This window comes from Vogesella facilis (assembly GCF_042648525.1).
Classification (GTDB): Bacteria; Pseudomonadota; Gammaproteobacteria; order Burkholderiales; family Chromobacteriaceae; genus Vogesella; species Vogesella facilis.
In genome coordinates, this window is record NZ_JBHRXN010000026.1 from 1 (window position 1) to 56,784 (window position 56,784).

General features: G+C 66.8%; 47 protein-coding genes and 2 riboswitches. Of the genes, 21 read left to right on the plus strand and 26 right to left on the minus strand.

Annotation, left to right across the window (positions count from 1 at the left end):
- Positions 1-504: 504 nt before the first annotated feature.
- A complete protein-coding gene (gene putA, locus ACFOLG_RS09010) occupies positions 505-4,116 on the plus strand; it encodes a trifunctional transcriptional regulator/proline dehydrogenase/L-glutamate gamma-semialdehyde dehydrogenase (protein ID WP_386090974.1) in 3,612 nt (1,203 codons plus the stop codon).
- Between the two features lie 119 nt (positions 4,117-4,235).
- Entirely contained in the window at positions 4,236-5,462 is a 1,227-nt protein-coding gene (locus tag ACFOLG_RS09015; RefSeq protein ID WP_386090976.1) for a branched-chain amino acid ABC transporter substrate-binding protein, read from the plus strand.
- Between the two features lie 312 nt (positions 5,463-5,774).
- On the opposite strand, the gene ACFOLG_RS09020 is transcribed toward ACFOLG_RS09015, so the two are convergent.
- The 3 genes from ACFOLG_RS09020 to ACFOLG_RS09030 all read right to left on the minus strand — a co-directional run bounded on the left by ACFOLG_RS09020 (position 5,775) and on the right by ACFOLG_RS09030 (position 9,709).
- Positions 5,775-7,175 carry an L-serine ammonia-lyase gene (locus tag ACFOLG_RS09020; RefSeq protein ID WP_386090979.1) on the minus strand — a complete coding sequence of 467 codons (1,401 nt, stop codon included), beginning with the start codon at positions 7,173-7,175 and terminating at the stop codon, positions 5,775-5,777.
- A 123-nt stretch (positions 7,176-7,298) separates the two neighbouring features.
- Positions 7,299-8,552, minus strand: coding sequence for a serine hydroxymethyltransferase (glyA, locus tag ACFOLG_RS09025; protein WP_386090981.1), 1,254 nt, complete (start codon positions 8,550-8,552; stop codon positions 7,299-7,301).
- Between the two features lie 142 nt (positions 8,553-8,694).
- Positions 8,695-8,790: riboswitch (glycine riboswitch) on the minus strand.
- 1 nt (position 8,791) lies between these two features.
- Positions 8,792-8,890, minus strand: a riboswitch (glycine riboswitch).
- Between the two features lie 174 nt (positions 8,891-9,064).
- Positions 9,065-9,709: an NAD(P)-dependent oxidoreductase gene (locus tag ACFOLG_RS09030; RefSeq protein ID WP_386090983.1), complete on the minus strand. Its 645-nt coding sequence runs from the start codon at positions 9,707-9,709 to the stop codon at positions 9,065-9,067.
- Positions 9,710-9,814: 105 nt separating this feature from the next.
- Between ACFOLG_RS09030 and ACFOLG_RS09035 the strand changes: the two genes are divergently transcribed.
- From ACFOLG_RS09035 to ACFOLG_RS09050, 4 genes are all read left to right on the plus strand, one after another.
- Entirely contained in the window at positions 9,815-10,711 is an 897-nt protein-coding gene (locus ACFOLG_RS09035) for a LysR family transcriptional regulator (protein ID WP_386090985.1), read from the plus strand.
- Between the two features lie 232 nt (positions 10,712-10,943).
- Complete coding sequence (locus ACFOLG_RS09040) at positions 10,944-12,791, plus strand: methyl-accepting chemotaxis protein (protein WP_386090987.1); 1,848 nt, start codon at positions 10,944-10,946, stop codon at positions 12,789-12,791.
- Positions 12,792-12,851: 60 nt separating this feature from the next.
- Positions 12,852-13,793, plus strand: coding sequence for a homocysteine S-methyltransferase (mmuM, locus tag ACFOLG_RS09045; RefSeq protein ID WP_386090989.1), 942 nt, complete (start codon positions 12,852-12,854; stop codon positions 13,791-13,793).
- Positions 13,794-13,970: 177 nt separating this feature from the next.
- Positions 13,971-14,606: a YitT family protein gene (locus tag ACFOLG_RS09050; RefSeq protein ID WP_386090991.1), complete on the plus strand. Its 636-nt coding sequence runs from the start codon at positions 13,971-13,973 to the stop codon at positions 14,604-14,606.
- Positions 14,607-14,701: 95 nt separating this feature from the next.
- Here the strand turns inward: ACFOLG_RS09050 and ACFOLG_RS09055 are convergent, their stop codons facing one another.
- Positions 14,702-15,124, minus strand: coding sequence for an Lrp/AsnC family transcriptional regulator (locus ACFOLG_RS09055; protein ID WP_088967958.1), 423 nt, complete (start codon positions 15,122-15,124; stop codon positions 14,702-14,704).
- Between the two features lie 147 nt (positions 15,125-15,271).
- Between ACFOLG_RS09055 and ACFOLG_RS09060 the strand changes: the two genes are divergently transcribed.
- From ACFOLG_RS09060 to ACFOLG_RS09085, 6 genes are all read left to right on the plus strand, one after another.
- Positions 15,272-16,285, plus strand: a complete 1,014-nt coding sequence (locus tag ACFOLG_RS09060) for an ornithine cyclodeaminase (protein ID WP_386090993.1) — start codon at positions 15,272-15,274, stop codon at positions 16,283-16,285.
- A gap of 20 nt (positions 16,286-16,305) precedes the next feature.
- Positions 16,306-17,226: a citrulline utilization hydrolase CtlX gene (ctlX, locus tag ACFOLG_RS09065; RefSeq protein ID WP_386090995.1), complete on the plus strand. Its 921-nt coding sequence runs from the start codon at positions 16,306-16,308 to the stop codon at positions 17,224-17,226.
- Positions 17,227-17,265: 39 nt separating this feature from the next.
- Positions 17,266-18,036 (plus strand): ABC transporter substrate-binding protein, encoded by a 771-nt coding sequence (locus tag ACFOLG_RS09070; RefSeq protein WP_386090997.1) that lies wholly within the window; start codon positions 17,266-17,268, stop codon positions 18,034-18,036.
- An 88-nt stretch (positions 18,037-18,124) separates the two neighbouring features.
- Positions 18,125-18,814 (plus strand): ABC transporter permease, encoded by a 690-nt coding sequence (locus ACFOLG_RS09075; protein ID WP_386090999.1) that lies wholly within the window; start codon positions 18,125-18,127, stop codon positions 18,812-18,814.
- Positions 18,811-19,524: a histidine ABC transporter permease HisM gene (hisM, locus tag ACFOLG_RS09080; RefSeq protein ID WP_386091000.1), complete on the plus strand. Its 714-nt coding sequence runs from the start codon at positions 18,811-18,813 to the stop codon at positions 19,522-19,524. Before ACFOLG_RS09075 ends, hisM begins: the two co-directional genes overlap by 4 nt.
- A 19-nt stretch (positions 19,525-19,543) precedes the next feature.
- Positions 19,544-20,305, plus strand: coding sequence for an ABC transporter ATP-binding protein (locus ACFOLG_RS09085; protein ID WP_386091003.1), 762 nt, complete (start codon positions 19,544-19,546; stop codon positions 20,303-20,305).
- Between the two features lie 103 nt (positions 20,306-20,408).
- Here the strand turns inward: ACFOLG_RS09085 and ACFOLG_RS09090 are convergent, their stop codons facing one another.
- The 4 genes from ACFOLG_RS09090 to ACFOLG_RS09105 form a co-directional block, all read right to left on the minus strand.
- On the minus strand, positions 20,409-21,266 hold the full coding sequence (locus ACFOLG_RS09090; RefSeq protein WP_386091005.1) for a 23S rRNA (adenine(2030)-N(6))-methyltransferase RlmJ: 858 nt from the start codon (positions 21,264-21,266) through the stop codon (positions 20,409-20,411).
- 108 nt (positions 21,267-21,374) lie between these two features.
- Positions 21,375-22,145 (minus strand): pseudouridine synthase, encoded by a 771-nt coding sequence (locus ACFOLG_RS09095; protein ID WP_386091007.1) that lies wholly within the window; start codon positions 22,143-22,145, stop codon positions 21,375-21,377.
- Between the two features lie 281 nt (positions 22,146-22,426).
- Complete coding sequence (dkgB, locus tag ACFOLG_RS09100) at positions 22,427-23,233, minus strand: 2,5-didehydrogluconate reductase DkgB (RefSeq protein ID WP_386091009.1); 807 nt, start codon at positions 23,231-23,233, stop codon at positions 22,427-22,429.
- Between the two features lie 67 nt (positions 23,234-23,300).
- A complete protein-coding gene (locus ACFOLG_RS09105; protein ID WP_386091011.1) occupies positions 23,301-24,506 on the minus strand; it encodes an MFS transporter in 1,206 nt (401 codons plus the stop codon).
- Positions 24,507-24,604: 98 nt separating this feature from the next.
- On the opposite strand from ACFOLG_RS09105, the gene ACFOLG_RS09110 reads away from it, so the two are divergent.
- Complete coding sequence (locus ACFOLG_RS09110; RefSeq protein WP_386091013.1) at positions 24,605-25,501, plus strand: LysR substrate-binding domain-containing protein; 897 nt, start codon at positions 24,605-24,607, stop codon at positions 25,499-25,501.
- Positions 25,502-25,592: 91 nt separating this feature from the next.
- Here the strand turns inward: ACFOLG_RS09110 and ACFOLG_RS09115 are convergent, their stop codons facing one another.
- The 8 genes from ACFOLG_RS09115 to ACFOLG_RS09150 form a co-directional block, all read right to left on the minus strand.
- Complete coding sequence (locus ACFOLG_RS09115; RefSeq protein ID WP_386091015.1) at positions 25,593-26,921, minus strand: MFS transporter; 1,329 nt, start codon at positions 26,919-26,921, stop codon at positions 25,593-25,595.
- 37 nt (positions 26,922-26,958) lie between these two features.
- Positions 26,959-27,474 (minus strand): gluconokinase, encoded by a 516-nt coding sequence (locus ACFOLG_RS09120; RefSeq protein ID WP_386091017.1) that lies wholly within the window; start codon positions 27,472-27,474, stop codon positions 26,959-26,961.
- A gap of 124 nt (positions 27,475-27,598) precedes the next feature.
- On the minus strand, positions 27,599-28,618 hold the full coding sequence (locus ACFOLG_RS09125) for an HTH-type transcriptional regulator GntR (RefSeq protein WP_386091019.1): 1,020 nt from the start codon (positions 28,616-28,618) through the stop codon (positions 27,599-27,601).
- 56 nt (positions 28,619-28,674) lie between these two features.
- Positions 28,675-29,688: a transporter gene (locus ACFOLG_RS09130; protein WP_386091021.1), complete on the minus strand. Its 1,014-nt coding sequence runs from the start codon at positions 29,686-29,688 to the stop codon at positions 28,675-28,677.
- A 124-nt stretch (positions 29,689-29,812) separates the two neighbouring features.
- Positions 29,813-31,213, minus strand: a complete 1,401-nt coding sequence (locus ACFOLG_RS09135) for an EAL and HDOD domain-containing protein (protein WP_386091022.1) — start codon at positions 31,211-31,213, stop codon at positions 29,813-29,815.
- A 184-nt stretch (positions 31,214-31,397) separates the two neighbouring features.
- Positions 31,398-32,981, minus strand: coding sequence for an ABC transporter substrate-binding protein (locus ACFOLG_RS09140; protein WP_386091024.1), 1,584 nt, complete (start codon positions 32,979-32,981; stop codon positions 31,398-31,400).
- Positions 32,982-33,130: 149 nt separating this feature from the next.
- The gene (locus ACFOLG_RS09145; protein ID WP_386091026.1) at positions 33,131-34,231 is read right to left on the minus strand and encodes a GNAT family N-acetyltransferase; all 1,101 of its coding nucleotides are present in this window, start codon (positions 34,229-34,231) and stop codon (positions 33,131-33,133) included.
- Positions 34,228-35,445, minus strand: coding sequence for a DUF3419 family protein (locus tag ACFOLG_RS09150; RefSeq protein ID WP_386091029.1), 1,218 nt, complete (start codon positions 35,443-35,445; stop codon positions 34,228-34,230). Before ACFOLG_RS09150 ends, ACFOLG_RS09145 begins: the two co-directional genes overlap by 4 nt.
- A gap of 390 nt (positions 35,446-35,835) precedes the next feature.
- Between ACFOLG_RS09150 and ACFOLG_RS09155 the strand changes: the two genes are divergently transcribed.
- On the plus strand, positions 35,836-39,201 hold the full coding sequence (locus tag ACFOLG_RS09155) for an EAL domain-containing protein (protein ID WP_386091031.1): 3,366 nt from the start codon (positions 35,836-35,838) through the stop codon (positions 39,199-39,201).
- A 14-nt stretch (positions 39,202-39,215) separates the two neighbouring features.
- Here the strand turns inward: ACFOLG_RS09155 and ACFOLG_RS09160 are convergent, their stop codons facing one another.
- Positions 39,216-40,217 carry a YVTN family beta-propeller repeat protein gene (locus tag ACFOLG_RS09160; protein WP_386091033.1) on the minus strand — a complete coding sequence of 334 codons (1,002 nt, stop codon included), beginning with the start codon at positions 40,215-40,217 and terminating at the stop codon, positions 39,216-39,218.
- Between the two features lie 337 nt (positions 40,218-40,554).
- Positions 40,555-41,151: an ElyC/SanA/YdcF family protein gene (locus ACFOLG_RS09165; RefSeq protein WP_386091035.1), complete on the minus strand. Its 597-nt coding sequence runs from the start codon at positions 41,149-41,151 to the stop codon at positions 40,555-40,557.
- A gap of 357 nt (positions 41,152-41,508) precedes the next feature.
- On the opposite strand from ACFOLG_RS09165, the gene ACFOLG_RS09170 reads away from it, so the two are divergent.
- Complete coding sequence (locus ACFOLG_RS09170) at positions 41,509-42,549, plus strand: GGDEF domain-containing protein (protein ID WP_386091037.1); 1,041 nt, start codon at positions 41,509-41,511, stop codon at positions 42,547-42,549.
- Between the two features lie 141 nt (positions 42,550-42,690).
- Here the strand turns inward: ACFOLG_RS09170 and ACFOLG_RS09175 are convergent, their stop codons facing one another.
- Positions 42,691-43,581, minus strand: coding sequence for a LysR family transcriptional regulator (locus ACFOLG_RS09175; protein WP_386091039.1), 891 nt, complete (start codon positions 43,579-43,581; stop codon positions 42,691-42,693).
- Between the two features lie 119 nt (positions 43,582-43,700).
- Between ACFOLG_RS09175 and ACFOLG_RS09180 the strand changes: the two genes are divergently transcribed.
- The gene (locus ACFOLG_RS09180; protein WP_386091041.1) at positions 43,701-44,564 is read left to right on the plus strand and encodes an MBL fold metallo-hydrolase; all 864 of its coding nucleotides are present in this window, start codon (positions 43,701-43,703) and stop codon (positions 44,562-44,564) included.
- Positions 44,558-45,253, plus strand: coding sequence for a DsbA family protein (locus ACFOLG_RS09185; RefSeq protein WP_386091043.1), 696 nt, complete (start codon positions 44,558-44,560; stop codon positions 45,251-45,253). The genes ACFOLG_RS09180 and ACFOLG_RS09185 overlap by 7 nt, the downstream gene beginning before the upstream one ends.
- 79 nt (positions 45,254-45,332) lie before the next feature.
- On the opposite strand, the gene ACFOLG_RS09190 is transcribed toward ACFOLG_RS09185, so the two are convergent.
- Positions 45,333-45,956, minus strand: a complete 624-nt coding sequence (locus ACFOLG_RS09190) for a cysteine hydrolase family protein (protein WP_386091045.1) — start codon at positions 45,954-45,956, stop codon at positions 45,333-45,335.
- A gap of 117 nt (positions 45,957-46,073) precedes the next feature.
- On the opposite strand from ACFOLG_RS09190, the gene ACFOLG_RS09195 reads away from it, so the two are divergent.
- Positions 46,074-47,030 carry a GlxA family transcriptional regulator gene (locus tag ACFOLG_RS09195; protein ID WP_386091047.1) on the plus strand — a complete coding sequence of 319 codons (957 nt, stop codon included), beginning with the start codon at positions 46,074-46,076 and terminating at the stop codon, positions 47,028-47,030.
- A gap of 251 nt (positions 47,031-47,281) precedes the next feature.
- On the opposite strand, the gene ACFOLG_RS09200 is transcribed toward ACFOLG_RS09195, so the two are convergent.
- Together ACFOLG_RS09200 and ACFOLG_RS09205 are read right to left on the minus strand one after the other, a co-directional pair.
- On the minus strand, positions 47,282-48,445 hold the full coding sequence (locus ACFOLG_RS09200) for a branched-chain amino acid ABC transporter substrate-binding protein (RefSeq protein ID WP_386091049.1): 1,164 nt from the start codon (positions 48,443-48,445) through the stop codon (positions 47,282-47,284).
- A gap of 125 nt (positions 48,446-48,570) precedes the next feature.
- Entirely contained in the window at positions 48,571-49,602 is a 1,032-nt protein-coding gene (locus ACFOLG_RS09205; protein WP_386091051.1) for a histone deacetylase family protein, read from the minus strand.
- Between the two features lie 130 nt (positions 49,603-49,732).
- On the opposite strand from ACFOLG_RS09205, the gene ACFOLG_RS09210 reads away from it, so the two are divergent.
- Positions 49,733-50,209 carry an Lrp/AsnC family transcriptional regulator gene (locus tag ACFOLG_RS09210; RefSeq protein ID WP_386091053.1) on the plus strand — a complete coding sequence of 159 codons (477 nt, stop codon included), beginning with the start codon at positions 49,733-49,735 and terminating at the stop codon, positions 50,207-50,209.
- 3 nt (positions 50,210-50,212) lie between these two features.
- Here the strand turns inward: ACFOLG_RS09210 and ACFOLG_RS09215 are convergent, their stop codons facing one another.
- Both ACFOLG_RS09215 and ACFOLG_RS09220 read right to left on the minus strand, forming a co-directional pair.
- Positions 50,213-51,619, minus strand: a complete 1,407-nt coding sequence (locus ACFOLG_RS09215) for a DHA2 family efflux MFS transporter permease subunit (RefSeq protein ID WP_386091055.1) — start codon at positions 51,617-51,619, stop codon at positions 50,213-50,215.
- A gap of 264 nt (positions 51,620-51,883) precedes the next feature.
- Positions 51,884-52,639: an SDR family NAD(P)-dependent oxidoreductase gene (locus tag ACFOLG_RS09220; RefSeq protein WP_386091057.1), complete on the minus strand. Its 756-nt coding sequence runs from the start codon at positions 52,637-52,639 to the stop codon at positions 51,884-51,886.
- A gap of 131 nt (positions 52,640-52,770) precedes the next feature.
- On the opposite strand from ACFOLG_RS09220, the gene ACFOLG_RS09225 reads away from it, so the two are divergent.
- Complete coding sequence (locus tag ACFOLG_RS09225; protein ID WP_386091059.1) at positions 52,771-53,688, plus strand: LysR family transcriptional regulator; 918 nt, start codon at positions 52,771-52,773, stop codon at positions 53,686-53,688.
- Between the two features lie 54 nt (positions 53,689-53,742).
- On the opposite strand, the gene ACFOLG_RS09230 is transcribed toward ACFOLG_RS09225, so the two are convergent.
- Positions 53,743-54,171: an Hsp20/alpha crystallin family protein gene (locus ACFOLG_RS09230; RefSeq protein WP_386091061.1), complete on the minus strand. Its 429-nt coding sequence runs from the start codon at positions 54,169-54,171 to the stop codon at positions 53,743-53,745.
- A gap of 228 nt (positions 54,172-54,399) precedes the next feature.
- Positions 54,400-55,638, minus strand: coding sequence for a diaminopimelate decarboxylase (lysA, locus tag ACFOLG_RS09235; RefSeq protein WP_386091064.1), 1,239 nt, complete (start codon positions 55,636-55,638; stop codon positions 54,400-54,402).
- Between the two features lie 108 nt (positions 55,639-55,746).
- Here lysA and ACFOLG_RS09240 point away from each other — a divergent pair, with 108 nt between their 5' ends.
- Positions 55,747-56,658, plus strand: a complete 912-nt coding sequence (locus tag ACFOLG_RS09240) for a LysR family transcriptional regulator (RefSeq protein ID WP_386091066.1) — start codon at positions 55,747-55,749, stop codon at positions 56,656-56,658.
- Positions 56,659-56,784: the final 126 nt, after the last annotated feature.

Consider the following 56,784-nt stretch of genomic DNA (forward strand, 5'->3'; position numbering starts at 1 on the left):
AGATACCTGTGTGAAAGTAGGACACCGCCAGACTCCCCATATGAAGCCCAGCTTGAGAGATCAAGCTGGGCTTTGTGCTTTGGGGCGGGCGGCTGATCTGCACGTCGCCCGATTCCCATCTCATGCCATGCCCGTGCGGCCAACGTTGGCCGCCGGCCGGCCCTGGCCACGGCACCGACAAGCAAAAAGCCCGCGCAAGCGGGCTTTGGTGTTTGGGGAGTCGGGCGATGACCAGACGCTCAGTCGTCGTCACTTCAAATATTTCGGGCATGCATACGTGTGCTTGTCTTGCCGTTGTCCATGCGCCAACTGGTTTTGCGCTGTGATTGCCTCATTCCCTCATCATGATTCGCCGCGTGTTCGTGCCCAAAGTGTTGCAATTTCCATCCTTGCCAATGCTGGATGGGCTTCTAGACTGGATAGTCTCCGAAGAAGTCTTCACGTAGTTTATATTTTGTATACAATAGGCACGTACAAGCAGTTGGACCTATGGAGAAGCTACTCATGCAATTTCAGGCATTTGCGCGCGAGCAATCTGCGCTTCGTGATGCGATCACCGCAGCCTATCGTCGTGATGAACGCGAGTGTGTTGCTGTCATGATGGAACAGGCCGCGATGCCGGCAAACCAGATTGCCTCTATCAAGGCGCTGGCCAGCAAGCTGGTGACGCAGGTGCGCCGCGAACGTACCAAGTCCAGTGGTGTGGATGCGCTGATGCATGAGTTCACGCTGTCCAGTCAGGAGGGCATCGCGCTGATGTGCCTGGCCGAGGCACTGCTGCGTATTCCGGACCGCGTGACGGCCGACAAGCTGATCCGCGACAAGATTTCCGGTGGCGACTGGAAGGCGCACCTGGGTAACAGCTCGTCGCTGTTCGTCAACGCCGCCGCCTGGGGCCTGCTGGTCACCGGCAAACTGGTGTCCTCCCACAGCGCGCAAGGCCTGTCTTCGGCATTGACCCGCATTATCGCCAAGGGTGGCGAGCCGCTGATTCGCAAGGGTGTCGACCTGGCGATGCGCATGCTGGGCAAACAGTTCGTGACCGGCGAAACCATCGAGGAGGCGCTGGCCAACGGTCGTGAGCGTGAAGCCCGTGGCTATCGCTTCAGCTACGACATGCTGGGCGAAGCCGCCATGACCGAGGCCGATGCACAGCGCTACCTGAACGATTACGTGATGGCGATTCACGCCATCGGCAAAGAGTCCAATGGTCGCGGCATTTACAGCGGCCCGGGCATCTCGGTGAAGCTGTCCGCCATTCATCCGCGCTACGCCCGCATGAAGCACGAACGCATGATGGGCGAGCTGCTGCCGCGCCTGAAGCAGCTGTTCCTGCTGGCCAAGCAGTACAACATCGGCCTGAACATCGACGCCGAGGAAGCCGACCGCCTGGAAATTTCCATGGATCTGGTGGAGGCCTTGGCTAACGATCCGGATCTGGACGGCTTCGAAGGCATCGGTATCGTGGTGCAGGCTTACCAGAAGCGCTGCCCGTACGTGATCGACTACCTGATCGACCTGGCGCGTCGCAGCAAGCATCGCTTCATGGTGCGGCTGGTGAAGGGCGCCTACTGGGATGCCGAGATCAAGCGCGCCCAGGTGGATGGCCTGCCGGGCTACCCGGTGTACACCCGCAAGGTCTACACCGACGTGTCCTATATCGCCTGCGCCAAGCGCCTGTTGGCCGCACAGGACGCCATCTACCCGCAGTTTGCGTCGCATAACGCCTACACCCTGGCCGCGGTCTACCATCTGGCCGAAGGCAAGGACTACGAATTCCAGTGCCTGCACGGCATGGGCGAGACCCTGTACGACCAGGTGGTGGGCAAGGACAAGCTGGACAAGCCGTGCCGCATCTACGCGCCGGTGGGCTCGCACGAGACCCTGCTGGCCTACCTGGTACGCCGCCTGCTGGAAAACGGCGCCAACTCCTCGTTCGTGAACCGCATCGTGGATGAAAGCGTCTCCATCGACGAACTGGTGGAAGACCCGGTGGCCGAAGCCGGCCGTCACGGTGGCCTGCCGCACAGCAAGATCGCACTGCCGGTGGCGCTGTATGGCGCCGAGCGCAAGAACTCCAAGGGTATCGACCTGGCCAACGAGCATGTGCTGACCGCACTGCAAGGCTCGCTGCAGGCCTCCGAAGCGCAGCCATGGTTGGCCGCACCGCTGTTGGCCGATCGCGATGTCGAAGCGGGCAATGCACAGCCGGTGCGTAACCCGGCCAACCTGCAGGATGTGGTGGGGCAGGTGCAGGAAGCGACGCGTGACGACGTGGAAATCGCGCTGCAGGCCGCGGTGCGCGCGGCGCCGGCATGGGCAGCTACCGAGCCGGCCAAGCGTGCGCTGTGTCTGGAGCGCATGGCCGACCTGATGGAAGACAATATGGCCACCCTGATGGGCCTGGCGGTGCGCGAAGCCGGCAAGACGCTGAACAACGCGATTGCCGAAGTGCGCGAAGCGGTGGACTTCTGCCGCTACTACGCTGCCCGCGTGCGTGCCGAGTTCGACAACCAGCGCAACCCGGCGCTGGGGCCGGTGGTGTGCATCAGCCCGTGGAACTTCCCGCTGGCCATCTTCATCGGCGAAGTTACCGCCTCGCTGGCGGCCGGTAACGTGGTGCTGGCCAAGCCGGCCGAGCAGACCGCGCTGATCGCCGCCTACGCCATCCGCCTGCTGCATGAAGCCGGCGTGCCGCGCGACGTGCTGCAGTTCCTGCCGGGGCGCGGCGAAGTGGTCGGCTCTGCGCTGACCACCGACGCGCGCATCAAGGGCGTGATCTTCACCGGTTCCACCGAAGTGGCGCAGATCATCAACCGCGCGCTGTCCGGCCGTGGCGAAGAAGTACCGCTGATCGCCGAAACCGGCGGCCAGAACGCCATGATCGTCGACAGCTCGGCCCTGCCGGAGCAGGTGGTGACCGACGTGCTGTCTTCGGCCTTCGATTCCGCCGGCCAGCGTTGCTCGGCGCTGCGCGTGCTCTACCTGCAGAACGACATCGCCGACAAGGTGGTGACCATGATCAAGGGTGCGATGGACGAGCTGCGCGTGGGCAACCCGGCCAGCTTCCATACCGACATCGGCCCGGTGATCGACGCCGAAGCGCAGGGCAACCTGCTGCGCCATATCGACGGCCTGAAGGGCCGCGCTCGCGGCATGTATCAGGCCAAGCTGAGCGACGAATGCGCTGCCGGTACCTACGTGGCGCCGACGTTGTTCGAAATCGACAGCATCAAGCTGCTGGAGCGCGAAGTATTCGGCCCGGTGCTGCACGTGATCCGTTTCGACGCCAGCCAGATCGACCAGGTGGTGGCCGAGATCAACAGCACCGGCTACGGCCTGACGCACGGCATTCACAGCCGCATCGATGAAACCATCGACGCCATCACCAGCAATATCAAGGTGGGCAACGTCTACGTGAACCGCAATATCGTCGGCGCAGTAGTGGGTGTGCAGCCGTTCGGCGGCGAAGGCAAGTCCGGCACCGGCCCGAAAGCCGGCGGCCCGCTGTACCTGTACCGCCTGACGCGCGGCAGCTGGGACGCCAAGCTGGCGGCCAACCCGGAGGCGGCGGACTTCACCGCGCTGGAGCAGCTGCAAGGCGTGCTGCCGCAGCTGAAACTGGACGAGGGGGCGCGCCAGCACCTGCAGGCAGTGATCGCCGCGGCGCGCCGTCATTCGCCGCTGAACCACGCCGAGGCCCTGCCGGGCCCGACCGGCGAGATCAACACGCTGCTGTTCGCGCCGCGCGGCCTGGTGGCGTGCTCGGCCGACAATCTGGAAGCGCTGGTGATGCAGGTGGCGGCGGCGTTCGCCACCGGCAACCAGGTGTTGCTGCAGAATAGTGTGCCGGCGCAACAGTTGGCCGCAGTGCTGAAGAGCCGCGTGCAACTGGCCGACAAGGTGGAAGCCGCCGACGTAACGGCGTTGCTGTACGCCGGCCCGGATGCCGAGCTGCTGCGCCAGACCCTGGCGCGCCGCGACGGCGCTTTGATTCCGTTGCTGCTGGTCGAAGAGGGTGGTTACAACCTGCATCGACTGGTGGTGGAGCGCGCGATTAGCGTGAATACCACGGCAGCAGGCGGTAATGCGAGTCTGATGAGTATTGGTGACTGATTGGACTTGCGCGGGGCGGGCGGCATTGAAATAATGCGCCTGCCTTGTTGTAAACGTTCGCCAGTAGACAAAATCCATTGGCACGAGCAAACCCTGACACAAAAGAGAAGAGAAACGACATGCGACTGAACAAACTGACCAGCGTATCCCTTGCCGTTGCTGCCGCCCTGGCTATCGCCGGCTGCAGCCAGAAGCAGGATGCCCCGGCAGGCGAGGCCTCTGCTGCCAGCGCCGCTGCTGACGGCAACGTAGTGAAAATCGGCTTTGCCGCACCGCTGACCGGTCCGCAAGCCCACTACGGCGAGGAATACAAGAACGGCGTGACCCTGGCGATCGAAGATGCCAACGCCGAGAAACCGACCATCGACGGCAAGCCGGTAACCTTCGAACTGGTATCCGAAGATGACCAGGCCGACCCGAAAACCGCTACCCAGCTGGCGCAGAAGTTCGTCGACAACAAAGTGAACGGCATTGTCGGCCACTTCAACTCCGGCACTTCCATCCCGGCTTCCAAGATCTACTCCGATGCCGGTATCCCGATGATCGCCATGGCGACTTCGCCGGTATTCACCTCCCAAGGCTACAAGAACACCTTCCGCTCCATGACCTCCGATACCCAGCAGGGTTCGGTAATGGGCCAGTTCGTGGTACAGAAGCTGAACGCCAAGAAGATCGTTATCGTTGACGACCGCACTGCCTACGGTCAGGGTCTGGCCGACGAATTCGAGAAGGCTGTTAAAGCTGCCGGTGGTGAAGTGGTGAAGCGTGAGTTCACCAACGACAAGGCTACCGACTTTGCCGCCATTCTGACCTCCATCAAGGGTGTGTCCCCGGACGTGGTGTTCTACGGTGGCGCCGATGCGCAGTCCGCCCCGATGGCCAAGCAGATGAAGCGTCTGGGCCTGAAGGCGCCGCTGATCTCCGGCGAAATGACCAAGACCCCGACCTTCCTGAAGCTGGCTGGTCAGGAAGCCGAAGGCACCATCGCCTCGCTGGCCGGTCTGCCGCTGGACAAGATGCCGAAAGGTGCCGACTACGCCAGCCGTTACAAGGCCCGCTTCAACATGGACGTAGCGACCTACTCCCCGTACGGCTATGACGCTGCCCGCGCCATGATCGCCGCGATGAAGGAAGCCAACTCCGCCGACCCGGCGAAATACCTGCCGGTACTGGCCAAGGTACAGTACAAGGATGGCGTAACTTCCTCCAACTGGACCTACGACGACAAGGGCGACCTGAAAGACGGCGGCATCACCGTGTACAAGGTTGAAAAAGGCGAGTGGAAAGTACTGGAAACCGTTGGTGGCGGCGCTGCTGCCCCGGCCGCTGCTTCCGCAGCCCAGTAATTCCCGCGACATCGGTCGCACGCAAAAGCCCGGCAGCGATGCCGGGCTTTTTGTTTGCTTTCTGTGGTAGATGCCGTCTTGGCGCTCAAGCCGACAAAACATGCGGCCAACGTTGTGAGGCGCCAGGCCACCGAACGGGGAGCGTCGGGCGGAAGCGGCGACTTCAAGCCGCATCCGCGTAGCGGATAAATAGCCATGCGCGGTAAACCGCGGGCCTCGCTACGCTCGACACCAACCAGCATGTCCATGCAAAAACGCCCGCGGTTAGCGGGCGTTTGTCGTTGTTGCGGCCGGCGTTGGCCGCAATTTACATCAGCATTCCACGATGTTCACCGGCACCTCGATCACATTGATCGCCAGGCCACCGCGTGCGGTTTCCTTGTACTTGCTGTTCATGTCGCGGCCGGTGTCGCGCATGGTCTTGATCACCCGGTCCAGCGAGATGAAGTGCTGGCCGTCGCCGCGCAGCGCCATGCGCGCGGCATTGATCGCCTTTACCGACGCCATGGCATTGCGCTCGATGCACGGCACCTGCACCAGGCCGCCCACCGGGTCGCAGGTCAGGCCCAGGTTGTGTTCCATGCCGATCTCGGCGGCGTTCTCCACCTGTTCCGGTGTGCCGCCCAGCACTTCGGCCAGCGCGCCGGCCGCCATCGAGCAGGCGGAGCCGACCTCGCCCTGGCAGCCGACTTCGGCGCCGGAGATCGAGGCGTTGAGCTTGAACAGGATGCCGATGGCGCCGGCGGTGAGCAGGAAGCGCACCACGCCGTCTTCGCTGGCATTCGGCACGAAGCGGCTGTAGTAGTGCAGAACCGCCGGGATGATGCCAGCCGCGCCGTTGGTCGGCGCGGTCACCACGCGGCCGCCGCCGGCGTTTTCCTCGTTCACCGCCAGTGCGTACAGGTTGACCCAGTCCATCACCGTCAGCGGGTCACGCAGCGCGGCTTCCGGCGCATCGGTGAGCTTGCGGTACAGGTCGGCGGCGCGGCGCTTCACCTTCATGCCGCCGGGCAGGATGCCTTCGTGGGCGCAGCCGCGCTGTACGCAGCCCTGCATTACCTGCCAGATCTGCAGCAGGCCGGCGCGTACCTCGTCCTCGCTGCGCCAGGCCAGCTCGTTTTCCAGCATGATCTGGCTGATGCTCTTGCCGTGGCGCTGGCACAGCGCCAGCAGCTCGGCGCCGGTCTTGAACGGGTGCTTCAGCTCGGTAACGCCCGGCGGCACGAAGCCGGCATCGATGGCCGCCTCGTCCACCACGAAACCGCCGCCCACCGAGTAGTAGGCACGCTTGGACAGGCTGTTGCCATCGGCGTCGAAGGCTTCGAAGATCATGCCGTTGGGGTGGTAGGGCAGTGCCTTGCGCTTATATAGCAGCAGGTCTTCCGCCTCGTTGAAGGCGATGCGCTGCTGGCCGAGCAGGGTGATGGCCTTGTCGGCGCGAATGGTGGCCAGTATCTGCGGCACGGCGTCGGTATCGACCAGGTCCGGCTGTTCGCCGGCCAGGCCCAGCAGCACCGCGGTATCGGTGCCGTGGCCTTTGCCGGTGGCGCCCAGCGAGCCGAACATTTCCGATTTCACGCGCGCGGTGGCGCTCAGCTGGCCATCCTTTTCCAGCCGGGCGATGAACTGGCGCGCGGCGCGCATCGGGCCGACGGTATGGGAGCTGGACGGGCCGATGCCGATCTTGAACAGGTCGAAAACACTGATAGCCATGCTGCTTCTCTTGTCTGGTTGTGGCGCCGCCGTGGGTTGGCGGCGCCCGGTTTACAGGGGGTGGCCCCGTGGTATTGGATAACGCACCACGGCCAGGGTTGGCCGCAGCATGTTATGGCTTGTTTAACGATAGACCGGATACGCGGCGCAAAGCTCCGCTACCTGGCGTTTTACGCGTGCGCCCACTTCCGGGTTGTCGATGTCGTCCAGAATGTCGCACACCCAGTGCGCCACCTGGCGCGCTTCGGTCTCCTTGAAGCCACGGCTGGTGATGGCCGGGGTGCCGATGCGGATGCCGCTGGTCACGAACGGGCTTTGCGGATCGTTCGGCACCGCGTTCTTGTTCACTGTGATGTGGGCGGCGCCCAGCGCGGCATCGGCCGCCTTGCCGGTGAGGCCCTTGTCGATCAGGCTCAGCAGGAACAGGTGGTCGTCGGTCTTGCCGGACACGATGCTGTAGCCGCGGTCCTGGAACACCTTCACCATGGCGCGGGCGTTGGCCAGCACCTGCTTCTGGTAGTCGACGAACTCCGGCTGCAGCGCTTCCTGGAATGCCACTGCCTTGGCGGCGATCACGTGCATCAGCGGGCCGCCCTGGATGCCGGGGAATACCACCGAGTTCAGCTTCTTCTCCAGCTCCGGGTTGGCCGCCGCCAGGATCAGGCCGCCACGCGGGCCGCGCAGGGTCTTGTGGGTGGTGGTGGTCACCACGTGGGCGTGCGGAATCGGGTTCGGGTACAGCCCGGCCGCCACCAGGCCGGCCACATGGGCCATGTCCACGAACAAATAGGCGCCGATGCTGTCGGCGATCTCGCTCATGCGTTTCCAGTCGACGATCAGCGAGTAGGCGGAGAAGCCGGCCACGATCATCTTCGGCTGGTATTCGTTGGCCATGCGCTGCACTTCGTCGTAGTCGATCTCGCCGGTTTCCGGGTTCAGGCCGTACTGCACCGCGTGGTAGATCTTGCCGGAGAAGTTGACCTTGGCGCCGTGGGTGAGGTGGCCGCCGTGGGCCAGGCTCATGCCGAGCACGGTGTCGTGCGGCTCCAAGAGCGCCATGTACACCGCAGCATTGGCCTGGCTGCCGGAATGCGGCTGCACGTTGGCGTAGTCGGCGCCGAACAGCTGCTTGGCGCGGTCGATGGCCAGTTGCTCCACCACGTCCACGTGTTCGCAGCCGCCGTAGTAGCGCTTGCCGGGGTAGCCCTCTGCATATTTGTTGGTGAGCTGGCTGCCCTGGGCCTGCATCACGCGCGGGCTGGTGTAGTTCTCGGAGGCGATCAGCTCGATGTGGTCCTGCTGGCGTTGGTCTTCGGCCTGCATGGCGGCCCACAGGGCGTCGTCGAAACCGGCAATCTGCATATCCTGGGTAAACATCGCGTATCTCCTGGTCGCCGGCGCAGGCGGCAAAAGGTTGGCCGCACCGCGCCTTGAATAAAACGGGCGGTGACGGGCGGACGGTCTGCTGGATGCGGCAGACAGATGGATGGGCGTCCGCCCGGTATCACCGGACGATGCCCCCTCTGTCCCTTTGCCTGAGAGATTGCGGCGCAGTGTGCACTGGCCATGCTGCCTTCGGCGAGGCCGCGCGGTTGCGGGCCTACTCTCCAGAGTGCCTGACCAGTGCAGTTCTTTTGCCTGAGAGTTTCTGGGGCGATTCCCCTTCGGCGCTGCCGCTGGACGCTTGTCCGGGCAGTCTCTCCTGCGCTGGTGGCGGCCAACCTTGCAATCGGCCGCGTGGCTTGGCGCAATCTAGAGAAGCTGGCCGAGGCTGTCAACGCATGTCGGACAGTATTCGATGTGCAGCTGCAGCAAGTTGTGTGGCTGCAGACGCAAAACGCCCCGCCGGGCGTTTGCGGTACCGGCGGGGCGGGGGATGCTGCGTCGCGTCAGACGCTGGCGGCGGTAAAGCGGCGGCGGTGATGCTGCGGCGTTTCGGCCTCGTCGACGATGGCCACCGCCAGATCGGCCACGCTGATGCCGGCCGGGGCGTCGCCGGCCATCAGCAGCTGGTCGCCGCCCAGCCGGTACTGGCCGCTGCGCTCGCCCGGCGCCAGCAGCGCGGGCGGCGACACGAAGGCCCAGTCCAGCTGCTGCTCGTCCTGCAGCTGCAGCAGCGCCTGGCGCGCGCCTTCGGCGCCTTCCTTGTATTCGGCGGGAAAGTGCGGGGTGTCGATCAGTTGCAGACCGGGCGCCACGTACAGGCTGCCGGCGCCGCCCACCTCGATGAAGCGCGCCACGCCGGCGGCCTTGACCCCGGCCACGATGGCGGCATGGCCCTGCAGGAACAGCTGGCGGATGTCGGCCTTGTCCCAGCCGGGGTTGAAGGCGCTGATCACCACGTCGTGGCCGGCCACGGCTGCGGCGATGCTGTCGGCGTCATAGGCATTGGCCGCCAGCACGGCAAGGTTGGCCGCAGCGCTAATGCGCTCAGGGCGGCTGACAATGGCGCTGACTTGATGGCCGCGGGCCAGGGCTTCCTGCTGGATGGCGCTGCCGACAAAGCCGCTGGCGCCGATAAGGGCAATCTTCATGCTGAACTCCTTCACGGGGGATGGAACATGAGTACATGGTAGTAAACGGCGCCCTGCTTGATAATCCATGCTATTTTTCATTCATTGTGAAGCAGGGCTACATAAATGGATGAACTGCGCAGCATGGCGGTGTTTGCCACGGTGATCGAGCAGGGCTCGATGAACGGCGCGGCGCGCGCGCTGGAGATGACACCGTCGGCGGTGAGCCAGCACGTGCGGCGGCTGGAGCGGCAGCACGGCGTGACTCTGCTGCATCGCACCACCCGCAAACTCAGCCTGACCGAGGCCGGCAGCCTGTTCTACCAGGGCTGCGCGCAGATGCTGGCGGCGGCACGGCAGGCGGAAAGCCAGCTGACCGCCATGCGCGAGGCGCCCAGCGGCGAGCTGCGCATCTCCGCGCCCAGCGGCTTTGCCGGCGGTGTGCTGGGCGAGGCGCTGGCGCCGCTGCTGGCGGCCAACCCCGGGCTGAGCCTGCAACTGTTTTTTCACGATGAGCTGGTGGATCTGACTGACTTGCGCATCGACCTGGCCCTGCGTGCCGGCAATCTGCCGGACTCCACCCAGGTGGCGCGCTATCTGTGCGACTGGCCGCTGCTGCTGTGCGCCGCGCCGGGCTACCTGCTGGCGGCGGGGGCGCCGCAGCAGCCGGCCGAGCTGCACCGCCATGCGCTGATCGGCGTCAACCCGCGCGGCAGTGCGCAGTTTCCGCTGCAGCTGACGCGCGGCGAGGACGTGGTGCGGCTGAGGCTGCCGGCGCGCATCGCCAGCAACAGCATGCTGTCGGCGCGCGCGTTCGCGCTGGCCGGCATGGGCATTGCGCTGCAGCCGGCGCCGGAGATCCGCCGCGAGCTGGCCGCCGGGCTGCTGCTGCCGGTATTGCCGGAGTGGCGGGCACCGGCGCTGCCCATCTATCTGGTGACGCCGCGGCGCGATGCGCAGCCGGCCAAGGTGCGCCATGCGCTGGCCGCGTTGCAGGCGGCACTGGGGCAATGTGCAGATTGAATATTGTCTAAGAACGACTGGAATTTTCCGCTGTTTAAACCTAACATTGCGAAATTGTGAATTTGTTTTAAATCAATTTGATGTCATGGGAATGCCGGCTTTTTTGCCGAAAGTGCATGAAATTGTTTTCTGGCTATAACAGGAACGGGGCCAGGTCCCCGGTAGTACCATGCACCATCGCACAAACCAATAAACAGGGGAAAAACCAATCATGTCTTTGCGCACAAAATTGATGGCATTTGTGCTGCTGGTGATAGCAGCACTCGCCGTCGTGTTCTGTGGTGTGGCCTACTGGAAAATGAGTGACACGCTGGAGAGCCAGATTGAAGGCCAGATCAAGATGGCGGCCGACAACAAGGTGAGTTTTGTCTCCGAGTGGGTACAAGTGCGGCAGAGCATCGTGGCGGCGGTATTGCCGCGCTTCGGTACCGGCGAGCTCAAGCCCATCCTCGACCAGGCCCAGAATGCCGGCAAGTTTGACGATATGTATGTTGGCCAGCCGGACAAGACCATGACCCAGTTCAGCGGTGGCACCCCGGTACCGCCGGGTTACGACCCGACCGGCCGCCCGTGGTTCCTGGCCGCCAAGGATGCCAACGGCCCGATCGCCTCGCCGCCGTACATCGATGCCGCTACCAAGCGTCCGATCATCACCTTCGCCCAGGCGCGCAAGGATGGCGGCCAGCTGGTGGCCGTGGCCGGTGGTGACGTGACACTGGCGCGCGTGGTGGAAGAAGTGGTGTCCGCCAAGCTGCCGGGCGATGGCTATGCCTTCCTGATCACCGCCGACGGCGATGTGATCGCCCACCCGCAGAAAGATTCCGGCCTGAAGAAGATCAGCGACGTGGTGCCGGGCTTCGACCTGGGCGCGCTGAACAAGGACGGTCAGATCCAGTTTGCCGATATCGACGGCAGCAAGCAGATGGTGGCGCTGTTCCCGGTGCCGAAAACCAGCTGGCTGCTGGGTGTGATGGTGCCGCATGCGGCGGCCATGGCGCCGGCGCGCCAGCTGATGATGGTGATGGTGGCACTGGCGGTGGCCGGCATGCTGCTGGCCGGTGTCTTTGCCTACGTGGGAGTGACCCGCATGCTGTCCGGCCTGGGCACGCTGCACAAGGCGATGCAGGAAGTGGCCAGCGGCCATGGCGACCTCACCCGCACCCTGCCGGTGGGCAACCGTGACGAAGTGGGCCAGATCGCCGATGCCTTCAACCAGTTCCTGGCCAAGCTGCGCGAGATGTTCCTGACCGTGCGCGACGAGTCCGACGCGCTGGCGCGCGACGCCTCCGACCTGAGCCGTGTTGCCGAGCAGATCGGCCAGGATTCGCGCGTGCAGTCCACCGAGCTGTCCGCCACCGCGGCCACCATCGAAGAGATCACCGTCAGCATCAACCACATCGCCGACCACGTGGGCGAAACCGAGCAGCTGGTGGCGCAGTCGCGCACCAACTCGGTGGAGTCGCATCGCGCCATGGCCGAAGTGGAGCGCGAAGTCGCCTCTATCCAGGAAGCGGTGGCCTCGCTGCATAACGTGATGGGCAGCCTGTCCGGCCAGTCCGAGCAGATCAAGGGGATAGTCGGCGTGATCCGCGACATCGCCGACCAGACCAATCTGCTGGCGCTGAACGCGGCGATCGAAGCCGCCCGCGCCGGCGAATCCGGCCGCGGCTTTGCCGTGGTGGCCGACGAAGTGCGCAAGCTGGCCGAGCGTACCGCCACCGCCACCGTGCAGATCGCCGAGATGATCGACACCGTGATCCGCCGCACCGGCGAAGCCATCGAGCACGCCGACACCACCAACGAGAAGGTGTCTTCTGGTGTAGCATTGTCGCGCCAGGCGGCCGACAAGGTGGAAGTGATCAAGAGCAATGCCGAGGAAATCTCCTCGCGCATGGGCGAAATCACCTCCTCCACGGCAGAGCAGGGCGTGGCAACCAACGAGATGGCCCGCAGTGCCGAGCGTGTGAACGTGATGGCGCAGCAGACCGATACCAGCCTGCAAGAAGCGCTGAGCACCATCAATATGCTGGCGCAGCGCGGCGACGAGCTGAAGTCGCTGGTAGCCCGCTTCAAGCTCTGAGCGTTCCGCGTCGAATCCCGCCCCGGCCTGTGCCGGGGTTTTTTATTTGTGGAGCCAGAATTGCACAATCCTTTCAGTCAGTTTTCCCCGGATACCCCCATCGTGCTGGACGGCGCCATGGCGTCGGAGCTGGAGCGCCGCGGCTGCGATCTCAATGACGCGCTGTGGTCGGCGCGGGTGCTGATCGAGCAGCCGCAGCTGATTCAGGACGTGCACTACGACTACTTCCTGGCCGGTGCCGACGTGGCTACCACCGCCAGCTACCAGGCCAGCTTCCCCGGTTTTGCCAAGCGCGGCCTGAGCGCCGAGGAGTCGGCGCGGCTGATGCGGCTGTCCATCGAGCTGGCGCAGGCGGCGCGCGACGCGTTCTGGGCCGATGAGCACAACCGGGTTGGCCGCATCCGTCCGCTGGTGGCGGCCTCGGTCGGCCCGTATGGCGCCATGCTGGCCGATGGCTCGGAATACCGCGGCCACTATGGCCAGAGCGAGCAGCAGCTGATGGACTTCCACCGCCCGCGCATCGCCGCGCTGCTGGCGGCCGGGCCGGATCTGCTGGCCTGCGAGACCATTCCCTGCCAGCTGGAGGCGGTGGCGATTGCCCGCCTGCTGCAAGAGGAGTTTCCCGAGGCGGTGGCGTGGATCAGCTTCTCCTGCCGCGACGACGCCAACCTCAGCGAAGGCACGCCGCTGGCCGATGCCATCGCCGCGCTGGAGCCGTTTGCGCAGGTGGTGGCGGTGGGGGTGAACTGCACCGCGCCGCGGCATATCGCCCCGCTGCTGCAGGCGGCGGCGCAGGCCAGCGGCAAGCGGCTGCTGACCTACCCGAACTCCGGCGAAGCCTACGACCCACTGACCAAGACCTGGCATGGCAGCAGCGATCCGCAGGCCTTTGCCGACGCCGCCCGCCAGTGGCGCGCGGCCGGCGCCAGCTGCATTGGCGGCTGCTGCCGCACCACGCCGGACGACATCCGCGCACTGTCCGGCTGGCTGCGCGGCGGCTGATGCCCACCGGCTGCCGGCTATCGGCGTAGCTGCCGCTGTAAAATTGCGTATTGCCTGCCATTTTGTTGCTTAAGTGGCAGGCAATTGCGTTTTTGTAGATTATTGATCTGGATGCTGGAGGCGAACGGGGCGGAAACGTAAAATGGCGGCTTCTTTTGTTGCGCTGCAATATTCATCATGACCACGCTTAGCCAAACCACCATGCCAACCGCGGAAACCGCCATTGCCCACAGCCTGCTGGAAGACGTGCTCGCCATCCTAGTCGGCACCCTGCTGGTGGCCTTCGGCGTGGTGATGTTCAAGCAGGCCGGCCTGCTCACCGGCAGCACCGCCGGTATCGCCTTCCTGATCCACTACCGCACCGGCCTGCCGTTCGGTGCCATCTTCTTTACCATCAACCTGCCGTTCTACTGGCTGGCCTGGCGGCGCATGGGCTGGCGCTTCACGCTGAAAACCTTTATCGCGGTGAGCCTGCTGTCGCTGTTCACCAGCGTGCACGGCCAGTTCCTGCACCTGGGCGGCCTCAACCCGTTCTACACCGGGCTGGTGGGCGGGCTGATGATGGGCATGGGCTTCATCGCGCTGTTCCGCCACCAGGCCAGCCTGGGCGGCATCAACATCCTGGCGCTGTTCCTGCAGGAGCGCTACGGCATCCGCGCCGGCAAGCTGCAACTGGGGCTGGACGTGGTGATCCTGCTCAGTTCACTGTTGCTGGTGAGCTGGTCGGCGCTGCTGGGCTCCATCCTCGGCGCGGCGGCGCTGAACATGGTGATCGGCTTCAACCACCGTCCGGACCGCTACATCGCCATGTAGCGGCGTTGTCACACAAAAACCAAAAGGTTGGCCGCATGCGGCCAACCTTTTTTGTTTGCCGGCAGCGTGCGCGGCCGGGGCGGCGCTGGCGCCGGTCACACCTTGTGGGTGGACAGCAGGATGCTGGTCTCGGTGGCGGCAATGCCCGGAATCAGCCGGATGCGCCCCAGCACCCGGTCGAACTGCTCCAGCGTGTCGGCGCGCAGCTCGGTGACGATGTCCCAGCGGCCATTGGTGGAATGCAGCGCGTAGACATTGGGTTCGCCGCGCAGCGCCTGCAGCACCGCCGGCGCCTTGTTGCCCTCCACCGCAATACCCATCCAGGCGCGGATGCGGTGTTCCTCCGCCTCCGGCTTCAGCCGCACGGTGTAACCGATGATCACCCCGCTTTGTTCCAGCTTGTCGATGCGGTTCTGCACCGTGGCGCGCGACACGCGCAGCTTTTGCGCCAGCTCGGTGACGGACATGCGCGCGTTGTCGCGCAGCAGGGCCAGCAACTGTCGGTCGGTATCGTTCATTGACATATTGTTAGATCGCCTTGGCAATTTGTAAAGCTGCCCTTGAAAATTGCGCAGTTCTGCAACTTCATATTGGCAACTGCTGTAGGGAAAATAGCGTCCAGAGAAACACGACACCACGACACTATTTTCCGAAAGGCAGTGGCTATGACCCGCTATATCGACACCCGTGATATTCGCAATATCGTCAGCCGGATTGGCGTGGCCAATTTTATCGGCGAACTGGCCGATTATATCGAATCCGATTATCGGCGCTGGGAAAGTTTCGAGAAATGCGCCCGTGTTGCCAATCATTCGCGTGATGGCGTCATCGAATTGATGCCGACTTCCGACGAGCAATATTACGGCTTCAAATATGTGAATGGCCACCCGAAAAACACCCGCGATAATCTGCTCACCGTAATGGCGTTCGGCGCGCTGGCGGAGGTATCCACCGGCAGCCCGCTGCTGCTGAGCGAGCTGACCATCACCACCGCGCTGCGCACCGCCGCCACCTCGGCGCTGTTCGCCAGCGTGCTGGCGCGGCCGGATAGCCGCAGCATGGCCATCATCGGCAACGGCGCGCAAAGCGAGTTCCAGATCATCGCCTTTAACCGCCTGCTGGGTATCTCGCAGTTCTACCTGTACGACATCGACAGCGCCGCCACCCGCAAGCTGCAACAGAACCTGGAAGGCTTTGCCGGCATCCGTCTTGCCGCCTGCGCCAGCAGCCGTGAGGCCTGCCGCGACGCCGACATCATCACCACCGTCACCGCCGACAAGAACTACGCCACCATCCTCACCCCCGACATGGTGCGCCCCGGCGTACACATCAACGCGGTGGGTGGCGATTGCCCGGGCAAGACCGAGCTGCACGCCGACATCCTGCGCCTGGCGCGGGTGTTCGTGGAATTCGAGCCGCAGACGCGTATCGAGGGCGATATCCAGCAAATGCCGGCGGAGTTCCCAGTAACCGAATTCTGGCAGGTATTGAATGGCCAGAAACCGGGCCGAGAAACTGCCGACGATATTACCGTATTCGATTCGGTGGGTTTTGCGCTGGAGGATTTCTCCGCGCTGCGTTATGTGCTGGATAAAGCCACTGATTTGAATATCGGCCAGCACATCGATTTGATTCCGCGCCCGCAAAACCCGAAAAACCTTTTCGCGCTGCTGGCGTAATCGGCGAAGGAAAGCGCAGCATGAAACAGACTAGCCGCAATATCGTGATGATTCGCCCGGTGAATTTCTTTTCCAATCCGGAAACCAGCGAATCCAACCGTTTCCAGAAGCCGGAACAGCGGCCGGACTGCGCGCAGAGCGCGGCCCGCGCCGAGTTCGACGGCTATGTGGCGGCGCTGCGCGCCACCGGGGTGCAGGTGCTGGTGATCGAGGACCAGCAGCCGGGCGACACGCCGGACTCCATCTTCCCCAACAACTGGCTCAGCATGCACGCCGACGGCCGGGTGTTCCTGTACCCGATGGAGGCGCCCAACCGCCGCCGCGAGCGCCGCGACAGCACGCTGCAGCGCCTGCGCCAGGATTTCCACATCGAATCGGTGGTGGATCTGAGCGGCTTCGAGGCGCAGCAGCAGTTTCTGGAAGGCACCGGCTCCATCGTGTTCGACCACCCGGCGCGCGTTGCCTACGTCTGCCGCTCCTCGCGCAGCCACCCGGCGGTGCTGGCGGCGCTGCTGGCGCAGCTGGGTTACCGCGCCGAGCTGTTCGATGCCGTCGATCGCCACGGCGCGGCCATCTACCACACCAACGTGATGATGGCGGTGGGCAGCCGCCTGGCAGTGGTGTGCCTGGCATCCATCCGCGATGCGGCGCAGCGCGAGCAGCTGTGCAGCAGCCTGCGGCAGGCCGGCAAGCAAATCATCGATATCGACTACCGGCAGATGGAAAGCTTCTGCGGCAACGTGATCGAGCTGGCCGACGCCGACGGCAACGCGGTGTTCGCCATGTCCAGCCGCGCCTGGCACAGCTTCAGCCCGGCGCAGCAGGCGCAGCTGCAGGCCAACGGCCGCGTGGCGCATGCGCCGCTGGACACCATCGAGAACCTGGGCGGCGGCGGTGCGCGCTGCATGGTGGCCGAGAACTTCCTGCCGGAAAAAAGATAAGCCGGCCAGCCAGGCCGGTATTGCAAGGAGAAACGAGAAATGAAGAAAGCCCTGTTTGCGCTGTCGCTGGGCGGCCTGTCCGCACTAACGTTGGCCGCATCCGGCGACGTGCTGAAGTTCGGCACCAGCCCGGCGTATGCGCCGTTCGAGTACAAGACCGCCAGCGGCGTCGCCGGCTTCGATGTCGACCTGGGCAACGAGATCTGCCGCCGCCTGCAGGCCAAGTGCGTGTGGGTGGAAAACGATTTCGACGGCCTGATCCCGGCGCTGAAGGCGCGCAAGTTCGACGCCATCCTGGCGTCGATGAACATCACCGAGGCGCGCAAGAAGCAGATCGCCTTCAGCGACCGCACCTACAACTCGCCCACCCGCATGGTGGCGCGCAAGGGCAGCAAGCTGCAGCCGACGGCGGAAGCGCTGAAGGGCCTGCGCGTGGGCGTGCAGCAGGGCACGGTGCAGGAAAGCTACGCCAAGAAACGCTGGGAGCCGGCCGGGGTGATGGTGGTGTCGTACCAGAACCAGGAGCAGGTGTACCAGGATCTGACCTCCGGCCGCATCCAGGCCAGCCTGCAGGACGCGGTGGAAGCCGAGTACGGCCTGCTGAAGGGCAGCAAGGGCGCCAATTTCGAGTTTGCCGGCAGTGCGCTGAAAGACGCGGAAATCTTCGGCGTCGGCACCGGCATCGGCCTGCGCAAGGAAGACGAGGCGCTGCGCCTGCAGATCAACAAGGCGCTGGCCGCCATGCTGAAGGACGGCAGCTACCAGAAGCTGGCCGCCAAGTATTTCTCGTTCGACATCTACAGCGATTGAGCCGTCTCCCAGTTGCAACCCGTTCAGTTGCACTTTCCGCCATTGGTTCACTCTCGCCAATGGCGGTTTTTTTCGAAAGGAACTCCCGATGCTGTTCTATGGCTATGAAGCCCAGATCATCGCCGGCACCTGGATGACGGTGAAACTGTCGCTGCTGTCCTTGCTGCTGGCCATCGTGTTCGGCCTGGCGGGCGCGCTGTGCAAGCTGTCGCCGCAACCGCTGTTGCGGCGGCTGGCGCAGGGCTATTCCACGCTGATCCGCAGCGTGCCGGACCTGGTGCTGATGCTGCTGCTGTTCTACAGCCTGCAGATTGCGCTCAACCAGCTCACCGACGCGCTGGCGCTGCGGCAGATCGATATCGACCCGTTCGCCGCCGGCGTCATCACCATCGGTTTCATCTACGGCGCCTATTTCACCGAAACCTTCCGCGCCGCGTTTCTGGCGGTGCCGCGCGGCCAGCTGGAGGCGGCGGCGGCCTATGGCATGGGCCGGGTGCTGTTGTTCCGCCGCGTGCTGTTCCCGCAGATGATGCGCTTCGCGCTGCCCGGACTCGGCAACAACTGGCAGGTGCTGATCAAGGCCTCGGCGCTGGTGTCCATCATTGGCCTCGCCGACATCGTCAAGGTCACCCAGGACGCCGGGCGCAGCACCATGGCGATGTTCGAGTTCTGCTTCCTGGCCGCCTTCATCTACCTGGCCATCACCACGGTGTCCAGCGTGCTGCTGCACCGGCTGGAGCGGCGCTACAACCTGGGCGTGAAGGAGGGCAGGCTGTGATCGAAATCCTGCAACAGTACTGGCTGGCCTATCTGTGGACCGACGGCCAGCGCCTGTCCGGCCTCGGCATGACGCTGCTGCTCTTGCTGTGCACCATCGGCATCGGCTTCCCGCTGTCGGTGCTGCTGGCGGTGGCGCGGGTGTCGCAGCGGCGTGCGCTCAGCCTGCCGGTGTACCTGTACACCTATTTCTTCCGCGGCACGCCGCTGTACATCCAGCTGCTGATTCTCTATTCCGGCGTGTACAGCCTGCAGCTGGTGCAGCAGCAACCCAGCCTGAACCAGTTCTTCCAGGACGGTTTCAACTGTGCGCTGCTGGCCTTCGTGCTGAATACCAGCGCCTACACCACCGAGATCCTGGCCGGCGCCATCCGCAGCATTCCGCACGGCGAGATCGAGGCGGCCGAGTCCTTCGGCATGTCGCGCTGGAGCATGTACCGCCAGATCATCCTGCCGTCGGCGCTGCGCCGCGCGCTGCCCAACTACAGCAACGAGGTGATCCTGATCCTGCACGCCACGCCCATCGCCTTTACCGCCACGGTACCGGAGCTGCTGAAGGTGGCGCGCGACGTCAATTCGGCCACCTATGCCTCGTTCGAAGCCTTCGGCACCGCGGCGCTGATCTACGCCGCGGTGTCCTTCCTCATCGTCTGGATCTTCCGGCAGATGGAACGGCGCTGGCTGGCCTTCCTGCACACCGGCAGCCATTGAACCCGGCACGGAGACAAACATGTACACACTGATCGTGGACGACATCCACAAGAAATTCGGCGCGCACGAGGTGCTGAAAGGCATCTCGCTCAAGGCCCGGCAGGGCGATGTGATCAGCATCATCGGCTCGTCCGGCTCCGGCAAGAGCACCTTCCTGCGCTGTATCAACTTCCTGGAAACGCCGTGCGCCGGCAGCGTCACCCTCGGTACGCACGTGCTGCACGCTCCGCGCGACGGCAAGGCCGGCGGCCGGCAGCCGCGCGAGCTGGCCACCATGCGCAGCCGGCTGGCGATGGTGTTCCAGCACTTCAATCTGTGGAGCCACATGACGGTGCTGGAAAACATCATCCAGGCGCCGCTGTCGGTGCTGGGCATCAGCCGCGACGAGGCGCTGCAGCGCGCCCGCAAATACCTGGCCAAGGTGGGGCTGAACAGCGGGGTGGAGGCCAAGTACCCGTCGCAGCTGTCCGGCGGCCAGCAGCAGCGCGTGGCGATTGCCCGCGCGCTGGCGATGGAGCCGGAGGTGCTGCTGTTCGACGAGCCGACCTCGGCGCTGGACCCGGAGCTGGTGGGCGAGGTGCTGAAGGTGATGCGCGCGCTGGCGGAGGAGGGGCGCACCATGGTGGTGGTCACCCATGAAATGGGCTTCGCCCGCGAGGTGTCCAGCCAGGTGATCTTCCTGCACCAGGGCCGCATCGAGGAGCAGGGGCCGCCGCAGCGGCTGTTCCAGCAGCCGGCCAGCGAGCGGCTGCAGCAGTTCCTGCGCGGCAGCCTGAAGTAAGCGTTGCAGGCCGGGCCGCAGTCAGGGGGCGGCCCGGCCCGCGGCCGCGCGCGCGACAAGGTTGGCCGCGGCCGTAAAAAGCCCGGCGCACGGCCGGGTGGGGTCAGTTCTTCTGGTGGCCGTTCTCGTGGTAGGCCAGGCTGTAGCCGGCGCCATCGTCCACCGCCAGCGCGTCCTGCAGCCACGGCAGCACGGCTTCCAGTTCGCGTTGCAGCGTCCACGGCGGGTTGACCACGAACATGCCGCTGCCGTGCATGCCGAAGCCATCCTGCGACGGCTTGCGCACGCTGAGGGTAACGTCCAGCCAGCTGTGGCAGGGCAGCTTCTTCAGCTCGCGCACCATGTCGCCCACATCCTTGCGCTGCAGCAGCGGGTACCAGATGGCGTAGCTGCCGGTGGCGAAGCGCTTCAGCGCCTCTTTCATCGCCCGCACCACGTGCTGGTAGTCGCCCTTGTCCTCGTACGGCGGGTCGATCAGCGTCAGCGCGCGGCGCGGCGGCGGCGGCAGGATGGCCTTGATGGCCTCGAAGCCGTTGGCCTTGTCCACTTTCACGCGGCGGCCGCCGTCGGCAAAGCAGTGCGACAGCAGCTCGAAATCGCTGGGGTGCAGCTCGAACAGCCGCAGCTTGTCGCTGCTGGCCATCACCTCGGCGGCGAACCACGGCGAGCCGGGGTAGTGGCGCAGCTCGCCGTCCGCGTTCATGCCGCGTACCACCTCGAGATAACGCTGTACCAGCGCCGGCGCATCGTCGCGCTGCCATAGCCGCGCCACGCCATCGACGTATTCGGCGGTCTTGGTGGCATAGCCTTCGGTGAGGCTGTAGGCACCGGCGCCGGCGTGGGTGTCGATGTACCAGAAAGCGCCTTTCTGGCCGAGATAATCAAGAATCTGCACCTCTACCAGGTGCTTGAGGACGTCGGCGTGGTTGCCGGCGTGAAAGGCGTGGCGATAACTGAGCATGGGCGTGGGCAATCAAAAACAGCCCGCCATTGTAGCGCAAGGCGGGGTCGGGAGCTGCGGCGCTGCGGCGCTGCGGCGTTTTTCCGGCCGTTTTCGCCCGCTGTCGTGCTAGTTCGCCGGATCGCGCCCGGCGGCCGTCTCGCCTAGCCATGCCGCCGGCAGCGCGGCGCGCCAGCCCAGCTCGCCGATGAGGCGGGCGAAGTCGCCAGTGAGCGGTGCGGTCAGGCACAGCGCCTCGCCCGTTACCGGGTGCGGCAGGCGCAGCTCCACCGCGTGCAGCAGCATGCGGCCAACGTTGAACTGCTGCTGGAAGAAGCGGTTGTGCACGCCCTTGCCGTGGGTGGCGTCGCCGATGATCGGGTGGGCGATGTGCTTGAGGTGGCGGCGCAGCTGGTGGCGGCGGCCAGTTTCCGGCTGCAGCTCCACCAGCGCGTAGCGGCTTTGCGGGTAGCGCTCCACCGCGAACGGCAGCTCGCAGCGCGCCAGCGTGCGGTAGCGGGTGAACGCCGGCTGGGCGTTGAGCTGCGCGTCGCCGTGCACGTATTCGCGTTCGTCCGGCTGGCGGGTGATGGCGTGGTCGATATCGCCGCTGTCGGCCGGATGGCCGCGCACCACTGCCAGGTAGGTCTTGCCGGGCTGGCGTGTGGCAAAGCCGTCGTTGAGCAGCCGCGCGGTGGCGGCGTCCAGCGCGAACAGCAGCACGCCGCTGGTGCCGCGATCCAGCCGGTGCACCGGAAACACCTGGCGGCCGATCTGGTCGCGCAGCAGCTGCACCGCGAAGCGGGTTTCGCGGCGATCGATCTCGCTGCGGTGTACCAGCAGGCCGGAGGGCTTGTCGATGGCGATCAGGTAGTCGTCGCGGTAGAGAACGGTGAGCATGCGGTGGGCCGGCGGCAAAAGCGCGCATTCTACCGCAAGCCGGCGCGCGGGTTGGCCGCATGGCGGCGGCCGCGCTTGTAGCCGGCGGGATGGCTGCCGCCGGTGAGGCTGCCTGCCGCGGCCATGTCGCCGCGACGACGGCTTTTTCGGTGGTGCCGCTCCGCGCCGCGAGGGTGGTGATGGGCGACTGATGCCGCCTGGCATGACCAAGCCCTTGCACAGTGTGCAAGGGCTTGGTCATGGGGCAGGGCAGTTGCCGCGGCCCTGTCTTGCCGGCTGGTTCAGTCGTCCCAGGCCGGCGCCAGGCCGTCCGGGTTGACCTGGCGCTCGCCGCGTTCCAGCGCGTCGATGGCGGCCATATCGTCCGCGCCCAGCTGCAGCTGGCGGGCAGCTAGGTTGCCCAGCAGGTTGTCGCGGCGGGTGGAGGAGGGAATCACCGCGTAACCGTGCTGCAGCGCCCAGGCCAGCGTCACCTGCGCTGGTGTGGCGCCAAGGCGGTCGGCAATGGCTTGGATCACCGGCTCCTGCAGCAGCTTGCCGTAGCCCAGGGTCATGTAGGAGGTGACGGCGATGCCCTGCTGCTGCAGGAAGCTCACCAGCCGGCGGTTCTGCAGATAGGGACTCAGCTCGATCTGGTTGGTGGCGATCTCGCCGGCGCCCACTACCGCGATGGCGCGCCGGGTCAGTTCGATATTGAAGTTGGAGATGCCGATCTGCCGTGTCAGCCCCTGCGCCTTGGCCTCGGCCAGCGCCGCCATGTATTCCTCCAGCGGCGTGGCGCCGCCCGGCGCCGGCCAGTGGATCAGCGTCAGGTCCACCGCCTCGGTGCGCAGCTTGTCCAGGCTGGCGCGCAGGCTGGGGATCAGCTTGTCGGCGGCGTAGTTGGCGGTCCAGATCTTGGTGGTGACGAACAGCTCGCTGCGCGCCACGCCGGATTCGGCAATCGCCTGGCCCACGTCGGCCTCGTTGTCGTAGATCTGCGCGGTGTCGACGGCGCGGTAGCCCAGCTGCAGTGCGGTGCGCACCGAGTCGATGACGGTCTGGCCCTGCAGGCGGAAGGTGCCGACGCCGAATGCCGGAATGCTCATGATGTGTCCTTGGGTGAATTGATGAGTCAAAAAGGTTGGCCGCAGGCCGTGCCGGCGGCCAGGTCTATCAGTGTGCCGTCAGCGGGCTGGCCGGGCGGGCCAGCGGGTGGTGCCCGGCGCGGCGATCCAGCCGGCCGGACCAGCCGGTGAGCAGCCAGGCGGCCAGCACGATCAGCGCGCCTATCCACGGGGTGTGCATGATGCCGAGGCTGGCCACGATGTGGCCGCCGGCCCAGGCGCCGAAGGCGATGCCCACATTGAAGGCGGCGATGTTCAGGCCGGAGGCTACGTCCACCGCCTGCGGGGCGGCGCGCTCCGCCTGCTGCACCACGTACAGCTGCAGCCCGGCCACGTTGCCGAACGCCACCGCGCCCCACAGCAGCACGGTCAGCACCACCAGCCATTTCGACGCCGCGGTCAGCGTCAGCAACAGCAGCACCGCCGCCAGGCCGGCAAAGATGATCTGCAGCGCGCGCACCGGGCCGAGGCGGTCGGCCAGCCGGCCGCCCCATACATTGCCCACCGCCACGCTCAGGCCGTAGGCCAGCATCACCAGGCTCACCGCCGGGGCGGGGAAGCCGCTGACCTGTTGCAGCATCGGCGCCAGGTAGGTAAAGGCGGTGAAGGAGCCGCCGTAGCCCAGCGCGGTCATGGCGTAGACCAGCAGCAGCCGCGGTTTGGCCAGCACCGCCAGCTGGCTGGCCAGCGCGGCGGGCGCCGGGCGGGCGATATTGCGCGGCACCAGCAGCAGGCTGCCGATGAAGGCCACCACCCCCAGCAGCGACACCGCCAGGAAGGTGCTCTGCCAGCCGAACAGCTGGCCGATCCAGGTGCCCAGCGGCACGCCGCTGACCAGCGCCACGGTCAGGCCGGAGAACATCATGGCAATGGCGCTGGCCGCTTTTTCGCGCGGCACCAGGCCGGTGGCGATGGTGGAGCCGATGGAGAAAAACACGCCGTGCGCCAGGCCGGTGAGGATGCGCGCCATGATCAGCGCCTGGTAGCCGGGCGCCTGCCAGGCCACCAGGTTGCCGAGGGTGAACAGCGCCATCAGGCTCAGCAGCAGCGCCTTGCGCGGCATGCGGCCGCTGAGCGCGGTGAGCAGCGGTGCGCCCACCGCCACACCCATGGCGTACAGGCTGACCAGCAGCCCGGCGGAAGGCAGCGACACGTGCAGGTCGGCGGCAATGGTGGGAATCAGACCGACAATCACGAATTCCGTGGTGCCGATGGCGAAGGCGCTCAGGGTCAGCGCCCAGAGGGCAAGAGGCATGGCTCGCTCCTTGAATGAACTGGAGTGGCGATTATCTGTGCTTGCACTGCCGGGAAAAATGGCGGTAAATGGCAAAATCATGTGACTGGAAATCAACAATGCTATCCAGCGATACCCTGGGCGTGTTCGTGGCGGTGATAGAGGCCGGTTCGTTTACCGCCGCGGCCGAGCGGCTGGGGCTGACGCCATCCGGCATCAGCCGCAGCATCGCCAAGCTGGAGAAGCAGCTGGGCGTGCGGCTGATCACCCGCACTACGCGGCGGCTGGATCTCACCGAGGAAGGGCAGTGGCTGCTGGCCAGCGCGCGCGACATTCTGGCGCGCATGGAGGAAACCGCGCTCACCCTGCAATCGGCGGCGGAGCACCCGTCCGGGCTGCTGCGCGTCAATGCCGCCACCCCGGTGTTCAACCACCTGCTGGCGCCGCTGCTGCCGGAGTTCCAGCGCCGCTACCCGCGCATCCGCCTGGAGCTGGTGAGTGGCGAGACCATCATCGACCTGATAGAAGAACGCGCCGACGTGGCGATACGGGTGGGGCAGCTGCAGGATTCCACGCTCAGTGCCCGGTTGCTGTGTGAAAGCCGCCTGCGGCTGCTGGCGGCGCCGGGCTATCTGCAGCGTTGCGGCCAACCCGACACGGTAGAGGCGTTGGCCGCACACAGCCTGCTGGGCTTCACCCAGCCGGCGTCGCTGAATATCTGGCCGCTGCGCCATGCCGGCGGCGACGGCTACCCGGCAGCGGCGGCGATCAGCACTTCCAACGGCGAAACGCTGCGCCACCTGGCGCTGCACGGCAGCGGCATCGCCTGCCTGTCGGATTTCATGACTGCCGAGGATGTGCGCGCCGGGCGGCTGGTGCCGGTGCTGCCGGCACAGACGCTGGACTGGCGGCAGCCGATATGGGCGGTGTACTACCGGCAGGGCTTTCTGGCGGCGCGGGTGTCGCACTTCGTCGCCTTTCTGGCCGAGCAGCTGCAGGGCCGGCTGCCGGGGTAGCCAGCCCGTCGCGGCATGAAAAATGCGGCCCTGCCGCGAGGCAGAGCCGCATGCTTGCGTTGCCGGCGGCCAAAGGTTGGCCGCAAGCCGTTTACGCTGCGCTGCGCTTGGCGCTATGGTCTGCTGCCCCGGCCTGGCTGGCCGGCTCCGGAATCGGCTCGATGCGGCCGAGCAGGAACACGAAGGCGGCCATGCCGATCAGCAGCATCACGCCCGCCACCAGGAAGGCATTGCTGAACGAGTGGGTGCTGCCGACGATGATGCCGGTAACGATAGGGGCGATGGCGCCCATCATGTTGTTGGCGAAGTTCATGATGCCGCCCACGGTACCGGTGCCGCCCTGCGGCGCGATCAGCGACGGCAGCGACCAGCCCACCGGCGCGGCGGCGGCCAGGCCGCTCAGCGCGATGGTGATCCAGATGATGGCGATGTACGGATCCTGGGTGGTGGTGGTGCCGAACACCGCCAGCCCCAGCAGCATGCCGCCCAGCAGCACGCCCTTGCGCACGCGGGTTTCATCGTGGCCGCGGGCGATCAGGTGGTCGATCAGCCAGCCGCCCACCAGCAGGTCGGACAGGGTGGCGAACATCCACGGAATGGCGGAGAACCAGGCGGATTTCAGGATGCTCATGTGCATGCTCTGCACCAGGTAGCCCGGCAGCCAGGTCAGGAACAGGTAGAACACATAGCCGTAGGCGGCAAAGCCGATGGACAGCCCCCACACCTTGCGCTGGCGCAGCAGGTAGCCCAGCATCTGCAGCGAGCCGCCCTGGGCGCCGCCTTCCGGCGTGGCGCCACCGTCCACGATGTGGCGGTATTCCTCGGCCGACAGCTTGCTGTCCTTGCTCGGGTCGCGGTAGATCGCCCAGAAGGCGATGAAGTACAGCAGGCTCAGCACCGCGGTGAGGCCGAAGCCCCAGCGCCAGCCCAGATGCACTACCGCCAGCGCCACCAGTGGCACGCCGATCACGTTGGAGAACTTGGCAGCGGCATCGAAGATGGCGGTGGCCATGGCGCGCTCACGGCGCGGGAACCAGTAGCCGGTGGCCTTGGAGCTGGCCGGGAAGCCCGGCGCCTCGGCCACGCCCAGCAGCGCGCGGGCGGCGAAGATGCCGCCAAAACCGCCGGCCAGCGCGGTAAGGGTGGCGGCCACGCCCCACAGGAAGGCGCCCCAGCGGCCCACCTTGCTCACCCCGAAGCGGTCCAGGATCATGCCGGTGGGAATCTGCAGCAGCGCGTAAGTCCAGAAGAAGGCGCTGAACAGCAGGCCCAGGTCGCTGTTGTCGAGGTGGAACTCGCTTTGCAGCTGCGGTGCGGCCACCGACAGGCTGATGCGGTCGAAGTAGTTCACCAGGATGCCGATGCCCAGCAGGGTACCGATCTGCCAGCGGCGGCCGCCGCGTGGTGTGCTTGCAGTCATGGATGTGTCTCCTCTGATTCTCTGGTTGTGTGTGTTGTTACTGCCGGGTTGACCGCAGGGAGAGGCGGTCGAGAATGCGTTGCGTGATGGCTTCCGGCGCTTCGCCCACGTTCACGGTGAGCGCGTTCTCGTCGGCGGCCGGCGGCTCCAGGTCGGCGAACTGGCTGGCCAGCAGGCTGCTGGGCATGAAGTGGGCGCTGCGCTGCTGCATGCGCGGCGCGATCTGCTCCGGACTGCCGGCCAGGTGCACGAACAGGATGTCCGGGTCGGCGGCGCGCAGGATGTCGCGGTAGCGGCGCTTCAGCGCCGAGCAGGCCAGCACGCTGCCGCTGCCGGCACGGCTGGCGGCCAACCTTGCCGCCAGCGCTTCCAGCCAGCCCTGGCGGTGGCTGTCGTCCAGCGGCGTGCCGGCGCTCATCAGCGCGATGTTTTCCGGCGGGTGGAAGCTGTCGCCTTCGATGAAGGCGGTGCCCAGTACGGCGGCCAGCGCCTGGCCGATATGGCTCTTGCCACAGCCGGCCACGCCCATGATCACGATATTGTTTGCTGTCATGTTAGCGCTAACATTGTGAGGTGAAAAAAGTTGGCCGCATCCGGGCCAACACGCTGGCGCAATGTTAGCGCTAACAATTTTTCACGCGCAATGCCCGGCGAGGGCGTTATCGCGGCAGGGCAACTCAGCTGCTTTTTCTATGTTGCAGCGCAAAACCCAGGTCGATACAGGCCGGGCGCGTGGTTTCCCCGCGCAGTCGCGCCAGCAGTTGCTGCGCTGCAATGCGGCCAATGTCATGGCGGGGTGTGGCAATTGTGGTCAATGGCGGGGTAGTCCAGGCGGCGGGGGCCAGGTCGTTGAAGCCGGCCACCGCCAGTTGGCCGGGCACGGCGATGCCGCGTTGCTGGCAGCGCGCCAGCAGGCCGATGGCCAGGTCATCGTTGCAGCAGAACACCGCGTCGCAGTCCAGCTGTGCGGCCAACAGCGCATCCAGCATGTCGGCGCCCATCTGCATGCTGGAAGGCCGCGGGTCCAGCAGCTCGCGTGCCGGCTGGTGGCAGCCGGCGGCGGCCAGCGCGGCGCGGTAGCCGTCCAGGCGCTTCTGCACCCGCTCGTCCAGCTGCGCGCCGAGGAAGGCGATGCGGCGCCGGCCGCGCGCCAGCAGGTGTTCGCACATCGCCCGCCCGGCGTCTTCCTGCGAAAAGCCGACGCAGTCGCGGCCGTCGGCGGTGAGATCCATCATGTGCACCGCCGGCAGCCGGTGGCGCGCCAGTAGCTGGCTGAACTCGGCGCTTTGTGCCAGCCCGGTAAGCAGCAGGCCGTCCGGGCTGTGCTCCAGGTAGGCGCGCAGCAGCTGCAGTTCCTGCGCGGCGTCGTAGTGGGTATTGCCGATCAGCATCTGGTAGCCGGCCGGCTGCAGCACTTCCTCGATGCCGGCCAGGGTGTCGATGAACACGGTGTTGCTCAGCGAGGGAATCAGCACCAGCACGGTGTGCGAGCGGGCGGAGGCCAGGTGGCGCGCGGCGCGGTTGGGCACGTAACCCAGCTGTTCCACCACCGCCAGCACCTTTTCTCGCAGCGCTTCCGACACCTTGTCCGGGGTGTGCAGCACGCGCGACACGGTGATGGCGCTGACGCCGGCGGCCTGGCCGACGTCGTGCAGGGTGACGCCGCTGCCGGCGCGGATGCGGGACTTTCTGGGCATGGTGGATGCTTGCAGGCTGGAAACAGCGCCGATTCTAGCGCAGCGCCGGCGTTTGATCAGCCGGCCTTCTTGCGGAACGCCCACACCCCGGCCAGTGCGGTGAAGCCGGCGACGAAGGCCAGCAGCAGCCAGAAGCCGTGCGGGTGGCCGGCCAGCGGGATGCCGCCGACGTTCATGCCGAACAAGCCGGCGACGATGTTGATCGGCAGCGCCAGCACCGTCACCACCGTCAGCGTGAACAGCGTCTTGTTGCTCTGCTCGTTGAGCATGGCGGCCAGTTCTTCCTGCAGCAGCTTGATGCGCTCCACCAGCGTGGCCAGGTCGTTGAGCACCAGCGAGAACTCCTCGGTGGATTCGCGCAGCGCCTGCACGTCTTCTTCCAGCAGCCAGGCCGGCGGGCGGTTGAGCAGGCGGAACAGCGCGCCGGGCTCCGGCGCCAGCAGGCGCTGCAGCCGCACCAGCGCGCGGCGCATGGCGGCCAGCTCGGCGCGGTTGTCCTGCAGGCGCTGGGCCAGCAGCTTGTCCTCGATGCCGTCCACCTCCGCCGTGGTGTCGCGCACGATGCGCGCCAGCACCTCGGCCTGGTCCTGCAGCAGGTGCACCAGCAGCGCCTGCGGCGAGTGGAAGCGCCCGCCGCGTTTCACCGCCGCCCGCAGCTGGTCCACCGAGCGTAGCGGCCGGGCGCGCGCGGTGATCAGCAGCCGCTGGCCGGCGTAGACCAGCATGCTGGCGATATCGCTGGACTGCAGGTTGAAGTGGAAGCTGACGTCGTTGATCACCGCCAGCAGCGCCTGCTCGGCCGGTTCAATGCGGGTAGCGCTGCTGCCGGCGCGCAGCATGTCGAAGAAATCGTCCGGCAGCGCGAGATTGCCGCGCAGCCAGCGCTCGCAGGCGGCATGCGCCAGGTTGAAGTGCAGCCACAGAAAGCCTTCGCTCTGCGGCTGCTGCAGCCAGTGCAGCGCGGCGGCGGAGTCGATCTCCCGGCCGGCCTGGCGGGCGTCGAAGTGAAAGCCGCAGATCAGCCCGATCTCGTCCGCGCCGTAGGTGGCAAGCCTGGTGGTCACATGCATGGCAGGGGGCGGCTCCGCGCGGGCTGGGCAAGAACCCGGGCAGGCCGGGACAATCAGCCCGGCATGCTAGCGCCGGCAGGTGACAAGCGCGTGTCAGCGGCGCCAAAGGTTGGCCGCAGGCCGGTTACACGCCATCCACATTGCTCTGCACGTCGCTTTCGGTCAGTACTTCCTGCGCCCACACCACCGCATCCAGATACAGGCCGGTAACCTGTTCCAGGCTGACGCGCTGCGCGGCGCACAGGCTGGCGATGGCCGCGCTGTCGTCGTCCTCGCAGGCCAGCGCCAGCTGCAGCGGCGCGGCGAACAGGCCCTTGTCGTGCAGCAGCGCATCGGCAATGGTGCTTGGCAGCTCCAGCGGCGCCAGCGCCTCGGCCTGGCTGCTGTGCAGCAGCGCGCCCAGCAGCGAGAACATGCCGGTGAGGAACAGGTGTTCGGCCTCCAGCTTGTTGCCGTGGCGCAGCCCCAGCTGCTCCATGAAGCGGCCGCGGATCAGCGATTTCTCCATCAGCGTCAGCGCGGCGCCGTTGTCGCGCTCGGCAGTGAACAGCAGCAGCGACAGCCATTTGAACAGCGTGTCGCGGCCCAGCAGCATGATGCTTTCCTCGATGCTCTGTATCTTGCGCGCCAGGCCGTTCACCGGCGAGTTGACGTAGCGCAGCAGCTTGAACAGCAGCAGCGAATCCAGCTTGAACTGCGCCTCGATGCTGGCCGGCGACGCGCCGGCGCGCAGCAGGCGCATGATCTCCAGCACCCGGCCCTGGTTGGGCGCCTCTTGCTTGCGGCTGCCGCCGGGCTGCGCCACCCCCAGGTAGGAGCCGTGGAACAGCGCAAAATGCTGGCTGCCCGGCGCATGCTGGCACAGCGCCAGCTCTTCGGCGGAATTGATATTGCGCGCCAGCCAGCGCAGCTGGCTGAAGCGCTGCGGCAGCTGTTCCAGCAGCGGGAACAGCGCGCGGGTGTTGGGGGCGGCAAAGTCCAGCACCAGGTAGTCCATGCGCTGGTACAGCGCCAGCGCGCGCGCCTGGCTGCCAAAGCGGGCCGGTTCGGCGGCAAAGCGCCAGCCGGCCTGGCGCAGCATGTCCAGCCGCGCCAGCAGCACGTCGTCCAGCGCATCGCCTTCCTGCGCTTCCAGCACGAAGATGCAGCTGGTCAGCGGCAGCTGCTGCGTGGCGAGGTCATCCAGCGACGCCAGCGACAGGTGGATGAAGGCGCGGCGGTAGGCCAGCAGGCGGAACACATTCATATTGCGCAGCGTGCTCAGCAGCAGCTGGTCGAAGGTGCGCTGGTGCGCGCGCGAGCGGGCCGCCTGGCTGCCCTTGACCACGAACTCGTAGGCCACCACCCGTTGCGCCTTGTCCTGCAACGGCTGGTGGGCGACGAAGCCCAGCGACTGCACCTGATCCAGCGGCGCGGCGTGATCGGCGGCACTGGCGGCGGCCACGGGGGCGGGCGGCGTGGAGCGGGTTTCGGCGGCGGGGGTGGCGGTTTTGCCCAGCAGGCCGCCCAACAGTTTTTTCAGCATCGGTGGTTTCCGGCGCAACAGCGATGGCTGAGTTTTAGCGTAAAAGCGCAGGCGGCGCCAAGCGCGCCGGGCCGGTCTGGTGGTCGGCTGCGCGGCGTTGCGGCCCGCGTTACGCCAGCCCCAAACGCGCTGCGGCCAACCTTGGCGCCAAGGTTGGCCGCAGGCCAGGCGGTGTCGGCGCGGCTTACTTGACGACGGCCTTGCTGAAATCCACCCGCCCGAACGGGCTGACCTGGTAGCCGCTGACCGTGCTGCTGGTGAGCGTGGCGGCGGTGGGGTGCGCCAGCGGCAGCCACAGCGCCTGTTCCTTGATCAGCTGCTGCGCACGGGCGTAGTTGGCGGCGCGCAGTTTCGGGTTGGCCACGTGGCGGGCGTCGGTGATCAGCTTGTCCAGCGCCGGGTCGCAGTAGCGGGCGAAGTTGGTGCCGGACTGCACCGCGGCGCAGCTGAACTGCGGGGTGAGGAAGTTGTCGGCGTCGCCGTTGTCGCCGGCCCAGCCCATGAACAGCAGGTCGTGCTCGCCGGCTTTGCCGCGCTTGATCAGCTCGCCCCATTCCAGCACCTTGATCTCGGCGCGGATGCCGATCTTGGCCAGGTCGGCCTGCAGCACTTCGGCGCCGGCTTTCGGGTTCGGGTTCAGCGTGCTGCCGGTGGGGCGCACCCAGATGCTGGTGTCGAAGCCGTTGCCGTAGCCGGCGTCGGCCAGCAGCTTCTTGGCGCGAGCGAGGTCCTGCGGGTAGTCCTTCACTGCCTTGTTGTAGCCGAAGGTGGACGGCGGGAACGGGTTGTTGGCGGCCACGGCGCTGCCGACGAATACCACTTTCAGGTAGTTGGCCTTGTCGAACGCCAGGTTCACCGCCTGGCGCACGCGCTTGTCGTCAAATGGCTTGTGCTGGCTGTTCAGCGCCACGAAGGCGGTGGAGAACATCGGCGTGCTCAGCACTTTCACCCGTGCATCGCCGGCCACGTCGTTGATGTCCTGCGGTTTGGGGCTGAGCGCGATCTGGCATTCGCCGGCCTTCAGCTTTTGCGCGCGCACCGCGCTGTCCGGGGTGATGGCGTAGATCAGGCGCTCGGCCGGCGGCTTGCCGCCGAAGTAGGCCGGGTTGGCCGCATAGCGCACCGCGCTGTCCTTGGCCAGGCTCTGGAACACGAACGGCCCGGTGCCCACCGGCAGGCTGTTCAGCTGGTCGAAGTTGCCGGCCTTGGCCAGCTGCTCGGCATATTCGGCGGAGTAGATGCTGGCAAAGCCCATGCTCAGCAGTGGCAGCAGGGTGGCGTCCGGCTGGTTCAGTTCGAAGCGCACGGTACGCGCATCCACTTTCACCACCGCCTTGATCAGCTTGTCCAGCTGGAACGATTTGGCGTGCGGGTAGCCGGTGGGCGCACTCTTGTACCACGGGTGCGTCGGGTCCAGCATGCGCTGGAAGCTGAACACCACGTCGTCGGCGTTCAGTGGGCGGCTGGGCTTGAACCAGGCGGTCTTGTGGAAGCCGACGCCGGGGCGCAGGCTGAAGGTGATGCTCTGGCCGTCGGCGGCCACCTGCCAGCTGCTGGCCAGGCTGGGCACCAGCTTGCCGGCGCGGGCGTCGTAGTCCACCAGGCGGTTGAACAGCACGTCGGCGCTGGCATTGGTGGTGGTCAGCGAGTTGTAGCGCACCACGTCGAAGCCTTCCGGGCTGGCTTCGGTACACACGGTCAGGGGTTTGGCGTAGGCGGTGGTGCCGCAGGCCAGCACGGCGGCCAGCAGGGTCAGTCGGGTGCGCATGCAATCTCTCCACAAGGCAAAACGGCGCAGGGCTGCGCCGTTACGGTGTCAAAGGCAAAAAACAATGGCGCAAGCATAACCCGGGAGCCGGCCGTGCGGCCAAGCAGAAAATCCGCTAAGCATATGCCGCTTTCACCAAAGGACAGGGGCTAGCCGTAGCGCTGCAGCAGGGGCGTGGCGGTGTTGTGCAGCAGCGCCGCCAGCGTGGACAGCGCCAGCTGCTGGCGCTTGCCCAGGTGGCGCGCATACACCGCGCTGTATTCCAGCTGCGGCTCGCCGCCGCGATGGCGCTTGAACGAGCCGGCGCCGGCGCTGTAGTGCAGCCGCAGCCCGCGCTGGCGCGCCTCGCGCAGTAGCAGCGCCATCAGCCGGCGGTACAGCCCCAGCGCCGCCGGCAGCCGGGTGTCGTAGCCCAGCATCGGCGTGGTCAGCCAGCCGTGGCGTTGGTACAGGCCGATGCAGCCCACCACATTGCCGCCCAGCTCCAGCGCGTACAGCTCCAGGAAGCGCTGCTCGTGGCACAGGCGGAAGAAGCGGCTACTGAAATCCGGGTTCAGCGCCGAGTGTTTGTCGATGAACAGGTCACGAAAGCAGTACTGCAGCTGCGGCAGCTGCTCGGCGCGGATGTCGTCCGGCCCCAGCAGGCGCAGGTCCGGCTGCTCCAGCAACGCCTGGTCGCGTTTCACATTGCTGCGCCGCCACAGTGCCGGCGCTTGCGGATCGCACAGGTAGACCAGCCGCGCCGGCAGCAGGCTCCAGCCCTGCTCAGTCAGCAGCTGCGGCAGCCCGGGGTTGGCCGCGGCGCAGACATTGCGCAGCAGCAGCGGCTGTTCCGGCTGCTGCGCCAGCAGGCTGTCGCGCAGTGCGGCCAGATCGGGCGCTTGCCAGTCCGGCTGCAGATTGGTGGACAGCAGCCAGTTGCCCGGCAACAGCGCACTGTCCAGCCGCGCGGCGCTGATCAGCCCGGACAGCGGCGATGCGGCCAACGTGGCCAGCGCCTGCACGCGGCTGCCGTGGCGGCGTGCCTCGGCCTGCGGGTAGCGCAGCCAGGCCGAGCGCGGGCTGGCCACGTAGCTGTCCTGCGCGGAAAACTGCGCCAGCTGCGTTACCGGCAGCGGGCCGTGGCGGCTGGCACACACCTCGATCTGGCATGGCGCATTGCTCACCCAGTGCTGGCCGCCGTGCTGCCGCGCCAGTTGCAGCCAGCTGGCATCGGCGGCCGGCGCCAGCGGCTGATGCAGCCGGATCATGTGCGCTTGCTGTACACGTGCACGCCGCCGTAGATGGCGGAGCGGTCGCGGGCATGCAGGCTGCGGTTGGTAGCCGGGTCGGTGTGCCAGCAGGCCATCAGCTGCGGCGCCAGCCGGCCTTCCAGCGGCGAGCGGCTGCCGCCGGTGCGGAACACCACGCGCGCGCCCGGCGCGGCGGTGCGGGTGATCTGCCGCCACAGCGCGTTGAGCTGGGCATCGTCCATCCAGTCCTGCGCGTCCAGCAGCAGGTAGCCGTCCAGCGACTGCGGCGCGCAGCCATCGAGGAAATCGGTCAGCGAGCCGTGGTGGCTGAGCAGGCGCGACAGGTTGTGGCGGATGGTTTCGTAGTGGCGCGACTGCAGATACATCGGCAGCGCGTCCTGCTGCGTCAGGTCGTAGCGGCGGGCAAACGCCTGCTGCGCAAACGGGTTGCCGGCCAGCGGAAAGTCGCAGGCCAGCCGCTGCAGCCGCTCGCGGAACAGCGCGGCCAGATCGCCGCCGGCATCGGCGCGCAGCGCGGCAAACTGTGCCGGCGGAATGCCCATGCTGTACAGCAGGCTCTCGCGGCGGGCGAGGAAGCGCAGCAACGGGTGGCGGAATACCGGCGCCAGGTGGCGCTCGAACAGCTCGCGCTGCTCGGCCAGGTTGGCCGCATCCGCCAGCCGCGCCAGGTTGCCGCCCAGCAGCCGTGTAACCAGGTGACCAAAGCCGATGAAGCGCCCCAGCAGGCCGTGGCGATAGCCGTGGCGGGCAAACTGCTGGTAGCGCTGGCGGCCGCGCCAGTCCTTGCCTTCCCAGTACTGGCGCGCCGCCACCGGCAGCTGCGGCGCCACGTAGCGGCGAAAACGCTGCGGGTTGTGCTTGCGGTCGGCGCTGCCGAGGAAATCCAGCAGCGTCTGGTAGTCGGGCAGGGTGGCGAAGGCGGCCTTCTTCAGCGCCAGCATCGCCAGATGGCTGTGGTTGAGATCCACCGCGTGCACCACCGCCGGCTGCTGGCTGAGGTAGGCCAGCGCATTGCAGCCGCCGGAGGCGATGGTGAGCAGGCGCGCGCCCGGTTGCAGCTGCAGCGCCTCGATGTCGATCTGCGGGTCTTCCCAGATCTGCGCATACACCAGCTGGCTGAACCAGCGCGCAAACAGCCGGTCGCCCAGCGCTTTCAGCCCGGTGGTGGTGGAATTGTTGACGGCTTGGTGAACCAGGGTATGCGTGCTCATGCTGACTCCCGCGGTGGCGTTTGTCGCATGGTGCCGGCAGTGCATGGCAGTGGTGTGACGGCGGGATGTGGGATTTATGTCAGCCGGCCAGGCTGGCGGCCTGCCGGGCAGGATGGCCGCGGCACTGGCGGCAACTTGAAAGCGGCCGGTATCAAACCGGGCAACGGCTTGTTATCGCTACTGCAATGCATTGAACAGGTTGCAAATTATTGTTGTTTCGCGCGGCGATCTTTCCCAATATGAATGGAGTTTGGCTCATGACGAATCATTGATTTGCCGTGGCCGCGCCGCGACAGCTGCATTGCCGCCGCCGGCCGGCACGGCAGTCGTTAGCAGCGGCAGCCGCTCGCAGGCCGGATGGCCGCTGCGCATTTTGAAAGAGGCATTATTTTGTGGCTCAGTTTTGAATCCAGACTGCTGGCGGCCATCTCGGCCGCCGTGCTGGTGGTGGCGGCGCTGTCGCTCACCATCTGGAAAATCGCCGAGGACGCCACCCGCTCGGCGCAATGGGTTTCCCATACCCATGAGCTGCTGCATCTACTGGCCCGCTCCCGCGGCTATACCCTGCAGGTGGAGCTGACCATGCAGGGCTTCCGCCTGAGCGGCGACCCGGCGTATCTGCAGGAACGCGATGCGGCCATTTCCTCGCGTGCGGATTCGCTGCAACAGATCCAGCGCCTGATCGCCGACAACCCGCAGCAGCTGCAGCGGCTGGCGCAATTGCGCCAGGTGCTTGCCCAGCGGCTGGCCATTGCCCGCCAGGTGGAGCACTTGCGTATCGCCGAGGGCGAGGCGGCGGCCAACGCCTACCTGACGCTGGCGCCGCTGCGGCAAACGCGCGCCATCACCTACGGCCTGCTCAGCGCCATGGACAAGGAGGAGCGGCGGCTACTGGCGCTGCGTGACGCGGCGTATGCCGGTGCGCGGCAGACGCTGGTGCGCACCGGCACCCTGGTGGGCGGCATGCTGGTGCTGCTGTTGCTGGCCACCTATTTGCTGGTGCGCCGGCAGATGCGGCTCACCGAGGAACACCGGCGTGAGCTGGCCGACAGCGAGGAAAGCCTGTCCACCACGCTGCATTCGATCGGCGATGCGGTGCTGGCCACCGACAACGTTGGCCGCATCACCCGCATGAACCCGGTGGCCGAGCTGCTTACCGGCTGGACGCTGGCGCAGGCCCGCGGCCGGCCGGTGCAGGAGGTGTTCTGCATCGTCAACGAGCAGACCCGCGCCCCAGCGGTGGACCCGGTGGCGGCGGTGCTGGTCAGCGGCCGCACCCAGGCGCTGGCCAACCATACCGCGCTGATCGCCCGCGACGGCAGCGAATGCCCGATCGCCGACAGCGCGGCGCCGATCCGCGATGGCAGCGGCGAGCTGCACGGCGTGGTGCTGGTGTTCCGCGATGTCAGCGACGACCGCCGCGCCGAGCGGATCATCCGCGAGCAAAACTCCCTGCTGGCGTCGCACGTGCGCGAGCGCACCGCGCAGTGGCAGGCCAGCGAGGACCACCTGCGCAGCGTCATCCGCGCGGTGCCGGCGCTGATCGCCTACGTGGACGCCGAGCGCCGCTATGTCTATGTCAACGAGCAGTACCAGCAGCGCTTTGCGCCGGAGGTGGCCGACCTGGCCGGCTGCACGGTGGCGGAGATTCTGGGCGAGCAGCGCTATGCGATCGCGCGGCCGTTGATCGACAAGGTGCTGCGGGGCGAGCCGCAAGGCTATGACTGGCAACCGTTTGCCGGCGTGTGGCAGAGCATCCGCTATGTGCCGAAGCAGGATGCCAACGGCGCGGTGGTCGGCTACTACGTGCTGGGCACCGACATCACCGAGCGCAAGCAGTCCGAAGAAAAGATCGTGTCGCTCAACACCGAGCTGGGGCTGCGGGTGCGCGAGCTGGAGCACGTCACCCGCGCCTTGCGCACGCTCAGCGCCGGCAACCGCGCCATGCTGCGCGCCGACAACGAGCAGCAGCTGCTGGACAGCATGTGCCAGGCCATCGTGCAGGCCGGCGGCTACAGCATGGCGGTGATCTGGTACCAGCTGGACGGCAGCCAGATGCCGCTGCGGCCGATGGCGCACGAGGGCTACCCGGGCGGGCTGGCGGCGCTGATGGAGCTGGGGCTGAGCGCAGTCGATGACGAGCGCGGCCAGAGCGTCTCGCCCAGCGCGATCCGCAGCGGCGAGGTGCAGCTGGTGCGCGACATGCAGCTCGACCCGCACCATGCGCCGTGGCGCGACCAGCTGGACGGCCCGACCTCGGGGCTGGCCTGCCCGTTGTGGGTGGGCGGCCGGGTCATCGGCGCGCTGACCATCTACGATGCCGAGGCCGACACCTTCGACGCCGACGAGATCGCGCTGCTCACCGAATCCAGCGAAGACCTGGCCTTCGGCATCGCCACGCTGCGCACCCAGGCGGAGCAGGAGCAGACCCGCGCCACCATGCACCACATGATGCGTTACGACGCGCTGACCGGGCTGCCCAACGCGCTGCAGTTCGAGGAGGTGCTGGCCGCCGCCATCGCCGCCTGCGCGCAGAGCGGCCAGCAGCTGGCGACGCTGCAGTTCAATATCGAGCGGCTGGGCGAGATCAACGACGCGCTGGGCTTCATCTACGGCGACCAGATCCTGTGCGACTTCGGCACCCGGCTGCAGAACAGCGTGCCGGCGCCGGCGCTGGTGGCGCGGGTGCGCGGCGACGAGTTTGCCATCCTGCTGCCCGGCTGCGATGCCATGGCGGCGCTGGCGGTGGTCGACGACATCGAAACCAACCTGCTGCGGCCGTTCCCGGTGGCGGACATCGCGCTCGATGTCACCGCCCGCGCCGGCATCGCCATGTTCCCGGACCACGGCACCACGCCGCACAACCTGCTGCGGCGCATGGACAAGGCGGTGCACCAGGCCAAGAAACAGGGCCTGAGCCATGTGATTTTCGATCCGGGGCAGGCGCACGCCCAGGCCGAGCGGCTGATCATGGTGGGCGAGCTGCGCCGCGCCATCGAGGGCGGCGAGCTGCGGCTGCATCTGCAGCCCAAGGTGGCGTTCGCCTCCGGGCGCATCTGCGGTGCCGAGGCGCTGGTGCGCTGGCAGCACCCGCGGCGCGGGCTGCTGTTCCCCGGCGTGTTCATCGCGCTGGCCGAGCAGACCGGGCTGATCCGCCCGCTGACCGAGTGGGTGATCAGCGCGGCGCTGGACCAGTTGCAGCGCTGGCAGGCGCAGGGCGCGCTGCTGCCGATCGCCGTCAACCTGTCGGCACGCAATCTGCGCGACGAGGGCTTGCAGGACAAGATTCGCCAGTGGCAGGCGGCGCGGGGGCTGCCGGCCGGCTGGCTGGAGCTGGAAATCACCGAAAGCTCGGTGATGGAAGACCCGGAGCTGGCGCTGAACCTGCTGCATGCGCTGCGCGCGGACGGCATTCCGCTGTACGTCGACGATTTCGGCACCGGCTATTCCTCGCTCAGCTATCTGCAAAAGCTGCCGGTGGACTACATCAAGATCGACCAGTCGTTCGTGGCCAAAATGTCCAGCAGCAACGATTCGGCCATGATCGTGCGTTCCACCATCGATCTGGTGCGCGACCTGGGGCGCAAGACGGTGGCCGAGGGGGTGGAGTCGCTGGCGCACTGGCAGCAGCTGGCCGCGCTGGGCTGCGATTTCGCCCAGGGCTACTTCATCGCCAAGCCGATGCCGGCGGAGACCTTCCTCGACTGGGCCGCCAGCTACACCCCGCCTGCCACGGTGCCGGATGCGGCCAACTAGGCGCGCTTGCCGGCCTAGTCGCGGTAGCTGATGCCGTTGGGGCCGGCGCCCACCGGGTAGCTGGCCACCACCTTGTGCTGCGCGCTGTCGATCACCGCCACGGTGGCGGATTCGATATTGCTGACAAACACATACTGGCCGTCGCTACTGATGGCCACGCCGTGCGCGCCGGGGCCGGTGCTGACTTCGGCAATCACGCTGCCGGCGCGGGGGTCGACCACGGTGACACGGTCATCCGGCTGCTGGCGGCTGCCCTGGTTGGCGACAAACACCTGCCGCCCGTCCGGGGTGGCCATCATCTGGATTGGCGTGCGGCCAACCTTTACCGTGCCGCTGAGCGTGCGCCGGGCGGTATCGATCAGCCCCAGCGCATTGTCGGCGCTGAGCGACACATAGGCCTGCTTGCCATCCGGCGCAAAACCCACCTGCACCGGCGCCTTGCCCACGGCGATGCGCGCCACCTCGCGCCGCGCCGCCACATCCAGTACCGATACCGAGTTGTCCTGCATATTGGCGACGTAGATCGACTTGCCGTCCGGGCTCAGCCGCAGGCCATGCGGATAGGCGCCGGTGCGGATGCTGGCGGTGTGCCGGCGGCTGGCCAGGTCGTACACCTGCACGGCGTTGTTGCTGGCATCGCTGACAAACGCGGTGTTGCTGGCGGCGTCGGTAATCACATGCCCCGGATGGCCGGCCACCGGCAGGCGGAACGTTGGCCGCGCGCCGAGCGGCAGCTCGAAGACCAGCAGTTCGCCCGCCGCCTGTCCGTCGCCGTGGTGGCCGGCATGCGGGTTCATGCCCACCGCCAGCAGGCGCTTGCCATCCGGCGTTACCTGCACATTGTGCGGGGCGATGTCGACGGCGACCGTGGCGACGCTGCCGGCGGCCAGGTCGAGCTGGCTGATGGAGTTGCCACGCTCGTTGGCGGTAAACACCGTGCCGGACGGCGCGGCCTGCGCGCTGGCGGCCAAGAGCGAACAGGCCAGTAACAGTGGGGCGGAAAGCAGGGTACGCATGGGGAAATCCTTGTCGAAACCGCCGGCACAGGCCGGCGGCGCGGGGAGGGGAGCGGCCAGCTTGCCGCAGCGCGACCCCGCTTTCCTTGTTCTGGGTAAAGACAATCGCCTTGGCGCGGCGCCAGCTTGGCCGCCGGCACGATCAAGCAGCGCGCGGTGCCGCTTGCACGGTGTTCCGGCGCGGCTGGCGGCCATTGCCACGGCGGCGCCTGCTCTTTTACCCGTCGGGAATAAAGCCGGCGTTTTGTTGTGTGTGTGGCTGCCTGCCATCAATAAAAAGGCGCGCGCTTTTGCGGGGCCGCCGGCTGGCTGGCTACCCAGGGTGCGGTGGCTGCCATTACTGGCTGACAAAATAGAAGAGATAGGCCGGCACTTCCCTGAGCAGCGCATACAGGTCGTGGCGTTCGAAATAGTGGGCATGCAGGTTGCCGGTGACGCGGATATTGTGGCGCGCCAGCGCCAGCCGGAGGCGCGCGACATGGTAGAACTGGGTGGCCAGCATCGCGCGCTGGCGCTGCTGTTGTTGCAGGTATTGCGCGGCATGGGCGGCGGTGGCGGCGGTGTCCGTGCCATGCGGATCGCGCACGATGGCGGCGGCCGGGATGTCTTGCTCCAGCAGGTAATCGGCCATGATGGTTACGGTATCGTGGCCGGCCTGGTCCATGCTGGCGCTGACATAAATCTCCGGCGCCCGCTCGGCGCGGTACAGCTTGACGGCGGCATCGAGGCGGGCCTGCAGCGGTGCGCCCGGGGTGCCGTCCGCCGCCACGGCGCTGCCCGGTACCACGATGAGGTCGGCAGTATCCGCGGTGTGATCATTGAGGCCGACCACGGCGATGGCCACTGCCGCCAGCAGGTAACTGCCCACGGCGATGGCGGCGATCTTGCTGCTGCGCTTCATGGCAATGGCGGCCCAGGGGTGTGGTTTATTCACCGGCCGCATTGCCGACGGCAACCCGGCCTTGCTCCCCTGTCGCACCATCCGACGATGCGCTCTTGTTCAAAGCGTGCGTTTTAGTTGTCGGCAATATTCCCTGTGCGTGACGGTGGCAGCCATAAACCGACAATATTTATCTGCCTGCCAATAGTGTAGTTAGTTTATTGGCCAGCCGCTGCCGGCTGAATGCAGGCCGCCGCGGGGGCGTAATCCAGCGGCGCAGCCATCCCGGCCGCCGTGGGTTTTAGCGGCCGGGCGCTATGGTGAAGCCCGCTGGCGGCTGGTTATAATGACTACAGTCCCCCTCTCCGCGGGGCGCCTGTGGACTCCTCCCATCGCCAGACGAAAGCGCATATGGAACGCATCCTCACCCAGCTGACTTCTTCGCTGAATACCGCCAGAACCATAGATCAGCTGATTCGCCCAGTGCTGGAAATGCTCAGTACCATCACCGGCATGGAGTCCACCTATCTCACCAGCATCGACCTGCAGCACAGCACGCAGCATGTGCGCTTTGCCCGTAATTGCGGGCAGATGACCATTCCCGAAGGCCTGACCGTGCCGTGGGGCGACACGCTGTGCAAGCGGGCGCTGGACATGGGGCGGCCCTCCACCAACGAGGTGCTGGCGCTGTGGGGCGATTCGGACGCCGCGCGCCAGCTGGGCATCCAGACCTATGTCAGCGCGCCCATCCTCAATGGCGAGGGCGCCTTGCTGGGCACCCTGTGCGCGGCCAGCGCCGCCAAGCAGAACATTCCGTCGAACATCGACGCGCTGTTCCAGCTGTTTGCCAATATCGTGGCCAACTTCATCGAGCGGGAAATGCTGGTGGAAAAGCTGCAGGTGGCGAACGACCAGCTGGCCGCCTATGCGCTGACGGATGCCCTGACCGGTTTGCCCAACCGCCGCGCCATGTTCGAGGAGCTGGAGCGCTTGCTGGCGCAGGCCGAGCGCAGCCAGAGCAGCGTGCTGGTCGGCGTCATCGACCTGGATGGCTTCAAGCAAATCAACGACAGCTTCGGCCATCAGGCCGGGGACGACTTCCTGAAAGCGGTGTCGCAGCGCCTGCAGGCCAGCCTGCGCAGCAGCGACCGGCTGGGACGGCTGGGCGGCGACGAGTTCCTGTTCATCGGCCCCGGTCCGGCGCTGGACGAGCAGGACGCCGGCAGCGCGACGATCACCAGCGGCGAAGCCGGCAAGGTGGCGGCCACGCTGCAGCAGCGGCTCACCAGCGCCACCATCGGCCCCTACACGCTGGCCGGCGACACCGTACCCTACGCCGGTGCCAGCGTTGGCGTAGTGGCGGTGCCGGCGGCGGCACAAAGCCCGGATGCTGCCATCCAGCTGGCGGATGTGGAAATGTACGTGGTCAAGCGCGCGCGCAAAGCCCCCTGAGCATTGGCCGCTGCCGCGATGCTGCGGGTGGCATCGCCGGTCGCCGGCCAGGCTTGCATTCGCGGCGCCAGGCCGGCGCTGCCCGGCAGATACATGTTGCCCGCCCTTGCCGGCGCCGCCCGGCGCAAACTGTTCAACCCGCTACCAACCTGCCCGCGCAAACCGTTCCACCAGAAAATCCAGCAGTGCCCGCACCGCCGGCGACAGATGGCGGCGCGACGGGTACAGCGCGTAGATGCTCATCTGCGGCGGCTGCCAGTCCGGCAGCACCTGTTGCAGCTGGCCATCCTGCAGCAAGGCGCTGGCCAGGTAGGTCGGCTGCAGGCTGATGCCGCCATCGGCCAGTGCCGCGTGCAGCAGCACGGTGGCGTCGTTGGCGGTGAGGCGGGTGGCCACGCTCACCGTCGCCCGCAGCGCGCCACGTTGAAACTGCCAGCTGCTGCGGCCAACGTTGCTGTGGCCCAGGCAGCGGTGGCCGGCCAGCTCCGCCGGTGTCTGCGGCGTGCCGGCCCGCGTCAGGTAGGCGGGGCTGGCCACCAGTACCGAGTCGCATACCGCCAGCGGGCGGGCGATCAGCGCCGGGTCCGGCTCACTGCTGATGCGTATCGCCAGGTCGATGCGCGCCTCCACCAGGTTGAGGGTGGCGTCGCCCACGTTGAGGTCGATTTTCAGCTGCGGGTGTCGTGCCAGGAACTCCGCCAGCGCCGCCGCCAGGTGGGCATGGCCGAAGGACATGCTGCTGGTGAGCCGCAGCTGGCCGCGCAGCCCGCCGCCGGCCGGCGCCACTTCGTCCTCCACCTCCGCCACCAGCGCCAGCATCTGCAGGCAACGGCGCAGCGCCTGTTCGCCGGCGTCGGTGAGCGTCACGCTGCGGGTGGTACGTTGCAGCAGCCGCGCCCCCAGCCATTGCTCCATCTCGGCCACGTAGCGCGTGACCATGGCGCGCGACATCTCTAGCCGCCCGGCACTGGCGCTGAAGCTGCCACTGCTGGCTACGTCGGCGAAGACCCGCATGGCGGTGACACGGTCCATATTATCTGCTCGATTAGTGCAACAAATATGCGCAGTCTAGCCGCTTTATCTGGCCGAATTGGGAAATTATAGTGGCGTCCATCAAGCACGCGGCCCCCGCCGCCATGAAAGGACACATCATGCTTCGCCAAACCGTCATTGCCACTTCGATCGTACTGGCCAGCACCGCCGCTCACGCCGCCCAGCCGCTGCAACTCAAGGTCTACAACGCCGGCGAGGGCAGCTTTCACGCCAATGCCGTGGTGGTGAGCGGCGAGCACGAGGCAATGGTGATCGACAGCGGCTTCACCCGCGCCGATGCCTATCGCATTGCGGCCAACGTGCTGGACAGCGGCAAGACGCTGAAGACCATCCTGATCAGCAATGCCGACCCGGATTATTATTTCGGCGCCGAGGTGCTCAAGGAGCTGTTTCCGCAGGCGGCGGTAGTGGCCACGCCTGCGGTGGCGGACAAGATCCAGGCCAAGCTGGCCGGCAAGCTGGCATTCTGGGGGCCGAAGATGGGTGCCAACGCACCGCAACAGCCCATCGTGCCCAGCGCGCTGCGTGTGGACAGCCTGAGCGTGGATGGCGAGAAGATCGAGCTGCGCGGCACCCGCGGCGTGCTGGCGAGTCGACCCTATGTGTGGATTCCGGCGCTGCGCGCCATCGCCGGCAACGTGGCGCTGTTCAGCGGCCTGCACGTGTGGACCGCCGACACCCAACAGCCGGCTGAGCGCCAGGCCTGGCTGGCACAGCTGGACGAGATGGCGGCGCTCAAGCCTGCCATCGTGGTGCCGGGGCACATGGCCGCCGGCAGCAAGCTGGACTCTACGGCCATCAGCTACACCCGCAACTATCTGCAGCGTTTTGACAGTGAGGCGGGCAAGGCGGGCAATGCCGCTGAACTGATTGCCGCCATGCAGCGCGCCTACCCGCAGGCCGGCATGGGGCTGGCGCTGGATATCGGCGCCAAGGTGAACAAAGGGGAAATGAAATGGTAACCACCACCCTGCATTACTACTACGACCCGCTGTGTGGCTGGTGTTACGGCGCCGCGCCGCTGCTGGCCGCTGCGGCCAACGTTGCCGGCCTCGCCATCGCACTGCACGCCGGGGCGATGATGAGCGGGCCGAACCGCCAGCAGGTAAGCCCGCAGCTGCGCCAGTACGTGATGGGCCACGACCAACGCATCCGGCAACTGACCGGCCAGCCGTTCGGCGATGGCTACTTCAACGGACTGCTGCTGGATAACAGCGCGGTATTCGACAGCACGCCGCCGACGCTGGCGATCCTGGCGGCCGAGGCGCTGGGGCTGGACGGGCTGGCCATGCTGCATCGCCTGCAGCAGGTGCATTACGTGGACGGGCGGCGTATCGCCGATGTCACGGTACTGCAGCAGCTGGCGCAGGAGCTGGGGCTGGATGGCGCCGCCTTCGCCGCCGAATACCAGCGCCAGCAGGGCGAATTCGCCGCCCACGTTGGCCGCAGCCATCGCGACATGGCCGCGCACGGCCTGCGCGGCTTCCCCTCGCTGCTGCTGGAAGTGGATGGCCGCCTGCAGCGGCTGGAGCTGTCACCGTTCCTGGGCAAGCCGCAGGTGTTTGCCGGCTATCTGCAAGGCTTGCTGGCCGGGGCTGCCAGCCAGGGCACGGACGACGCGCCGTTCTGCACGCCGGACGGTTGCCAGTAAGCGAGGTCGCTGCGCCAAAACAAAACCGCCAACCGGGCGCCGGCTGGCGGTTTTTTTTGCGGCCAACGTTGGCCGCGGCCTACCGCGCCACCGCCTGCAGATGCGAGCCCAGCACGCCTTCGCTGGCGGCCAGCGGCTGGCTGGCTGCTACTGCCGCGATCCAGTCGTCGGTGCTCGCCACTGCGGCAAAGCCGGTCTGCATCACCACGCTGAACACGCGGTGGATCTCCTCGGCGCTGGCGCTGCCGGCGCGGTTGCGGTAGGGCAGCGAGCCGCTGGCGTCGGCCAGCAGCTCCACCTGCCAGCCGTCGTGGCTGGCGTGCAGCACGGTGGCGGCATCGCAGTTGTGGGTCATGTAGCCGACGATGCTCAGGGTGTCGATGTCACGCGCACGCAGCCAGGCGGCCAGATCGGTGCCGGTAAAGCAGCTGGCCTGCTGCTTGCTGATCAGGTGGTCGTGCGGGCGCCCGGCGATGCTGGGGTGCAGCGCGGCGCCGTGGCTGCCTTCGGCAAAGATCGGCGTGCCGGGCGGGGTGATGTGCTGCACCACCACTACCGGAATGCCGGCGGCGTTGGCCGCATCCATGGCGCGGCCAACGTTGGGCAGGGTGATGGCCGGGTCCGGGTAGCTGATGCCCAGCTTGCCGCTGAAGTATTCGTTTTGGACGTCGATGACGATCAGTGCGCGTTTCGGGGTGCTCATGCTGCTCTCCTGGTGTTGGCTGGCGATGTCGGCAGTGTGCCGCGGCCCCTCCGCCGCCACGAGTGGCCCGAATGACAATTTGCGTTAAGATCGGGCCATCGTAGCGGAGGCCTGCTCATGTCCGAGATTCGCGTTGCCGTAGTGGCGTTCGACCACATCAGCCCGTTTCATCTGTCGGTGCCGTGCGTGGTATTCGGCGAGAACCGGCTGCAGGCGCCGGCCTACCGGGTAGAGGTGTGCGCTGCCGAGGCCGGGCCGCTGGCTACCTCCGCCGGTTTCGGCCTGACGCTGGCGGCCGGGCTGGAGGCGCTGCAGCAGGCCGAGGTGGTGATCGTGCCCAGCTGGCGCGACCACACCGAAACCGCACCGGTGCCGCTGCTGGCGGCCCTGCGCGCGGCGCATGCTCGCGGCGCGCGCATTGTCGGGCTGTGCCTGGGCGCTTACGTGCTGGCGCAGGCCGGCCTGCTGGATGGCCGCCGCGCCACCACGCACTGGGCCTATGCCGACGATTTCGCCCGCCGTTTTCCGCAGGTGGCGGTGGATGCCGATGTGCTGTATCTGGACGATGGCCCGCTGCTGACTTCGGCCGGCACCGCCGCCGGGCTGGATTGCTGCCTGCACCTGCTGCGCCAGCTCAGTGGTGCCGAGGCGGCCAACAGCGTGGCGCGGCGGCTGGTGACGCCGCCGCATCGCCAGGGCGGGCAGGCGCAGTACATCGAGCAGCCGCTGCCGGCAGGGGCCGGCGGCGGTCGGCTGGCCGGCCTGCTGGACTGGATGCGTGGCAATCTTGCGCAGCCGCACAGCCTGGACAGTCTGGCCGCGCGTGCGTTGATGAGCCGGCGCAGCTTTACCCGCCATTTCCGCCAGCTTACCGGCGGCACGGTGCATACCTGGCTGCTGGCCGAGCGGCTGGCACTGAGCCAGCGGCTGCTGGAGGCGGGGGCGCTGCCGGTGGAGCACATCGCGCAGCAGGCCGGTTTCGGCTCGGCGGCTTCACTGCGGCTGCACTTTCGCAAGGCCTTCGGCGTGGCGCCCAGCGAGTGGCGACAGACCTTTCAGGGCGTGCGCGGCTGATCCGGCCGGCAGCGGAATCGCCGCGCCGTTGTGGCGCAATGCGATGCGCTGCGGCCCGCAGCGCATCTGCGGGCGCTGTGCCGGCCGACCGTCAGTGCGCCCCGCGCCGGCTGCCGTCGCGCTCCAGTTGGCCGCAGGCTTGCGGGGCACGCTCGCCGCTGCGTGCTTGGCGACGGCCAGAAAAAAAGCCAGCGCGTGGCTGGCCAAAATCTTGCATCAGGGGAATGCAACTTTATCGGCGGCGTGGCCGCTCAGGCGCCACCCACGGTGGACACCACCTGCCACTTGCCGTTCTTGACCTGGTACACCGTGACCGCGCCGTTGTTGATGTCGCCCTTGGCGTCAAACGACACCTTGCCGGTGACGCCGGTGTAGTTGGTCTTGCCCACCTCGGCCAGGTACTTCTTCGGGTCGCTGGAGCCGGCGCGCTTCATCGCTTCCACCAGCACGTGCACGGCATCGTATTCATATGGCGAGAACACCTGGATCTCGGTGTTGAACTTGCTCTGGAACTTGCTGTGGAAGGCGGCAAAGCCCGGCATCTTGTCGCGCGGCAGGCCGCAGGCGGAGGCGTACAGGCTTTCGGCGGCATCGCCGGCCAGCTTGATGAATTCCGGGGTCTGCATGCTGTCGCCGCCCAGCAGCTTGGCCTTGATGCCCAGCCGTTTCATCTGCTTGGCCAGCGGGCCGGCCTGGGCGTCCATGCCGCCGTAGAACACCACGTCCGGCTGCACGCCCTTGATGGCGGTGAGGATGGCGTTGAAGTCGGTGGCGGTATTGGTGGTGAATTCGCGCTTCAGCACCGTGCCGCCCTTGGCGGTGACGGCCTTGGCGAATTCATCGGCCAGGCCCTGGCCGTAGGCGGTGCGGTCATCCACCACCGCCACGGTTTTTGCCTTCAGCGTGTCGACGGCAAACTGCCCCAGCGCCGTGCCTTGCTGCACGTCGTTGGCGATCATGCGGAAGGTGGTCTTGTAGCCTTGCCGGGTGTAGTCGGGGTTGGTGGCGGACGGCGAAATCTGCGGGATGCCGGCATCGGCGTAGATGCGCGAGGCCGGAATGGTGGTGCCGGAGTTCAGGTGCCCAACCACGCCCACCACGCCGGCGTCGATCAGGCGCTGCGCCACCTGGGTGCCGATCTTGGGGTCGCCCTGGTCGTCTTCCGATACCAGTTCGAAGCGCACCTTCTTGCCGCCGATCGCCACGCCTGTGGCGTTGAGGTCGTCGATCGCCAGCTTGGCGCCGAATTCGACATCCTTGCCCAGGTGCGAGATCGGGCCGGTCAGAGGCGACACCTGGCCGATCTTGATGGTTTCGACGCCGTCCGCGGCGGCGCTGGCCGCCTGCTGTTGGCCGCAGGCGGCGAGGGAGAGCGCCGCAGCGGCGAAAAGACTCAGTTGCGCAAAGTTTCTCATATGATTTCCTGGCTGTAGAACGGGGTTGCCGTGGTACCGGCCGCAGGCGGCGTCTATGCGCGCGGTTTCTGCTGCGGCCCGGCGGTGGGGGAAACGCTTGATTGCAAACGGCGGCCTGAGGCGCGTCAGCGCTGGCCCTCGAAGCCACGCAGCACGTTCACCGCGTTGACGCCGATGTCGTCCACCATGTAGCCGCCTTCCATCACGAACAGGGTGGGGCGGCCGATGCCGGCGATGGTCTGGCCGATCTTGAGGAAGTCGGCGCTTTCCAGCTGGAAGTGGCTGATCGGGTCGTCCTTGAAGGTATCCACCCCCAGCGAGATCACCACCACGTCCGGCGCGTAGGCGGCGATGGCGTCGCAGGCGTGCTGCAGCGCCGCCGCGTAGCCGTCCCAGCCGGTGCCGTGCGGCAGCGGGTAGTTGTGGTTGAAGCCCAGGCCGGCGCCGGCGCCGGTCTCGTCGCGGTGGCCGAGGAAGTAGGGGTAGGAGTCCCGTGGGTCGCCATGCAGCGAGCTGAACAGTACGTCGGCGCGGTCATAGAAGATGCTCTGCGTACCGTTGCCGTGGTGGTAGTCCACGTCCAGCACCGCCACCCGTTTGGCGCCGTTGTCCAGCGCGTGCTGGGCGGCAATGGCGGCGTTGTTCAGGTAGCAGTAGCCGCCCATGTATTCGGCGGCGGCGTGGTGGCCGGGCGGGCGGCACAGCGCGAAGGCGCTGGGTGTGCCCTGCAGCAGCGCCGCCATGCCGGTCAGCGCCAGGTCGGCGCTGCTCTTCACCGCCTGCCAGGTGCCGGCGGTAATCGCCACGCCGGCATCCATGGCGTAGAAGCCCAGCTTGCCATCGATATGCTGCGGCTCGATATCGCTGCGCAGGTCGCGCACCGGCCAGATCAGCGGCAGCGCGTCGTGCTGGCGGCCCAGCGCCTGCCATTCGTGCCACGCCTGTTCCAGAAAGCGCACATAGCGTTCGCTGTGCACGCGGGCATAGCTGGCGCTGCCGAACTCGCGCGGGGCGATGACCTCGCCGAGGCCGACGGCCTGTACCCGCGCCAGAATGGTGTCGGCGCGGCTCGGCATCTCGAAACAGGGTTTCAGGACGCCATCCTTCAGCTCGGTGGCGTGGTGCAGACGGTGGGCATTGCTGTAGATGGTAAGCATGAGGCGGTGCCGTACAGGGGTAGGTGACGGCAATCAGTATGTGGCGGCGGCACGGGATTTACTTTGCTTTAATCGCGCGCCATTCGCTATGCTGCGATAGGAATAGACTCTTTGAGTGGCAAAAATGAGTATGAATAAACCAAGAAACGAACTGGACGCCACGGATCGCACTATTCTGCGCCTGCTGCAGCAGGACGGCACGCTGTCCAACCCCAAGCTGGCGGAACAGCTGTCGCTGAGCGTAACGCCGTGCTGGCGGCGGCTGAAGCGGCTGGAGGACGACGGCTACATCACCGGCTACCAGGCCAATCTGGACCGGCGCAAGCTGGGGCTGGATGTGCTGGCCTTCGTGCAGGTAAGTTTCGGCGCGCACGGCGGCGAGCTGCCTAACCAGTTCGAGGCGGCGATGCTGGCGCAGCCGCAGGTGCTGAGCTGTCACAAGATCACCGGCGATGCCGACTACCTGCTGCAGGTGGTGGCGCAGTCGCTGGACGACTACAGCCAGTTTGTCGAGCAGGTGCTGCGCCGGCTGCCGGGGGTGTCGGCCATCCACTCCAGCCTGGCGCTGCGCGAGATCAAGGCCGGCAGCCGGTTGCCGCTGCCCTAGCGCTCAGCCCTCGTTGGTCGCCGGGCGCGCCAGGGCGGCACCGGCATGCGGGTGCAGGCGGCGGAACTGCAGCGTGGACAGCATCGCCAGCAGGCCCATGAGCAGGAACGCCCAGGAGAAATCGCTGGCCTGTAGCGTGGCGTGGCCCTGCCACTGCGCCACGCCCTGCAGCGCGAATGCGGCCAACGTTACCCCCACGCCGGATGCCAGCTGCATCGCCACGCTGGACAGCGTCGAGGCATGGCTCATGCCGGCGGGGCCGATGTCGGCAAAGCCGATGGCGTTCAGGCTGGTGAACTGCAGCGAGCGCAGGCAGCCGCCCAGCAGGAAGGTGGCCAGCATCAGCCAGTGTGGGCTGTGGGCATCGAACAGGCCATAGCCGGCAAACGACAGCCCGCACAGCACGCTGTTCACCAGCAGCACGCGGCGAAAGCCGAAGCGCTGCAGGATGCGGCTGACGATGGTCTTCATGAACATGGCGCCCAGCGCGGTGGAGCAGGTAAGCAGCCCGGACTGGAACGGCGTCAGGCCGAAGCCCAGCTGCAGCATCAGCGGCAGCAGGAACGGGGTGGAGCCCATGCCGGCGCGAAACAGGAAGCCGCCGACAATGCTGACGTGAAAGGTGGGCAGCCGCAGCAGCGACAGGTCCAGCAGCGGGTGGGGGCGGCGGCGCGCATGCCACGGGTACAGCGCCAGCAGCAGCAGGCCCAGCAGGGTGAGCGTGGTGGAAACGCCGGCCGACAGCAGGTGCTTGCCTTCGCTGGCCAGCCCCAGCATCGCCAGCGACAGCCCCAGCCCTACCAGCACGAAGCCGCGGCCATCCAGCGGCGGCACCTTGTCGTCGCGCAGGTTGGCGATATAGCGGCCGGCCAGCAGCAGCCCCAACAGGCCGATGGGCAGATTGATCAGGAAAATCCAGCGCCAGTGAAAATAGGTGCTGATGAAGCCGCCTAGCGGCGGCCCCACCACCGGGCCCAGCAGCGCCGGAATGGTGAGGTAGCTCATCGCCCGCACCAGCTGGCTTTTCTCGGTGGTGCGCAGGATCACCAGCTTGCCCACCGGCACCATCATCGCCCCGCCGATACCCTGGATGAAACGCGCCAGCACAAAGCCGGCCAGGCTGCCGCTGGCGGCGCACAGCAGCGAGCCGGCGCTGAACACCACGATGGCGGCGCGGAAAATGCGGCGGGCGCCGAAGCGGTCGGCCATCCAGCCGCTGAGCGGAATGAACACCGCCAGGCTGACCAGATAGGAGGTGAGCGCCAGCTTGAGGGCGATCGGGTCGACGCCCAGATCGACGGCGATGGCCGGCAGCGAGGTGGCAATCACCGTGGCGTCCATGTTTTCCATGAACAGGGCGGTGGCGATGATCAGCGGGGTGAGCATGCTGCGGGACAGGCGGAACGGCATGGTGGCTATGGCGGACAGTCAGGGTGGCAATTTAGCAGATATTAAGTTGGTTTATTGTCACGCCGGGTAATAGTTTCCTGTCCGCCGGGACAGTTGGCCGCGGCCTGCCGGGCAAGCCCGTACCGGCATATTGCACACCGGCAGGGGCTGCCAGCAGCAATACCTCAGTACGGCGTCCTGCCGCTGCATTCCCGGCAAGGCAGCGGGCAAGGCCGGGTGACGGCACCAAAGGTTGGCCGCAAGCCTGCGGCCAACCTTTGCGCGTTACAGCATCATGCCGCCGGACACCTCGATGCGCTGCGCGTTCACCCAGCGGTTGTCGTCCGACAGCAGCGCGGCGATGGCGCCGCCGATGTCGTCCGCCTCGCCCACCCGCCCCAGCGCGGTCTGGCTGGCCACGAAGCGGTTCACCTCCGGGTTGTCGCGCACCGTGCCGCCGCCGAAATCGGTGGCGATGGCGCCGGGGGCGATGGTGTTGACGGCAATGCCGCGCGGCCCCAGCTCCTTGGCCAGGTAGCGGGTCAGCACCTCTACCGCACCCTTCATCGCCGCATAGGCGGCATAACCCGGCAGTGCGAAGCGGGCCAGGCCGCTGGACAGGTTCACGATGCGGCCGCCGTCCGCCAGCAGCGGCAGCAGCGCCTGGGTGAGGAAGAACATGCCCTTGAAGTGGGTGTTCAGCAGCAGGTCGAACTGCGCCTCGCTGGTATCGGCAAAGGCGGCATGCACCCCCATGCCGGCGTTGTTGACCAGAAAATCGAAACTGTCGCGCTGCCAGTGCTCGCGCAGTGCGGCGCGCACCGCGTCGGCAAAGCCGGCATGGCTGGCCACCTGGCCCACGTCCAGCTGCAGCGCCAGTGCCTTGCCACCCAGCGCCTCGATGGCGGCCACCACCTCGTCGGCGGCGGCAAGGTTGCTGTGGTAGGTGAAGATGATGTCGATGTGGCGGGCGGCCAGTTTCAGGGCAGTGTTGCGGCCCAGGCCACGGCTGGCCCCGGTGATGATGGCGATCTTGCGCATGATGAGTCTCCTGCTGGCGGTAGGGAAACGGCGGCTGCCGTCATGCTGTGCAGTCTATTGCCGGCATCCGGCGCGATAAACCGGGTGATTCTGGTTAGACTGTGCGCATCATCCGGACAATGGGGCGGGGTATGGAGCAACTGGACACGATGCGCGTATTCCTGCGGGTGGCGGAGCTGGGCAGCTTCGTGCGCGCCAGCGAAAGCCTGGGCCTGCCGCGCGCCACGGTATCGGACGCGGTGCAGCAGCTGGAAAACCGGCTGGGCACCCGGCTGCTGCATCGCACCACGCGGCGGGTGCAGCTGACCCAGGACGGGCAGCTGTTTCTGGAGCGCAGCCGCGATCTGCTGGCGGATTTCGACGAGCTGGGTGCGCTGTTCCAGCAACAGCAGGCGGCGGTCAGCGGCCGGCTGCGGGTGGATATGTCCAGCGGCATCGCCCGCAATATGGTGCTGCCGCGGCTGCCGGACTTTCTCGCCGCCCACCCTGGCCTGCAGCTGGAGCTGTCCAGCACCGACCGCCGCGTGGACCTGGTGCGTGAAGGCTTCGACTGCGTGGTGCGGGTGGGCGAGGTGCGCGACGCCAGCCTGATCTGCCGGCCGTTGGGGCGCTTCGAGCTGGTGAACTGCGCCAGCCCGGCCTACCTGGCGGCACATGGCACGCCGCAGACGCCGGACGATCTGGCCAGCCACCGGCTGGTGCATTACCTGCCACAGCTGGGCGGCAAGCCGGACGGCTTCGAATACCTGGATGCGGCCGGGCAGCGCTGCTTTGTGGCGGTGGCCGGCCAGCTGGTGGTGAATAGCGCCGACGCTTATCTCGCGGCCTGTCTGGCCGGCCTCGGCATCATCCAGCTACCGCGCATGGCGGTGGCGGCAGCGTTGGCCGCCGGCCAGCTGTGCGAGGTGCTGCCGCCGTGGCAGGCGGCGCCGATGCCGGTGAGCCTGCTGTACGCCAACCGCCGCCACCAGCCACGGCGGGTGCAGCTGTTCATGAACTGGCTGGACGAGGTGATCCGCCCGCATCTGCTGCCGGCGATGGGGCAATGAGCAGGCCCGGCGCAGTGGCCGGGCCTGTTGCTGGAAGGCGGCGGGGCGGCTGGCTCAGTCTATCTGCAGCCGGGTGCCGCCGGCGCTGCCGCGGCGCTTGGGCAGGGTGAGCGTCAGCACGCCGTTTTCATACCTGGCGCTGGCCAGTTCGCGGTCGATGTCGGCCGGCAGCTGGAAGCTGCGCGACACCATGCCGTAGTAGCGTTCGCTGCGCAGCGTGCGTTCGTCCTTGTCCTGGCTGTCGAACTGTTTCACTTCCGCCTTGATGGTGATCTGCGGGCCGTCGATTTCCACCTGGATGTCGTCCTTGCTGACACCCGGAACCTCGGCCAGCACGGTGTAGCCGCTGTCGGACTCGCTCACGTCCAGCTTGATCTGCGACGGCAGGGTGTCGCCGTGCAGCGGCCGGATGAAAAAGCCGGGGCTGGTGAAATCACGGAACAGTTCGTCGAGCAGGCCGCTGCGGGAGGGCAGGATGTTCATGGCTTCTCCTTGTTCATCAGTGGGTTATAGCGGTTTAGAGCCGCTTGCCATGGATATAGTGCCGCAGTGGGAGCTACTCAAGTCTTGGGGGCGGGGTGGGTTGATCTGTGGCAAATGCTGACGCGCCGTAGGGCGGGTTGGCCGCAGGCCATACCCGCACAACGTTGGCGGCAAATGGCAACAAAAAGGCCACGCAGCAGCGTGGCCTTTGGCACAGCGGCGGGAGCGTTACTGCAGCTCCAGCGCCAGCAGTTCTTCCACCGTCTGGCGGCGGCGGATCAGGCGGTCGGCGTCGCCGTCCACCAGCACCTCGGCGATCAGCGGGCGGGTGTTGTAGTTGCTGGACATCGACGCACCGTAGGCGCCGGTATCGTGGAAGATCAGCAGGTCGCCCACGTTGGCCGCCGGCAGCGGCCGCGGCAGCACCACGCCGCCATCGCCCTGGGTGAATACGTCGCCGGATTCGCACAACGGGCCGGCCACCACGCAGTCTTTCTCCGCCTGCTGCACGCCGTTCTGCGGCACCACGCTGATGTGGTGGTAGCTGCCGTACATCGACGGGCGCATCAGCTCGTTGAAGCCGGCGTCCACCAGCACGAAGTGGTTGCGGCCAACGTCCTTGGTGGCGCGCACCTCGGCCAGCAGGTTGCCGGATTCGGCCACCAGGTAGCGGCCCGGCTCGATCTCCAGCGCCAGCGGGTGGCCGATCAGCGCAGCGGCCTGCTGGCGCGCGGCGTCCCACAGCCCGAAGTAGTGGCCGGTGTCCACCGTGGCGTCGCCGTCGCGGTAGGGAATCGACAGCCCGCCGCCGGCGGAGATGGCGTGCAGGTCGTGGCCGGCGTTTTTCACCAGTTGCACCAGGTCCACCATGGCGCCGCACACTTCCTGCAGGTGGCTGTAGTCCACGCCGGAGCCGATGTGCATGTGCAGGCCCACCAGCTGCAGGCCGTGCTGGCGGATCACATCCAGTGCCGCCGGCAGGTCGCTGTGCCAGATGCCGTGCTTGCTGTGCTCGCCGCCGGTGTTGGTCTTGTTGCTGTGGCCGTGGCCGAAGCCGGGGTTGATGCGCAGCCATACGCGGTGGCCGGGCGAGGCTGCACCCAGCTGGTGCAGCATGTCGATGGAGCCGGCATTCACCGGAATGCCGTGTTCCACCACCAGCGCCAGGGTGGGGCGGTCGATCAGGTCGGCGGTGAACACGATACCGGACGGCTCGCCGGCAGCGTCGTAGCCGGCGGCCAGCGCGCGCAGGATCTCGCCGCGCGACACCGCATCCACCTTCACCCCCTGCTCGCGCATCAGCCGCAGGATGTGCACATTGCTGCATGCCTTCTGCGCGAAGCGGATGGTGTCGAACTGGCGCAGCGCGGCGATGCGCTCGCGGATCACCGCGGCGTCGTAGGTCCACAGCGGGGTGCCGTAGTGCTGGGCCAGCGCGGTGAGGCGGGCGGTGTCCGGAGTCTGCATGCTTTTTATCCTGATCTGGTGTCTGTTGCCCTGCATCATGCGGGCGGCTGGTGATTCAGTAAAATGCTAATATTTTGCCTGTCGATTCAATTTTGATATGGAGTAGCCATGAACATCAGCCACCGGCACATCGAGGTGTTCCGCGCGGTGATGACCAGCGGCAGCGTTACCGCCGCCGCGGCGCTGCTGCATACCTCGCAGCCCACCGTCAGCCGCGAGCTGGCGCGGCTGGAGCAGCTGCTGGGCTACGGGCTGTTCGACCGCATCAAGGGCCGCTTGTTGCCCACCGCGCCGGCGCTGGCGCTGTACGAGGAGGTGCAGCGTTCCTATATCGGCCTGGAGCGCATCGTGGAGGCTGCGGCCAACCTGGCGCGGCCGGACGGTGGCCAGCTGGCGGTGGCCTGCCTGCCGGCCTTCGCCCACGCGCTGCTGCCGGCGGTGTGCCGCCGCCTGCACGCGGAGGCCGGCATGGTGCGGGTGGCGATCACGCCGCAGGAGTCGCCGTTGCTGGAGGAGTGGCTGTCGGCGCAGCGTTTCGACCTCGGCCTCACCGAGTCGGTGGAAGCGCCGCCGGGCACCACGCTCACGCCGCTGCTCAGTGCCGACGAGGTATGCGTGCTGCCGGACGGCCACCCGCTGCTGGCCCGCGCGGTGCTGACGCCGCAGGATTTCGCCGGCCAGCCTTTTGTGAGCCTGTCGCCGCAGGATGCCTACCGCCTGCAGCTGGACGCGGTGTTCGCCGCCGCCGGCGTGGCGCGGCAGCTGGTGTGGGAGACGCACAGCGCGGTGTCGGTGTGTGCGCTGGTGCGCGAGGGGCTGGGGGTGGCCATCGTCAACCCGCTCACCGCGCTGGCCATGGCCGGGCAGGGGCTGCAGCTGCGGCGCTTCGCGGTGTCGGTGCCGTTTGCCGTCAGTGTGCTGCTGCCGCAGTTCCGCCCGTCGACACCGTTGGCCGCACGCTTCGTCGCGCTGCTGCGGCAGGAGGCGGCGGCGCTGCAGCAGCGGCTGGCGCGGCTGTAGCGCCGCAGTTTGCACTAGGGTTTCTTTGCCGGTTTGTTTAAAATTACAGCCGGAGAGCGCTGTTATGACGGCACAATCCGCGGATTGTGCCGTTTGGCATTAAACAAGAATTTAAAATATTGCGAG

Bases quoted from the DNA above. Each gene is read 5' to 3' on its own strand.
- ACFOLG_RS09035 (WP_386090985.1), top strand. From the start codon at position 9,815: ATGGATGAACTGCGCAGCATGGCGGTGTTTGCCACGGTGATCGAGCAG.
- ACFOLG_RS09040 (WP_386090987.1), top strand. From the start codon at position 10,944: ATGGCATTTGTGCTGCTGGTGATAGCAGCACTCGCCGTCGTGTTCTGT.
- ACFOLG_RS09140 (WP_386091024.1), bottom strand. From the start codon at position 32,981: ATGCGCACCCGACTGACCCTGCTGGCCGCCGTGCTGGCCTGCGGCACC.
- ACFOLG_RS09230 (WP_386091061.1), bottom strand. From the start codon at position 54,171: ATGAACATCCTGCCCTCCCGCAGCGGCCTGCTCGACGAACTGTTCCGT.
- ACFOLG_RS09205 (WP_386091051.1), bottom strand. From the start codon at position 49,602: ATGCTTACCATCTACAGCAATGCCCACCGTCTGCACCACGCCACCGAG.
- ACFOLG_RS09145 (WP_386091026.1), bottom strand. From the start codon at position 34,231: ATGATCCGGCTGCATCAGCCGCTGGCGCCGGCCGCCGATGCCAGCTGG.
- ACFOLG_RS09085 (WP_386091003.1), top strand. From the start codon at position 19,544: ATGTACACACTGATCGTGGACGACATCCACAAGAAATTCGGCGCGCAC.
- ACFOLG_RS09075 (WP_386090999.1), top strand. From the start codon at position 18,125: ATGCTGTTCTATGGCTATGAAGCCCAGATCATCGCCGGCACCTGGATG.
- ACFOLG_RS09185 (WP_386091043.1), top strand. From the start codon at position 44,558: ATGGTAACCACCACCCTGCATTACTACTACGACCCGCTGTGTGGCTGG.
- ACFOLG_RS09195 (WP_386091047.1), top strand. From the start codon at position 46,074: ATGTCCGAGATTCGCGTTGCCGTAGTGGCGTTCGACCACATCAGCCCG.
- ACFOLG_RS09220 (WP_386091057.1), bottom strand. From the start codon at position 52,639: ATGCGCAAGATCGCCATCATCACCGGGGCCAGCCGTGGCCTGGGCCGC.
- ACFOLG_RS09210 (WP_386091053.1), top strand. From the start codon at position 49,733: ATGAATAAACCAAGAAACGAACTGGACGCCACGGATCGCACTATTCTG.
- putA (WP_386090974.1), top strand. From the start codon at position 505: ATGCAATTTCAGGCATTTGCGCGCGAGCAATCTGCGCTTCGTGATGCG.
- ACFOLG_RS09050 (WP_386090991.1), top strand. From the start codon at position 13,971: ATGACCACGCTTAGCCAAACCACCATGCCAACCGCGGAAACCGCCATT.
- lysA (WP_386091064.1), bottom strand. From the start codon at position 55,638: ATGCAGACTCCGGACACCGCCCGCCTCACCGCGCTGGCCCAGCACTAC.
- ACFOLG_RS09150 (WP_386091029.1), bottom strand. From the start codon at position 35,445: ATGAGCACGCATACCCTGGTTCACCAAGCCGTCAACAATTCCACCACC.
- ACFOLG_RS09095 (WP_386091007.1), bottom strand. From the start codon at position 22,145: ATGCTCACCGTTCTCTACCGCGACGACTACCTGATCGCCATCGACAAG.
- ACFOLG_RS09030 (WP_386090983.1), bottom strand. From the start codon at position 9,709: ATGAAGATTGCCCTTATCGGCGCCAGCGGCTTTGTCGGCAGCGCCATC.
- ACFOLG_RS09225 (WP_386091059.1), top strand. From the start codon at position 52,771: ATGGAGCAACTGGACACGATGCGCGTATTCCTGCGGGTGGCGGAGCTG.
- dkgB (WP_386091009.1), bottom strand. From the start codon at position 23,233: ATGAGCATTCCGGCATTCGGCGTCGGCACCTTCCGCCTGCAGGGCCAG.
- ACFOLG_RS09110 (WP_386091013.1), top strand. From the start codon at position 24,605: ATGCTATCCAGCGATACCCTGGGCGTGTTCGTGGCGGTGATAGAGGCC.
- ACFOLG_RS09160 (WP_386091033.1), bottom strand. From the start codon at position 40,217: ATGCGTACCCTGCTTTCCGCCCCACTGTTACTGGCCTGTTCGCTCTTG.
- ACFOLG_RS09020 (WP_386090979.1), bottom strand. From the start codon at position 7,175: ATGGCTATCAGTGTTTTCGACCTGTTCAAGATCGGCATCGGCCCGTCC.
- ctlX (WP_386090995.1), top strand. From the start codon at position 16,306: ATGAAACAGACTAGCCGCAATATCGTGATGATTCGCCCGGTGAATTTC.
- ACFOLG_RS09190 (WP_386091045.1), bottom strand. From the start codon at position 45,956: ATGAGCACCCCGAAACGCGCACTGATCGTCATCGACGTCCAAAACGAA.
- ACFOLG_RS09180 (WP_386091041.1), top strand. From the start codon at position 43,701: ATGCTTCGCCAAACCGTCATTGCCACTTCGATCGTACTGGCCAGCACC.
- ACFOLG_RS09125 (WP_386091019.1), bottom strand. From the start codon at position 28,618: ATGCCCAGAAAGTCCCGCATCCGCGCCGGCAGCGGCGTCACCCTGCAC.
- ACFOLG_RS09105 (WP_386091011.1), bottom strand. From the start codon at position 24,506: ATGCCTCTTGCCCTCTGGGCGCTGACCCTGAGCGCCTTCGCCATCGGC.
- ACFOLG_RS09120 (WP_386091017.1), bottom strand. From the start codon at position 27,474: ATGACAGCAAACAATATCGTGATCATGGGCGTGGCCGGCTGTGGCAAG.
- ACFOLG_RS09070 (WP_386090997.1), top strand. From the start codon at position 17,266: ATGAAGAAAGCCCTGTTTGCGCTGTCGCTGGGCGGCCTGTCCGCACTA.
- ACFOLG_RS09115 (WP_386091015.1), bottom strand. From the start codon at position 26,921: ATGACTGCAAGCACACCACGCGGCGGCCGCCGCTGGCAGATCGGTACC.
- ACFOLG_RS09170 (WP_386091037.1), top strand. From the start codon at position 41,509: ATGGAACGCATCCTCACCCAGCTGACTTCTTCGCTGAATACCGCCAGA.
- ACFOLG_RS09240 (WP_386091066.1), top strand. From the start codon at position 55,747: ATGAACATCAGCCACCGGCACATCGAGGTGTTCCGCGCGGTGATGACC.
- ACFOLG_RS09015 (WP_386090976.1), top strand. From the start codon at position 4,236: ATGCGACTGAACAAACTGACCAGCGTATCCCTTGCCGTTGCTGCCGCC.
- ACFOLG_RS09135 (WP_386091022.1), bottom strand. From the start codon at position 31,213: ATGCTGAAAAAACTGTTGGGCGGCCTGCTGGGCAAAACCGCCACCCCC.
- ACFOLG_RS09175 (WP_386091039.1), bottom strand. From the start codon at position 43,581: ATGGACCGTGTCACCGCCATGCGGGTCTTCGCCGACGTAGCCAGCAGT.
- ACFOLG_RS09130 (WP_386091021.1), bottom strand. From the start codon at position 29,688: ATGCATGTGACCACCAGGCTTGCCACCTACGGCGCGGACGAGATCGGG.
- ACFOLG_RS09055 (WP_088967958.1), bottom strand. From the start codon at position 15,124: ATGAACGATACCGACCGACAGTTGCTGGCCCTGCTGCGCGACAACGCG.
- ACFOLG_RS09060 (WP_386090993.1), top strand. From the start codon at position 15,272: ATGACCCGCTATATCGACACCCGTGATATTCGCAATATCGTCAGCCGG.
- glyA (WP_386090981.1), bottom strand. From the start codon at position 8,552: ATGTTTACCCAGGATATGCAGATTGCCGGTTTCGACGACGCCCTGTGG.
- ACFOLG_RS09090 (WP_386091005.1), bottom strand. From the start codon at position 21,266: ATGCTCAGTTATCGCCACGCCTTTCACGCCGGCAACCACGCCGACGTC.
- ACFOLG_RS09215 (WP_386091055.1), bottom strand. From the start codon at position 51,619: ATGCCGTTCCGCCTGTCCCGCAGCATGCTCACCCCGCTGATCATCGCC.
- ACFOLG_RS09200 (WP_386091049.1), bottom strand. From the start codon at position 48,445: ATGAGAAACTTTGCGCAACTGAGTCTTTTCGCCGCTGCGGCGCTCTCC.